Source organism: Methylophilus sp. UBA6697, from assembly GCF_002454655.1.
Classification (GTDB): Bacteria; Pseudomonadota; Gammaproteobacteria; order Burkholderiales; family Methylophilaceae; genus Methylophilus.
On sequence record NZ_DKJH01000001.1, the window covers coordinates 115343 to 173013 of the forward strand.

General features: G+C 52.8%; 51 protein-coding genes and 3 tRNA genes (2 of these 54 running past the window's edge). 31 read left to right on the forward strand and 23 right to left on the reverse strand.

What is annotated here, in order from left to right; all coding sequences use genetic code 11:
- On the forward strand, nucleotides 1-1370 hold the 3' portion of the coding sequence (locus B3355_RS00500; RefSeq protein ID WP_292779115.1) for a TolC family protein. 352 nt of this gene lie to the left of the window's left edge; the window shows 1370 of its 1722 coding nt (coding positions 353-1722); its start codon lies beyond the left edge, outside the window; its stop codon occupies nucleotides 1368-1370.
- A gap of 2 nt (nucleotides 1371-1372) precedes the next feature.
- Here the strand turns inward: B3355_RS00500 and B3355_RS00505 are convergent, their stop codons facing one another.
- Together B3355_RS00505 and B3355_RS00510 are read right to left on the reverse strand one after the other, a co-directional pair.
- Nucleotides 1373-2014 (reverse strand): hypothetical protein, encoded by a 642-nt coding sequence (locus tag B3355_RS00505; RefSeq protein ID WP_024930317.1) that lies wholly within the window; start codon nucleotides 2012-2014, stop codon nucleotides 1373-1375.
- A 28-nt stretch (nucleotides 2015-2042) separates the two neighbouring features.
- The gene (locus tag B3355_RS00510) at nucleotides 2043-4469 is read right to left on the reverse strand and encodes a penicillin-binding protein 1A (protein WP_019880965.1); all 2427 of its coding nucleotides are present in this window, start codon (nucleotides 4467-4469) and stop codon (nucleotides 2043-2045) included.
- Nucleotides 4470-4678: 209 nt separating this feature from the next.
- Between B3355_RS00510 and B3355_RS00515 the strand changes: the two genes are divergently transcribed.
- The 8 genes from B3355_RS00515 (at nucleotide 4679) to B3355_RS00550 (ending at nucleotide 12598) form a co-directional block, all read left to right on the forward strand.
- On the forward strand, nucleotides 4679-5752 hold the full coding sequence (locus B3355_RS00515) for a pilus assembly protein PilM (protein WP_292779118.1): 1074 nt from the start codon (nucleotides 4679-4681) through the stop codon (nucleotides 5750-5752).
- Nucleotides 5749-6342 (forward strand): PilN domain-containing protein, encoded by a 594-nt coding sequence (locus B3355_RS00520; protein WP_024930320.1) that lies wholly within the window; start codon nucleotides 5749-5751, stop codon nucleotides 6340-6342. The genes B3355_RS00515 and B3355_RS00520 overlap by 4 nt, the downstream gene beginning before the upstream one ends.
- Nucleotides 6343-6349: 7 nt before the next feature.
- Nucleotides 6350-6994, forward strand: a complete 645-nt coding sequence (locus B3355_RS00525; RefSeq protein ID WP_024930321.1) for a type 4a pilus biogenesis protein PilO — start codon at nucleotides 6350-6352, stop codon at nucleotides 6992-6994.
- Nucleotides 6991-7521 (forward strand): pilus assembly protein PilP, encoded by a 531-nt coding sequence (locus B3355_RS00530; RefSeq protein WP_292779121.1) that lies wholly within the window; start codon nucleotides 6991-6993, stop codon nucleotides 7519-7521. The genes B3355_RS00525 and B3355_RS00530 overlap by 4 nt, the downstream gene beginning before the upstream one ends.
- Nucleotides 7518-9767 (forward strand): type IV pilus secretin family protein, encoded by a 2250-nt coding sequence (pilQ, locus tag B3355_RS00535; RefSeq protein WP_292779123.1) that lies wholly within the window; start codon nucleotides 7518-7520, stop codon nucleotides 9765-9767. Before B3355_RS00530 ends, pilQ begins: the two co-directional genes overlap by 4 nt.
- Before the next feature lie 82 nt (nucleotides 9768-9849).
- Nucleotides 9850-10392, forward strand: coding sequence for a shikimate kinase (locus B3355_RS00540; protein WP_019880972.1), 543 nt, complete (start codon nucleotides 9850-9852; stop codon nucleotides 10390-10392).
- Entirely contained in the window at nucleotides 10380-11459 is a 1080-nt protein-coding gene (aroB, locus tag B3355_RS00545; protein WP_292779127.1) for a 3-dehydroquinate synthase, read from the forward strand. The genes B3355_RS00540 and aroB overlap by 13 nt, the downstream gene beginning before the upstream one ends.
- Before the next feature lie 14 nt (nucleotides 11460-11473).
- Nucleotides 11474-12598, forward strand: coding sequence for a deoxyguanosinetriphosphate triphosphohydrolase (locus B3355_RS00550; RefSeq protein ID WP_292779129.1), 1125 nt, complete (start codon nucleotides 11474-11476; stop codon nucleotides 12596-12598).
- An 89-nt stretch (nucleotides 12599-12687) separates the two neighbouring features.
- Here the strand turns inward: B3355_RS00550 and dksA are convergent, their stop codons facing one another.
- The gene (gene dksA, locus B3355_RS00555; RefSeq protein ID WP_019880976.1) at nucleotides 12688-13110 is read right to left on the reverse strand and encodes an RNA polymerase-binding protein DksA; all 423 of its coding nucleotides are present in this window, start codon (nucleotides 13108-13110) and stop codon (nucleotides 12688-12690) included.
- A gap of 129 nt (nucleotides 13111-13239) precedes the next feature.
- Complete coding sequence (gene folD, locus B3355_RS00560; RefSeq protein ID WP_292779135.1) at nucleotides 13240-14112, reverse strand: bifunctional methylenetetrahydrofolate dehydrogenase/methenyltetrahydrofolate cyclohydrolase FolD; 873 nt, start codon at nucleotides 14110-14112, stop codon at nucleotides 13240-13242.
- Nucleotides 14113-14195: 83 nt separating this feature from the next.
- On the opposite strand from folD, the gene B3355_RS00565 reads away from it, so the two are divergent.
- The 13 genes from B3355_RS00565 (at nucleotide 14196) to B3355_RS00625 (ending at nucleotide 25945) form a co-directional block, all read left to right on the forward strand.
- Nucleotides 14196-14272, forward strand: a tRNA-Pro gene (locus tag B3355_RS00565).
- 36 nt (nucleotides 14273-14308) lie between these two features.
- A tRNA-Arg gene (locus tag B3355_RS00570) sits at nucleotides 14309-14385 on the forward strand.
- A 14-nt stretch (nucleotides 14386-14399) separates the two neighbouring features.
- A tRNA-His gene (locus B3355_RS00575) sits at nucleotides 14400-14475 on the forward strand.
- Nucleotides 14476-14588: 113 nt separating this feature from the next.
- Nucleotides 14589-15596 carry a GGDEF domain-containing protein gene (locus B3355_RS00580; RefSeq protein WP_242402229.1) on the forward strand — a complete coding sequence of 336 codons (1008 nt, stop codon included), beginning with the start codon at nucleotides 14589-14591 and terminating at the stop codon, nucleotides 15594-15596.
- A 169-nt stretch (nucleotides 15597-15765) separates the two neighbouring features.
- A complete protein-coding gene (locus B3355_RS00585) occupies nucleotides 15766-17682 on the forward strand; it encodes a type II secretion system protein GspD (protein ID WP_292779140.1) in 1917 nt (638 codons plus the stop codon).
- A complete protein-coding gene (locus B3355_RS00590; RefSeq protein WP_292779143.1) occupies nucleotides 17679-18386 on the forward strand; it encodes a hypothetical protein in 708 nt (235 codons plus the stop codon). The genes B3355_RS00585 and B3355_RS00590 overlap by 4 nt, the downstream gene beginning before the upstream one ends.
- Before the next feature lie 2 nt (nucleotides 18387-18388).
- Nucleotides 18389-20104, forward strand: a complete 1716-nt coding sequence (locus B3355_RS00595) for a GspE/PulE family protein (protein WP_292779146.1) — start codon at nucleotides 18389-18391, stop codon at nucleotides 20102-20104.
- A gap of 194 nt (nucleotides 20105-20298) precedes the next feature.
- Nucleotides 20299-21294, forward strand: a complete 996-nt coding sequence (locus B3355_RS00600) for a type II secretion system F family protein (RefSeq protein ID WP_422655869.1) — start codon at nucleotides 20299-20301, stop codon at nucleotides 21292-21294.
- Nucleotides 21236-22633: a hypothetical protein gene (locus B3355_RS00605; protein WP_292779152.1), complete on the forward strand. Its 1398-nt coding sequence runs from the start codon at nucleotides 21236-21238 to the stop codon at nucleotides 22631-22633. The genes B3355_RS00600 and B3355_RS00605 overlap by 59 nt, the downstream gene beginning before the upstream one ends.
- Nucleotides 22630-23265, forward strand: coding sequence for a hypothetical protein (locus tag B3355_RS00610; RefSeq protein ID WP_024930331.1), 636 nt, complete (start codon nucleotides 22630-22632; stop codon nucleotides 23263-23265). Before B3355_RS00605 ends, B3355_RS00610 begins: the two co-directional genes overlap by 4 nt.
- Nucleotides 23262-24458 carry a hypothetical protein gene (locus tag B3355_RS00615; protein WP_292779157.1) on the forward strand — a complete coding sequence of 399 codons (1197 nt, stop codon included), beginning with the start codon at nucleotides 23262-23264 and terminating at the stop codon, nucleotides 24456-24458. The genes B3355_RS00610 and B3355_RS00615 overlap by 4 nt, the downstream gene beginning before the upstream one ends.
- Nucleotides 24455-25183 (forward strand): type II secretion system protein, encoded by a 729-nt coding sequence (locus B3355_RS00620; protein ID WP_292779160.1) that lies wholly within the window; start codon nucleotides 24455-24457, stop codon nucleotides 25181-25183. Before B3355_RS00615 ends, B3355_RS00620 begins: the two co-directional genes overlap by 4 nt.
- Before the next feature lie 15 nt (nucleotides 25184-25198).
- Complete coding sequence (locus B3355_RS00625; protein ID WP_292779163.1) at nucleotides 25199-25945, forward strand: molybdopterin-synthase adenylyltransferase MoeB; 747 nt, start codon at nucleotides 25199-25201, stop codon at nucleotides 25943-25945.
- Here B3355_RS00625 and B3355_RS00630 read toward each other — a convergent pair.
- Complete coding sequence (locus tag B3355_RS00630; protein WP_292779165.1) at nucleotides 25942-26160, reverse strand: (2Fe-2S)-binding protein; 219 nt, start codon at nucleotides 26158-26160, stop codon at nucleotides 25942-25944. The genes B3355_RS00625 and B3355_RS00630 overlap by 4 nt on opposite strands.
- Nucleotides 26161-26276: 116 nt before the next feature.
- Here B3355_RS00630 and B3355_RS00635 point away from each other — a divergent pair, with 116 nt between their 5' ends.
- Complete coding sequence (locus B3355_RS00635; RefSeq protein ID WP_292779168.1) at nucleotides 26277-27308, forward strand: serine endopeptidase; 1032 nt, start codon at nucleotides 26277-26279, stop codon at nucleotides 27306-27308.
- Between the two features lie 44 nt (nucleotides 27309-27352).
- Here the strand turns inward: B3355_RS00635 and B3355_RS00640 are convergent, their stop codons facing one another.
- From B3355_RS00640 to B3355_RS00655, 4 genes are all read right to left on the reverse strand, one after another.
- Nucleotides 27353-30250, reverse strand: a complete 2898-nt coding sequence (locus B3355_RS00640; RefSeq protein ID WP_292779171.1) for a valine--tRNA ligase — start codon at nucleotides 30248-30250, stop codon at nucleotides 27353-27355.
- 64 nt (nucleotides 30251-30314) lie between these two features.
- Complete coding sequence (locus tag B3355_RS00645; protein ID WP_292779174.1) at nucleotides 30315-31532, reverse strand: FAD-binding domain-containing protein; 1218 nt, start codon at nucleotides 31530-31532, stop codon at nucleotides 30315-30317.
- 187 nt (nucleotides 31533-31719) lie between these two features.
- Nucleotides 31720-32631 (reverse strand): hypothetical protein, encoded by a 912-nt coding sequence (locus B3355_RS00650; protein WP_292779177.1) that lies wholly within the window; start codon nucleotides 32629-32631, stop codon nucleotides 31720-31722.
- A gap of 8 nt (nucleotides 32632-32639) precedes the next feature.
- A complete protein-coding gene (locus B3355_RS00655; RefSeq protein ID WP_292779180.1) occupies nucleotides 32640-33206 on the reverse strand; it encodes a LemA family protein in 567 nt (188 codons plus the stop codon).
- Nucleotides 33207-33340: 134 nt separating this feature from the next.
- Between B3355_RS00655 and B3355_RS00660 the strand changes: the two genes are divergently transcribed.
- The 5 genes from B3355_RS00660 (at nucleotide 33341) to B3355_RS00680 (ending at nucleotide 41631) form a co-directional block, all read left to right on the forward strand.
- Entirely contained in the window at nucleotides 33341-33796 is a 456-nt protein-coding gene (locus tag B3355_RS00660; protein WP_019880998.1) for an NfeD family protein, read from the forward strand.
- Between the two features lie 70 nt (nucleotides 33797-33866).
- Nucleotides 33867-34709 carry an SPFH domain-containing protein gene (locus B3355_RS00665; protein WP_019881000.1) on the forward strand — a complete coding sequence of 281 codons (843 nt, stop codon included), beginning with the start codon at nucleotides 33867-33869 and terminating at the stop codon, nucleotides 34707-34709.
- A gap of 116 nt (nucleotides 34710-34825) precedes the next feature.
- On the forward strand, nucleotides 34826-38116 hold the full coding sequence (locus B3355_RS00670; protein ID WP_292779183.1) for a DUF2126 domain-containing protein: 3291 nt from the start codon (nucleotides 34826-34828) through the stop codon (nucleotides 38114-38116).
- 77 nt (nucleotides 38117-38193) lie between these two features.
- Complete coding sequence (locus tag B3355_RS00675) at nucleotides 38194-40734, forward strand: circularly permuted type 2 ATP-grasp protein (RefSeq protein WP_047515400.1); 2541 nt, start codon at nucleotides 38194-38196, stop codon at nucleotides 40732-40734.
- A gap of 9 nt (nucleotides 40735-40743) precedes the next feature.
- Complete coding sequence (locus B3355_RS00680; protein ID WP_292779188.1) at nucleotides 40744-41631, forward strand: transglutaminase family protein; 888 nt, start codon at nucleotides 40744-40746, stop codon at nucleotides 41629-41631.
- 163 nt (nucleotides 41632-41794) lie between these two features.
- Here the strand turns inward: B3355_RS00680 and B3355_RS00685 are convergent, their stop codons facing one another.
- Nucleotides 41795-42688: an N-acetylmuramoyl-L-alanine amidase gene (locus tag B3355_RS00685; RefSeq protein ID WP_292779191.1), complete on the reverse strand. Its 894-nt coding sequence runs from the start codon at nucleotides 42686-42688 to the stop codon at nucleotides 41795-41797.
- A gap of 259 nt (nucleotides 42689-42947) precedes the next feature.
- On the opposite strand from B3355_RS00685, the gene B3355_RS00690 reads away from it, so the two are divergent.
- The gene (locus B3355_RS00690) at nucleotides 42948-43619 is read left to right on the forward strand and encodes an HAD family hydrolase (protein WP_292779256.1); all 672 of its coding nucleotides are present in this window, start codon (nucleotides 42948-42950) and stop codon (nucleotides 43617-43619) included.
- Here B3355_RS00690 and tmpT read toward each other — a convergent pair.
- From tmpT to B3355_RS00750, 12 genes are all read right to left on the reverse strand, one after another.
- Nucleotides 43602-44240, reverse strand: a complete 639-nt coding sequence (gene tmpT, locus B3355_RS00695) for a thiopurine S-methyltransferase (RefSeq protein ID WP_292779194.1) — start codon at nucleotides 44238-44240, stop codon at nucleotides 43602-43604. The two genes, B3355_RS00690 and tmpT, sit on opposite strands and share 18 nt — an antisense overlap.
- A gap of 53 nt (nucleotides 44241-44293) precedes the next feature.
- Nucleotides 44294-45541, reverse strand: coding sequence for a hypothetical protein (locus B3355_RS00700; RefSeq protein ID WP_019881007.1), 1248 nt, complete (start codon nucleotides 45539-45541; stop codon nucleotides 44294-44296).
- Between the two features lie 180 nt (nucleotides 45542-45721).
- On the reverse strand, nucleotides 45722-46033 hold the full coding sequence (locus tag B3355_RS00705) for a hypothetical protein (protein ID WP_019881010.1): 312 nt from the start codon (nucleotides 46031-46033) through the stop codon (nucleotides 45722-45724).
- Nucleotides 46034-46097: 64 nt separating this feature from the next.
- Nucleotides 46098-48128: a M3 family metallopeptidase gene (locus B3355_RS00710; protein WP_292779199.1), complete on the reverse strand. Its 2031-nt coding sequence runs from the start codon at nucleotides 48126-48128 to the stop codon at nucleotides 46098-46100.
- A 127-nt stretch (nucleotides 48129-48255) separates the two neighbouring features.
- Nucleotides 48256-50007, reverse strand: coding sequence for a phosphoenolpyruvate--protein phosphotransferase (gene ptsP, locus B3355_RS00715; protein ID WP_292779202.1), 1752 nt, complete (start codon nucleotides 50005-50007; stop codon nucleotides 48256-48258).
- Nucleotides 50008-50277, reverse strand: a complete 270-nt coding sequence (locus B3355_RS00720) for an HPr family phosphocarrier protein (protein ID WP_019881014.1) — start codon at nucleotides 50275-50277, stop codon at nucleotides 50008-50010.
- Between the two features lie 12 nt (nucleotides 50278-50289).
- Nucleotides 50290-50697 carry a PTS sugar transporter subunit IIA gene (locus B3355_RS00725; protein ID WP_019881015.1) on the reverse strand — a complete coding sequence of 136 codons (408 nt, stop codon included), beginning with the start codon at nucleotides 50695-50697 and terminating at the stop codon, nucleotides 50290-50292.
- A 24-nt stretch (nucleotides 50698-50721) separates the two neighbouring features.
- Complete coding sequence (gene rapZ / locus B3355_RS00730) at nucleotides 50722-51603, reverse strand: RNase adapter RapZ (protein ID WP_292779207.1); 882 nt, start codon at nucleotides 51601-51603, stop codon at nucleotides 50722-50724.
- A gap of 19 nt (nucleotides 51604-51622) precedes the next feature.
- Complete coding sequence (hprK, locus tag B3355_RS00735) at nucleotides 51623-52573, reverse strand: HPr(Ser) kinase/phosphatase (RefSeq protein ID WP_019881017.1); 951 nt, start codon at nucleotides 52571-52573, stop codon at nucleotides 51623-51625.
- A 141-nt stretch (nucleotides 52574-52714) separates the two neighbouring features.
- Nucleotides 52715-53041 carry a ribosome hibernation-promoting factor, HPF/YfiA family gene (gene hpf / locus B3355_RS00740; protein WP_019881018.1) on the reverse strand — a complete coding sequence of 109 codons (327 nt, stop codon included), beginning with the start codon at nucleotides 53039-53041 and terminating at the stop codon, nucleotides 52715-52717.
- Nucleotides 53042-53236: 195 nt separating this feature from the next.
- Entirely contained in the window at nucleotides 53237-53872 is a 636-nt protein-coding gene (gene alkB, locus B3355_RS00745; RefSeq protein ID WP_292779212.1) for a DNA oxidative demethylase AlkB, read from the reverse strand.
- Between the two features lie 15 nt (nucleotides 53873-53887).
- Nucleotides 53888-54808, reverse strand: coding sequence for a hypothetical protein (locus B3355_RS00750; RefSeq protein WP_292779215.1), 921 nt, complete (start codon nucleotides 54806-54808; stop codon nucleotides 53888-53890).
- Nucleotides 54809-55006: 198 nt separating this feature from the next.
- Between B3355_RS00750 and B3355_RS00755 the strand changes: the two genes are divergently transcribed.
- Nucleotides 55007-56239 carry an MFS transporter gene (locus B3355_RS00755; protein ID WP_292779217.1) on the forward strand — a complete coding sequence of 411 codons (1233 nt, stop codon included), beginning with the start codon at nucleotides 55007-55009 and terminating at the stop codon, nucleotides 56237-56239.
- Between the two features lie 5 nt (nucleotides 56240-56244).
- Nucleotides 56245-56607: a DUF4186 domain-containing protein gene (locus B3355_RS00760; RefSeq protein WP_292779220.1), complete on the forward strand. Its 363-nt coding sequence runs from the start codon at nucleotides 56245-56247 to the stop codon at nucleotides 56605-56607.
- A gap of 46 nt (nucleotides 56608-56653) precedes the next feature.
- Here B3355_RS00760 and B3355_RS00765 read toward each other — a convergent pair whose 3' ends face one another.
- Nucleotides 56654-57671, reverse strand: the 3' portion of a protein-coding gene (locus B3355_RS00765) for a TolC family protein (RefSeq protein WP_019881023.1). Its footprint extends 443 nt past the window's final position; the window shows 1018 of its 1461 coding nt (coding positions 444-1461); its start codon lies beyond the right edge, outside the window; its stop codon occupies nucleotides 56654-56656.

Genomic DNA, 57671 nt, shown 5'->3' on the forward strand with positions numbered 1-57671 from the left:
TGGCGAGACAATCACTACGAGAAGAGCAGGCCAAGTTTGACCAAGTGATTTTTGCTTATGCCAAATATGCCGAAAAAGACACGCCTGCCATGGCAGGCGATAAAGTCATCCTCAAGTCAGACAATGCATTGTTGAATGGCGAGCTGGCAAAGCTCAACCTGGATGCGCAAAAAAAGGAATTCTGGGATGTCGAAGCGGGTGTCAAAGTGCCTTTGCGTACGGGCGGTACCGTGACCTTGAGTGCGCCGCTGGAAAACCGGCAGAGCCTGGGCAAGTTTGCCAGCGACCAGTACCGCAGTGCCTTGCGCTTCTCGTTTAGCCAGCCTTTGCTACGTAATGCGGGTCAGCAGGTGAACGAAGCCAGCATCCGTGTTGCCGAGCTGGACCGCGACAGCGTGCAGTTGAAAACCCGCTTGCAGACCATACGCATTGTCGCTACTGTGGACAAAGCCTATTGGGAGCTTTACGAGGCGTGGGCGGCGCTCGATGTGCGCAAGAACCAGTTCGAATATGCCAGCCAGAACCTAGCCATGGTCAAGCGCCGCGTGCAGGAAGGCTTAACGGCCGCTGTAGAAATCAATCGTGCCGATATCGGCGTGGCTGACCGCATGGAAGCGCTGATTGTGGCAGAAACTAACCTTAAACTGGCACAACGGCAATTACAGTTTTTACTCAATGATTTGCCGGATGATCAAACAGGCCAGTCGCCATGGGTGCCAATGACGGCGCCTAGCCTGGTCAAGTTTGAGTTTGACCGTGCGCATTTGATCCGCGATGCGCTGGATAGCCGTATTGAGTTGCTGGATCAGGAGTTGAAGCTAAGTGCTGACCTGGTGCAGATTGATTATCTGCAAAACCAGACCTTGCCGTTATTCACGCTGGATTACCAGTATGGGGCATTGTCCGGCTCCGGCGAGCGTTTCGGTGATATCGGCCAGGACTTGTTTGGTGGCCGTTATCGCGACTGGTCGGTCGGCCTGAAGTTTGAAATGCCGGTGAGTAACGAAGCGCGCAAGGCCAAGCTGGATCGGGCCGTGGCACAGCGCATGCAGCGCCTGACCACCAAAACGTTACAAACGCTGACCGTAAAACGCGAGATACATGACTCGCTGGATAAAGTGGACCAGAATTGGCAGCGCATTATTGCAGCGCGTCAGCAAGTGCTGGTGGCTGGTATTAACTATGAAGCCGAGCTCAAGCAGTTTAATGAAGGTTTGCGCACCATGACCGAGGTGCTGGAAACGCTAACGCGTCTGGGCGAGGCGCAGTTAAAAGAAATTCGCGCCATTAGTGATTACCAGGTGGCGCTGGTGGATATGGCTTATGCCACTGGTACCGTACTTGGGCATGGCCAGATCAGTTTGCAATAAGCTTATTCGCTGATGGTTCTGCCCGGGTAAAGGGCTTCAGTCAGTTGCAGCAGGTTCATGCGGTGTATGCCCGACTTTTCACCATTTTTACGTGGTGCGGTGCGGATATCATCGGTTTCAAATACGCTGATGCGTTGTGTGCCAAAACGCGTTTCTACCAGCAACACCGGCACCCGTTTGCGTACCAGGTCGTGCTTTTGCTTACCCGGCCGGTCTGACATGCGAAATTGCTGCTCATCCAGCCGGTAAGGCACATTCTGGTTGAGTAAATAAATCTCCAGCTCTTTGCCGCTTTCCGCAAACACATGGATGTCGGTGTCAGCATAAGGGCCTGCCGTGCCCTCCATCACCGAGCCGATCAGATGCGGATTAAACTTTTTGAGTAGCTGCATGGTGTGCAAGGCCGCTTGCCGCAATTCCAGCAAGTGCGCCGCATCATTTTCATCGGCATACAGGGCATGGTACTCACGCAAGGCTGTATCAATTTCAGCGTTGGTTGGCAGAGGGGCATCCTGTTGTATGCCCATGAGCTTGACTGCCTTGCGTTTGGCGCGGCCATAGTCACTGATGCCTTCCTCAAACATCAGGCGCGCGGCGGACTGTGCTATTTCTTGCCGCAGATCACTTGAAAAGTCGTCAAACATCGCATCAAGCTTTAAGTTGAATTCGTCTCTAATTGGGGCTGAGTAATTTTGCCGCCGGGTTTGTCGGCAGTTTTTTGTCTTCACTGCCACCACCACTATGCTCGCCGATCAGGCGCTCGAGGAAGGATGGTTCATTGTCTTCTGGCGCATGTTCTGCTTCCGGGTCAAACAGGCCGGGCAGGTTTTCAGGTTGTGACTGTGGCAAGTGTTCTTCGTAGAAATATTCATAAATGCCAGGGTCATCTTCTCCCACTTGCGCACCAGTGTAAGCATCCACTTTCAGTTGCAATACGCCATCCGGCACTTTGTACTGGTAGATCGGCAAGCCAGTCAGGGTTTGTTGCATGTAATTGATCCAGATCGGCAATGCTGCGCGACCACCGGTTTCGCCGCGGCCCAGATTGTGTGGATTGTCATAACCCATCCAGGCCACCGCGACTTCTTTCGGATGATAGCCGGCAAACCAGGCATCAAACTGGTCGTTGGTGGTGCCAGTTTTACCGGCAATGTCCGGGCGACGTAGTGACAGAGCTGCCCTGGCCGTACCGTCGCGCACCACGTCTTGCAGCATGGTGGTGATGATAAAGGCATTGCGCTGGTCGATGACCCGTTCTGGCGACACATGCTTGCCTGCTTGTACCGCTTGAATGACTTTACCGCGGCTGTCGATAATCTTCTCGATCAGGTAAGGATGCACCTGGTAGCCACTATTGGCAAACGTGGCGTAGGCGGCCGCCATTTGCCACACCGAAGAAGAGCCAGCGCCCAGCGCGGTAGACAGGTAAGCTGGGTGATCCTTGGGGTCAAAGCCGAATCTGCGCAGGTAGTTTTGCGCATAGCGGGCGCCAATCGCATTCATCAGGCGGATAGAGATTGTATTTTTTGACTGTGCCAGCGCTTCACGCAAACGCATGGGGCCTGCATATTTTTCATCGTAGTTACGCGGCTCCCAGCTGCTATTGCTACCGGTTTCGGTAGAGGTGAAGCTGATGGGGGCATCTTCAAATACGCTGGCCGGGCTGTAGCCTTTTTCGAGGGCGGCCGAGTAGATAAATGGTTTGAAGCTGGAGCCTGGCTGACGTCTGCCTTGTGTTACATGGTTGTATTTGTTGCGCTGGAAGCTAAAACCGCCGATCAGGGCCTGTACCTGCCCGGTTTCCGGGTTGAGCGCCATAAATCCGCTTTCAACTTCTGGCAATTGCACCACAGACCAGCCGTCGTTTTGCTGGTAGACACGGATCACCGCGCCAGGCACCAGCGACAATGGCGTGCGTTTGGCCGGGGGCATATGGTTTTTCACCAGCAAAATGGCTTTGTCCTGCAACTTGAGCACGGCGCCACGGTTGGTGACCAAAGTGAGCAGGTTAGGCTCGACCTTGGTGACCAAGGCGGGCACAAACTGGTTGTAAGTGACAAAATCCCGCAATAGTTCGCTGGCACCGCTGGCGGTCAGTTTGCCCGCTGGCAGCGAAATAATCTGCTCGGCCCCGCGGAATCCATGGCGCAATTCAAAATTGATAATGCCCTGAATCACAGCCGTGTTCGCGGCGGCCTGATGCTTGTTGTTGATGGTGGTGTAGACGCGCAGGCCACTGGTATACGCTTTCTCGCCATAACGTTTATACAGGGTCGCCCGTACAATCTCAGCAACGTATTCCCCTCCCAGGGCTTGTACTTGTCGTTTCGACGACTGGAATTTGAGTGGCGTGTTCATGGCCTGCTCAAACTCACGATCACTAATCATGCCATAGCGGTGCATGTCGCGTAGCACTTCATGCTGGCGCCTGATCGCGTAATCTGGGTGAATGTAGGGGTCGTATTTGCTAGGGGCCTTGGGCAAGCCTGCCAGCAGGGCAGCCTCAGCCAGGTTAATTTGTTTCAGGTCTTTGTCGTAATAGGTTTTGGACGCAGTGGCAAAGCCATACGCGCGCTCGCCCAGGTAAATCTGGTTCAGGTACAGCTCAAGAATCTTGTCTTTACTGATGGCGTTTTCGATCTTGATCGCCAGCATGGCCTCTTTGATCTTGGTCCAGATATTCCGCGGCGTATCCGGGCTGCTAAAGAAGTTCTTGGCGACCTGCATGGTGATGGTGCTGGCGCCTTCATGGCCACGGCCGGTCAGGTTGTTGCGGATGGCGCGCAAAATGCCGGTGGTATCAATGCCGTTGTGCTGGTAAAAGCGACGGTCTTCAATGGCCAGAATGGCGTCTTTCATGACTTTTGGCGTTTGCTCAATCGGTACAAAGGCACGCCGTTCCTGGCCAAATTCGGCAATCAGGCCACCTTCGGCATCGTAAATGCGCAACGGCAATTTCGGATGGTAATCCGTCAGTGCGTCTAGCGAAGGCAGTGAAGGATAGAGAATGCTGATCATCAACACCAGCAGGGCGGCGACGATCAAGCTGCCGATAATGGAAAGAAAAAGAAGGGACTGCAACCAGTTTCTTGAGTTCATGCGTCTTGCTGCCATCGTGAGAATTACCCATGAATTGTAATCTTTTTTTGCCAATTCAATGGCAGTTAATTATGGAATCATGCAAATAATCAGCATTCTTCTGGCGACCATGAAGGCCAGTCATTTGCTTGTCGCCATGAAATAGTGTGAGTTGGCATGGTTGATGCATAACCCAACGAACATTCAAATACTTAAAAAGGGCAATACAGTTGAGTCTGGGCTTTTTACAACGCAAAAAAACCAGTTTTATTGGTGTTGATATCAGTGCAACCGCTATCAAAATGGTGGAGCTGAGTGCCATAGGCAAACAACAATTCCGACTGGATGGCTACGCCAATGTGACCCTGCCTAAAGGGGTCATTAGCGATGGCAATATTAATGACCTGGTGCAGGTGGCCGATACCATGCGATCGGCCTGGCGTTTGCTCGGGTCGCGTGCGCGCCAGGTAGTGTTGGCACTGCCGACGGCGGCGGTGATTTCAAAGCGGGTCATCATGCCTGCCGGTTTGCGCGAAGAAGACCTGGAGTTGCAGGTAGAGTCTGAGGCCAACCAGTATATTCCTTTCCCGCTTGAGGAAATGAACCTCGATTTTCAGGTGCTGGGGCCGATGGGCAAAAGCACGGATGAAGTCGAAGTGCTGATCGTAGCGGCCAGAAAAGAAAAAATTGATGACCGTGTCGCCGTGGCTGAAGAGGCTGGCTTGAAGGTGAGCATCGTTGATGTAGAAGCTTACGCCACCGAAACGGCCTATCGCCAAATTATTAAGCAGTTGCCACAACATAACAAAAAAACCGTCACCATGATGCTAGATATAGGCGCCCATGTGACGCATATCAATGTCATGGTCGGCGCACATTCCGTCTATGCCAGGGAGCAAGCGTTTGGCGGCGCCATGTTATCGCAGGAAATTCAGCGCCGGTTTGGCCTGTCGCCTGAAGAGAGCGAAATTGCCAAACGTCAGGGCGGGTTGCCAGACTCTTATGAACAGGAAGTATTGCAGCCGTTTTTGCAAAACCTGGCAGGCGAAGCCGCGCGTGCCGTGTCCTTTTTTACCAACTCTACCCAGTACAACTCGGTGGATCATGTGTTGCTGGCCGGTGGCGTGGCTGCCACTGAAGGCTTGGCGGCACTGATAGAACAAAAAACCGGTGTGCATACTTTGGTCGCGAATGCCTTTCAGGGCATGACGCTGGCCAATAAGATTAAACCTTCCCAGCTTGAAGCAGATGCGCCTGCGCTGATGATCGCCTGTGGCCTGGCACTGCGTGGGGTGGACGCATGATTAAAGTTAACCTGTTACCGCATCGTCAGATCAAGCGTGCGGAGCGCCAGCGTGAGTTTGGCTTGATGGCATCATTAGTGGCGATTGCCGCTGCGGCTATTTTGTTTGTGAGCTGGAGTTATATCCACAGCAAAATCCAGACACAACAGTCGCGTAACCAGCGCTTGCTAGATGAGACGGCGCGGCTGGACAAAGAAATTGCCGTGATCGGCAGTTTGAAAGAGCAAATCAAGCATGTGCTGGAGCGCAAGCAGATCGTCGAAGGCTTGCAAAGCGACCGTAATCAGGCCGTGTTGATTCTGGATGAGTTAGCCAGGCAGCTGCCAGAAGGTGTACTCCTCAAAAGCGTCAAGCAATTGCAGGATGAGATTGAGCTCAAAGGGGTCGCGGATACCAATGCCAGAGTTGCCACGCTGGTACACAACCTGAGTGAGTCGCCCATTATGCACAGTCCTAACCTGGTTGAAATTAAGGCCAATACCAATGCGCTAGGTATTAAAGAGTATGAGTTTGTGTTGCGGGTATCGTTGAAGCGCGACACGCCTAAAGACGACCCTGCCAAGCAGAAGCCTGCGCCTGCCAAAGGATGACCCAGAGATGCAACTTTCTGACTTTAATAATATAGATATCAAAACGGCCGGCAATTTGCCGATGCCGATGAAAGCGGTCTTATTGACGATACTGGCGGCAGCGCTGCTGGTAGTGGGCTATGTGTTTCTCCTCAGCCCTAACCTTAAAGAATTAAAAGCTGAAAAAGAAAAAGAACAAGGCTTACGTGACGAATATCTGGGCAAAAAAATACAGGCTATGAAGATCAAGGCTTATGAGCAGCAAGTGATTGAGATTCAGCGTACTTTCGGTACTTTGCTTAAGCAGTTGCCGGATAAGTCCGAGATGGACGGGTTACTGACGGATATTAACCAGGCAGGCGTAAGTCAGGGCCTGTCTTTTGAAGGCTTTGTGCCGATGCCAGAGATTTTTGCCGAGTTTTATGCTGAAAAACCGATCAATATCAAAGTGTTAGGGCGTTACCATAATTTGGGCGCATTTGTCACTGAGGTGGCCAAGTTGTCACGTATCGTGACCTTGCATAACCTGCAAATCCAGCCAGCCGGCAAGGACGACAAGCAGCCGCATAAAGATATGCTGGTGATGGAAGCTGTCGCCAAAACCTACCGCTATCTGGACGCGGAAGAAGTTGCTGCGCGTAAAGCCCAAGAAAGCAAGGCAGGGAAGAAATGATGCGCAACAATTACTTGTTTTGCCTGATTCCGGCCGTGTTACTCACGGCCTGTGGTACGTCACAGGATGACGATTTGACCCAGTTTATGAATGAGGCCAACCAGACTATGGTGGCACCGGTGGAGCCATTGCCAGAGGTGCAGGGGTTTTCTCCCAAGCAATATAACGCAGATGGCGTGCTGCATGATCCGTTTGTGCCGCGCAAGGCCTCGGTGCAAAACACCAATCAGCCTGATTTGAAACGCCCCAAGGAACCGCTGGAAGCGTATCCATTGGAAAGCCTCAAATTTGTCGGCGTACTAAGCAAAAAGAACAGCATGTTTGCCACCATACAAACGTCTGACAATATGGTGTATCAGGTAAAGCCTGGATCACACCTGGGAGAAAAGTTTGGTGTGATTACGGCCTTGGCAGAAAACCGCCAGACACTGAAATACGAGTTAAAAATAAAAGAGACGATTCAAGACCCGGTGAGCGGGGAATGGGCCGAGCAAATGACAACATTGGAACTGCAGGAACATCAATGATGAAAAAATTAAGCTTTCTTGTTGCCCGGGTGGCATTCTTGTCTGTGGCACTCGCCACGTCGGGATGGAGCGTTGCGGCTGATTTGCCGACGGCGACTAACCAACTGCAAGCCGTGGATGTCACTGCACTGCCGGGAGGGCGTTTGAACGTGCAATTGCAGATGGCGCAACCACTCGCCACTGCGCCACTCAGTTTCACTTTAAGTAATCCGCCCAGGATTGTTTTTGATATCCCCAATGCCAGCAATGCCACCGGCAAGAATGTGCTGCCAGTGAATCAGGGTGTATTGAAATCTGTACAAGTGGCGCAAGCCAGTGACCGCAGCCGCGTGGTGCTCAATTTATCCAAACCAGTGCAGCACCAGTTACAGGTGCAGGATCAGACCTTGCTGGTCGGGCTCACACAAGAGGGCGTAGAAGCCCCGGCTGCCGCCGTGGCCGCCAAGCGTTTTTCTGAGCAGGAAGTGGCAGCTGGCCACAAAATCCAGAAGATTGATTTTGTGCGTGGCAAAAATGGTGAAGGTCGTATTTTGGTGGATCTTTCGGATAACCGTGTGGGTGTCAACGTGCGTAATGCAGGTAAAACGGTGGTGGTTGATTTTGCCGATACCGAGTTGCCGGAAGCATTGCAACGCCGCCTGAATGTGATCAACTTTAATACGCCTGTATTGTATGTTGATGCTTTACGACATCACAACCAGGCACAAATCGTGATTGAGCCGCAGGGGGATTGGGAGCAGTCTGCTTACCAGACCGATCGCCGCCTGGTGGTAGATATCCGTCCATTAGCAAAAGATCCTAACAAGCTCATTCAAGGCTCCAAGCAAGGCTATGCCGGTGAGAAACTTTCCTTGAACTTCCAGCGTGTAGATGTCAGGGATGTATTGAAAGTGATTGCTGACTTCACAGGCAAAAACATTGTAGTTAGTGACTCCGTCTCCGGCAGCGTAACTATCGGCCTGAAGGATGTGCCATGGGATCAGGCGCTGGATGTGATCATGAAAAGCAAAGGCCTGGATATGCGCGTCAACGGCAGTGTGATTTCGATTGCACCGGCAGAGGAGTTTGCCGCCAAGGAAAAGGCGCAACTCACTGCTGAAGCTGAGCGCGAGACCCTGGAAACCCTGCGTACAGAAGTATTCTCGTTGAAATACCAGAAAGCCATAGATTTTAGAAACATGTTACTCGGTGGCAGCACCAGTGGTTCAGGTGGCAGTTCAGGCGGTACTTCTGCCGGGGCTTCTGGAGGCTCGTCGGCGGGCCGTATGAACCGTATTCTGTCGCAGCGCGGTAGCGTGACTTTTGATGCGCGCACCAATACGATTTTTGTGCAGGATACGCCAAGAAAACTGGAGGAAATCCAGACCATCATTAACAAGGTGGATGTACCTGTGAAGCAGGTCATGATCGAATCACGCATGGTGATTGCTTCCAATACCTTCTCTAAGGCATTGGGCGCGCGGTTTGGTATTTCGCAAACCGGTACACCGGGCAGTAATACCAGCTTGTCGATAGGTGGGACGTTAGGAAATAAGGCCACGGCTTATACCGCGCCTACTACAGCGGGCGGCACGGGCACATATACGCTGGGTACGCAGGGCGGCACAGTACAGAGTGCGACGCTGGGCAACTACACTATCAGCTCCAATGGTCAGCCTGATTTGATGTCCAACCTGCCCGTGACCAACGCTTATGGTGGCATTGCGCTGAGCTTGCTCAAGTTGTCGGCCAATTTGTTGCTTAACCTCGAGTTGTCAGCGCTGGAAGCAGACTCACGCGGTAAAGTAATCTCCAGTCCGCGTGTGACCACGGCAAATCAGCAAAAAGCCAGAATTGCTCAGGGTGTCGAGATTCCCTATCAAAGCGCAACGAGTAGCGGCGCGACGGCTGTGAGTTTTAAAAAGGCTGAATTGAGCCTGGAGGTCACTCCGCAAATCACGCCAGACCAGAAAATTATTATGGATCTTGATGTACGCAAAGACAGCCGTGGTGAAACCTTGCCCGGTGGCGTGGCGATTAATACGCAAAACGTACAAACGCAGGTCCTGGTGGGCAACGGCGAGACAGTGGTCTTGGGCGGGATTTACGAGCAGGTCTCCCGTAAATCTACTGACAAAGTGCCTTTCTTTGGTGACTTGCCGGTGGTTGGTTATGCGTTCAAACGCAACACCAAGCAAGAGGATAAAACTGAGTTGTTGATTTTTATCACGCCGAAAGTGATGGATGAAACGCTGGCTTTGAACTAATTAGCGCAAGCAAACGCGCACGATTACTGACAGCCGACAGGCTTTGCCTTAAAATGCCCAACTGAAACAGTTGGGTTTTTTTATGGGTGCGCAAATACCAAACAACATATTTTTGATCGGTTTGATGGGGGCAGGTAAGACCACCGTTGGCAAATTGATTGCCAAAAGTCTGGGCAAAACCTTCTACGACACAGATCATGTGATTGAGCAACGTACCGGCGTCAAGATTCCGACTATTTTTGAACTGGAAGGCGAAGCGGGTTTCCGCAAGCGCGAAACCTCTACGCTGGAGGAGTTTGCGCAGCAGGATAATATTGTGCTCGCCACGGGTGGTGGTGCCATTATTGCGCCGGAAAACCGCGATATCCTCAAGCAGTATGGCTATGTGATTTATCTGCGTGCCAATGTCAATGAACTGTATTTACGTACCCGTAACGATAAAAATCGCCCTTTACTACAAAATGTGGACGTGAAAGCCAAGTTGGAACAGTTGTTTCACGCCCGCAATCCACTCTATACCGAAACTGCAAACCTGATCGTCGATACCGGCCATCAGCCGGTGGCGGTGATTATCCAAAAAATTGAAAACGCCCTCAATGCGTTGGAGCCATCATGCAAACCTTAACCGTCAGCCTGGCTGACCGTAGTTATCCTATTCATATCGGCAATGGCCTGCTAGGCCAGGTTGATCTGATTTTGCCGCATTTGAAACGCAAACAGGTGGCGATTGTCAGCAATACGACGGTGGCACCTTTATATATGCAGGCCATTGCCCAGCCCTTGCGCGATGCAGGTGTGAGCGTGATTGAAATTATTTTGCCGGATGGTGAAGCGTATAAAAACAACCAGACGCTGCAAATCATCTATGACCATTTGCTTCAAAACCGCTGCGAGCGTAACACCACCCTGATTGCCCTCGGTGGCGGAGTGATTGGTGACTTGACAGGCTATGCGGCGGCAACTTATTTGCGTGGTGTACCCTTTATCCAGGTGCCGACCACCTTGTTGTCGCAAGTGGATTCCAGTGTCGGCGGTAAAACCGGCATTAACCATTCTCTGGGTAAGAACATGATAGGGGCGTTCTACCAGCCTAAATTGGTACTGGCCGATATCGACACGCTGAAGACCTTGCCGCAGCGCGAGTTATCGGCAGGGGTCGCTGAAGTCATTAAATACGGCCTGATTCGCGATGCCGACTTTTTTGATTGGCTGGAAACCAATATGTCCGCCCTGATGGCCTTGGACACCGCCGTTGCCAGCTATGCTATTTACCGTTCGTGCCAGAATAAAGCTGAGGTGGTGGTGGCCGATGAGCATGAGCAGGGCGAGCGTGCCTTGCTCAATCTGGGCCATACCTTTGGTCACGCCATTGAAAATGCCATGGGTTATGGCGTCTGGCTGCACGGCGAAGCCGTGGCGACCGGCACCGTGATGGCGGCGGATCTGTCGCAACGTATGGGCTGGCTCGATGCGGCGCAAATGGCACGTATTAAAACCATTATGCAGGCCGCAAAACTACCGATTACAGCGCCAGATTTAGGGGCGGATGAGTATCTGCGTTTAATGCAGCTGGATAAGAAAGTGTCAGATGGCCGTATCCGCCTGATTTTGCAGCAGGATATTGGCAAGGCGGTGATCACCGCCGATTACGATGCCGAAAAGTTGAAGCAAACGCTGTCATCGGCGGCGTAACACAGAAAGTCGTCATGACCTTAGCTCACTTTGCCGCACAGCCTGAAAAAACACGTGGTCGCAAGGTCAGCGAGCAAGAGTCGCCATTGCGCAATGTGTTCCAGCGCGATCGCGATCGTATTATTCATTCTACGGCTTTCAGGCGTCTCGAATACAAAACACAGGTATTTGTTAATCACGAGGGCGACCTGTTCCGCACACGCCTCACACATAGCATTGAAGTGGCGCAACTCACACGCGGTATCGCGCGCACGCTGGGTTTACATGAAGACCTGGCAGAGGCCATTGCACTGGCGCATGACCTCGGCCATACGCCTTTTGGCCATGCGGGTCAGGATGCGCTCAATCATTGCATGCGTGATTACGGTGGCTTTGAACATAATCTGCAGTCATTGCGCGTGGTCGATGTGTTGGAAAACCGTTATGCCAGTTTTGATGGCTTGAACCTCACTTTTGAAGTGCGTGAAGGTATCCTCAAGCACTGTTCGCGCAAAAATGCACAGTTGCTGGGAGATGTTGGTGAGCGTTTCTTGCGCGGTGAATCGCCCAGCCTGGAGGCGCAAGTCACCAATTTTGCCGATGAGATTGCTTATAACAATCACGACGTGGATGATGGTCTGCGCTCCGGCTTGATCACTATCCAGCAATTGGCCGGCATCCAGCTTTTCGCTGAAAATATGGCCGAAGTTAAAAAGCTGTATGGCGAGATAGAAGAAAAACGACTGGTACATGAAACCATACGTCGCATGATTAATGTGCTGGTGGTCGATTTATGCGAGCAAAGCCAGCAGGCCATCGCTGCATTAAACCCGGCCAGCATTGACGATGTGCGCAAGGCGCCTGCCTACCTGGTCGGGTTTAGCCAGGTGCTGGAAGAGAAGAACTTGGAACTCAAGCAGTTTTTGCGCAAGCATCTTTACCAGCACTACCGCGTCAATCGCATGAGCGCCAAAGCGCGCCGCATTATTGCAGAGTTGTTCACGGCGTTTATGGATAATCCTGCCCTGATGCCGGACGAATATCAATTGGTCGCCAAGCAAAATCAGGCGCGTGCGGTGGCGGATTATATTGCCGGGATGACGGACCGCTACGCCATACGCGAACACCGGCGTTTATTCGCGGTGGAGGAGAGCTGGTAACCGCCCATCATGCGTAATAAAAAAGGCTGCCATGATAAGCAGCCTTTTTTATTGCATATGGCTGAACGGATTCAGCCTGATGGCGAGGATTATTTAGCGACTTGTTTTTCGCGCATTTCGTCCAGTGTTTTGCAGTCAATGCACAATGTGGCAGTCGGACGCGCTTCGAGGCGCTTCAGGCCGATTTCAATGCCACAACCTTCGCAGTAGCCATAATCGCCACTGTCAATATTGCGCAATGTCTCGTCGATTTTTTTAATCAGCTTGCGCTCGCGGTCGCGGTTGCGTAACTCCAGCGCCATGTCGGACTCCTGGCTGGCGCGGTCATTCGGGTCAGCAAAGCTGGTGACTTCGTCCTGCATCGTATGCACGGTACGGTCAATGTCGTGACTCAGTTCTGACTTCCAGTCATTCAGGATTTTGCGGAAGTGATCCTGCTGCTTTTTGTTCATGTATTCCTCACCGGCGGCTGGCTGGTAAGGGGTGAAGGATTTGTTAACGGTATCTGCCATGATGGTTCCAAAGAACGAAACTACTGAATAGTTATTGCCAAAAAAGGCGCTTGTACTGCATTAGGTCTATCAACAATCGCGCGAGTTTACACCAGTTTCTAAGGGCATGCAAAGGCTCTTTGCTGTGTTTTAAACGCGCGCGGATGAAGCTTGCTCGCGTAACTCCAGTGCTTTTAATGTATTTTCCATCAGTGTTGCCACTGTCATCGGCCCCACACCGCCTGGTACGGGGGTGATGTGGCTCGCACGCTGGCTGGCCACTGCGAAATCCACATCGCCGGTGATTTTTCCATCCGGCAGGCGATTGATGCCGATATCTACAACAATCGCGCCCGGTTTGATCCACTCACCTTTAATCAGCCCCGCTTTGCCAGCCGCAGCAACAATTAAATCAGCACGGCCAATATGGGTCGCCAGGTCTTTAGTATGGCGATGGCAGCTCGTGACGGTGCAACCTGCCAGCAGCAGCTCCAGGCCCATCGGGCGCCCCACGTGGTTGGATACACCCACCACCACGGCATCCAGCCCCTTGAGTGCGATACCACTGGCTTGCAGCATTTTAATCACACCGTAAGGTGTGCAAGAGCGCAGCAGTGGCTGGCGTACGGCCAGGCGGCCAATGTTATAAGGGTGAAAGCCATCCACATCCTTAGCCGGATCAATCAGGGCCAAAATTTCTGTTTCATCAATATGATGTGGCAACGGCGACTGTACCAAAATGCCGTCAGTTGTATCATCGGCATTCAATTGCCTGATCAGCGCAAATAATTCTTCTTGTGAGGTGCTGGCAGGTAAATTATGGGCGATTGAAACGATGCCTGTTTTTTCACAAGCCAGGCGTTTGTTACGCACATAAATGGCAGAGGCCGGGTCATCCCCTAATAAAATCACCGCGAGGCACGGGGCACGTTTTCCGGCCTGTACACGTTGGTCGATGTTGGCTTTAATATCCTCTAGCAGTTGACTGGCAATTTGCTTGCCATCAATAATATGAGCGCTCATGAACAAAATATTTGTCGTAAAAAATAGAATTTTATCACATCGACATTGACACAAATTCAGAAAATCGGTTATATTTCCGTCTTCGGCGTGTAGCGTAGTCTGGTAGCGCGCCTGCTTTGGGAGCAGGATGTCGGGAGTTCGAATCTCTCCACGCCGACCAGTTTCTCTGGATTGCCCGTCGGCATGTAACTCCTATCTGCTCGTAGCTCAACTGGATAGAGCACCAGCCTTCTAAGCTGGGGGTTACAGGTTCGATTCCTGTCGGGCAGGCCAAAATTTCCCCAGTGGTGGCTATAGCTCAGTTGGTAGAGCCCCGGATTGTGATTCCGGTTGTCGTGGGTTCGAGTCCCATTAGCCACCCCATTCTTGTTTTCTCCAGTCTTAAATTCAAAAATAGTCACTAAAATTGGCTCTGTTTACCAATAGACCAACAGCATGCTTTTGATAAAGTGTTCGAAACAACCATTGTCGCGAACATGACTACACCTCTGAATTTGAAAAAATTTATGCAAAGCCTGATCGACCTCACCAAGGTCAGGGAAAGCCTTGCACTTGATCCGGCGCTGCTATCATTAATGCAGCACTGGATGTCTGTGTTTGCAACCCAGGCGCAGCCGATCAGAATGCAAGTATTGTCCAAACGGCAGCTTGTTTCGGTGATGGATACTCAGGAATCCAGTACTGATCCGACCTTTGAGGCCTGGCCGCCAGAGGTCTATACGATGCTGTTGGGTTATTTGAATCAAGAATATCGTCAGCATGCGTGTTTTGATACCGCTAGCGGCAAATTGCATGTGTTCCCGCTCAAGCAAAGTATTTCCCACAAAAGTGCCATCCTGCTGATCCAGCACGAAACACTTTCGGCGGAAGAGATTGAGCTGGTAGAGCAATGCTTGCAGATGTTCCAGCATTACGCCGGGTTGATTATAGAAAACGAGCGCGATGCCTTGACTGGCCTGCTCAATCGCAAAACATTCGATCAATGCGTCGGCAAAATCCTGCTCAATGACTATAAGCCGGAATACAGATTCCCCTTACATCACTATCTGGTGATCTTCGACATTGATTTCTTCAAGAGAATTAACGATACCTATGGCCATTTGATTGGTGACGAAGTGCTGCTGCTGTTATCACGGTTGATGCAGGAGGCTTTCCGGGATGGCGACTTGTTGTTCCGCTTTGGCGGGGAAGAGTTTGTCGGCGTGTTTTCCTGTGCCGAAGAAAATGACATCATCATGCTGCTCGACCGATTTAAGGAAGCGCTGGCCGCGTATTCATTCCCGCAAGTGGGGCAGGTCACGATCAGTATTGGCTGCTCAAAAATGGCGTTGAATGTATTGCCGAATACGGTGCTTGAGCATGCAGATGAGGCTTTATATTACGCCAAAGAGCACGGTCGAAATCAAATTTGCTACTATGAGACGTTGATCGCACAAGGTTTGCTCACAGATACCGTGATTAGCGGCGAAATCGAATTATTCTAGTCTTTACTCCCATATTGCTAAGTGCGGGCACTGAAAGTGTGCCCGCCGACTGACCACTCGCCACCAATCTCGTCGGTGACCTGCATTTTCTCTCAAGATGATTTGACATTGCACATTGATTATATTTAATATGTGTTAAAAAATGTCAATATCGTAACGGGGGAAGTCGATGCGCTCCGCTCTCATCCTGCTGTGTTGTATTTGGCTCACCGCATGCCTACGGCAGCCGCTTGATGCGTCTACACACTCTGCATTGCATTTGCCAGACACGCCTCCGACAGAAACCTCTCCTATCGCGGTTTATCCTGAAGTCGATATTTCCGAGATTGAATCTACCCGTAGTATCAAGCCGCCATTGAAGTCAGCCACCCCCACCTTGCTGATTAACCTGGTGGTGCACGATGCGCCCGTTCAGGAGGTATTGCTGGCGATTGCGCGTGAAAGCAGTTTGAATATTGATGTGCACCCAGGCTTGCGAGGCAAGGTGAGTCTGAATGCGATCCAGCAGTCAGTGCCGTCCATTCTGGCACGTATATCTAAGCAGTTGGATATGTATTATGAGTGGTCGAATGGCGTGTGGTTAATTACGCCAGACATGCCTGTCATCCGTAGTTATAAATTGAATTACGTCAACATGAGTCGGGACACCACTGGCTATATCGGGGTCGCCAGTGAAATCAATAGCGCTGGCAGAGCCGCCGCAGGGGCTGCGGGCAATGGTGGCACCGGGCAAGCAGTGGTGGCGCAAGGCGGTAACAGTAACAGCTCAAGAACGGCGGTCACTTCGCAATCGCGTTATCACTTGTGGGAAAGCGTCGTCGAGAATATACAGGCGCTGTTAGACGAAACTGATAAGGCCAGCATCGCACGTGATGAGGTGCTGGAGAGTACGCCATCAAGCCTGGATTTGCCTGTGCAGACGACTGAGCCGGTCGACAGTATGCAGGCCACTCGCCATCCGCGTGAGGTGCCAGATCAACCAGCAGCCAGCGCCTCTGTTGCTTCGGAAAGAGTCAAACAGGCGCATGTCCGCTGGCATGCTTCACGGCTGATTGCCAATCCTGAAACGGGTATTTTGACGATCCGGGCGTCGCAAAGCCAGCAGGCACAAGTCAGGTCGTATCTGGAGTCGGTGATGCAAGTGGCCGCCAGACAGGTGCTCATTGAAGCCACGATTGTGGAAGTCGAGTTAAGTAAAAGCTTTCAGATGGGCATCGATTGGAGCCGTTTGTCCGCTTCGGCACAGCAGCGCGGATGGCAGTTAGCGCAATCGCTTGGCAATGATGCGGCACAGTTCAATCGTGCGGCTGGCACTTGGGAAAGTAATAACAGTAAAAATGCACTTGGCCAGAATAATGGCAGTGTGGCATTCATGCTAGGGTACTTTAATCCGTTTAGTCGCTTGGGCAACCTCAGTGCCAGCGTGACTTTGCTAGAACAGTTTGGCAAAACGCGCGTGTTATCCAGCCCTAAATTAATGGTGCTCAATAACCAGACTGCGATTCTCAAGGTGGTCGACAATCTGGTGTATTTCACTATTCAGTCGCAAATTTCCCAAAGCAGCAGCAATAGCGGCAGTAATTTACAGGCCGTCACCACTACCGCCAATACCGTCCCAGTCGGGTTAGTCATGGCCGTCACGGCACAAATTAACAGCCATCAGCGGGTGAATTTGAATGTGCGCCCCACCGTGTCCAAGGTGTTGCGCTATATCGAAGACCCTAATCCGCAATTGGGCAGCGGTAGTACGCGGATAGTCAGCAGCATCCCTGAAATACAAGTGCGTGAAATGGAGTCGGTGCTGAATATTGCTAGCGGCAATATCGCTGTGCTGGGTGGGTTGATGCAGGAGGATCAGCGCGAATTCACCGACCGTGTGCCCGGCGTATCCAGGTTGCCAGTGCTTGGGCAAGTGTTTACCGGTAAAAATCAGGCGGCAAAAAAGACCGAGTTGATTGTTTTTCTCAGGCCGACCGTCATCGGGCGCGCCGATGTGCGGTCGGGTGACTTGCAATCGTTTCAGCCTTTATTGCCTGATGAATTACCTGCTGATGCATTTGAGATCAATGTGGGGGAGCCGTCATGAATCGACGTCTAAGATTGTTGGCATCGTGGCCAGGGTATGGCCGCTCTGCGCAACGCGCCTATCGCCGCGCATTGATCATCACAGATCTTAAGCGCGTTGAAATCGGCTTAAGTTATTTGTTGTGGGGCTGCGTTGTTTTGATCAGTGGCCTGGTCTGGCAGGAGGGCTATCATATATTGTCTGGTGGTGAAAATGGCATTATCAGACAGTTGCCTGCTGGCTTGAGTCAGCCGGTGGATGCGTTTTATCCTATCCATGCACCTGCACTGGGCAATCTGGCGACATCAAACAAATTGCCGAGCCTGTTTACTTTCAAGCCTGCGAAGTCATCTCCGGTAACGGCCTTAAGCTATCCAGCAGCTGAGGCGCCGGTGGAGGGGTATGCCACAGCAAAACCAGCCCCCAAACCGTTACGTCTGACGTTGCAAATTCAAGCCATGCCGAAATTGCAAGCGAGCCTGAAATCACAATTAAACACCGCTGTACAACAACTACTTTCTGGTCAGCTGGTGCTAGCAGGAGCATCTTTTGAAGAGGTGTTACAGCAAGACCCCCATCAGGTGATTGCCTTGGCGGGCATGCTGGTCGTCACCAGCCAACGCGGCGAGATTCAGCAGCGTGAAGATTACTTAAGCAGAATCCGTCAGGAGGTTCCAGACTATACGCCTGAGGATGACCTGTTTTTGATGCAACTGGAGCATTGAGCATGCTGGCCGCCACAGACAACACTCGTATTGGGGAATGGATGTTGGCAAAAGGCATGATTACCGCTGACCAGTTAGAAATTGCGTTAATTGAACAACAAAAACATCGGCTGCTGCTTGGGCAGCAATTAGTCAGGCTGCATTTTGTAACTGATGCCATGATACGCGATGTGCTGGCGCATTATCATGCACAGGAAAGCATTGATTTACAGCAGGTGATTGTTGACCCGGAAGCGCTGGCGATGGTGCCGGAGGCCTTTGCCCGGCAACATAAATTGTTGCCGCTGGATTTGTCGCCAGACAAACAAATCATGCGTGTGGCCGTGTCCGGCCACAATAATATGCTGGTGCTAGATGCACTGCGGCATATGCTGGGCGGCACCATACAGCTTAAATCAGTATTGGCGACTGAGGCACATTTAGAGCAGGCACTGGACAAGTGTTACGGGCATAGCCTGTCACTCGATAGTCTGTTGCGTGAAATTGAGCAGGAGGGCAGCGCGCCAGCCTCACTCCCTGTGCAGCAAGCCTCGCGGCCGGTTATCAGGCTGGTGAATGCCGTGTTGATAGATGCAGTCAAGCAAGGCGCTTCGGATATCCATTTCGAGCCTGAGCATGCCTTTCTCAGGATACGTTACCGGATTGATGGGGTGTTGTGGCAGATCCGCTGTTTGCATGATCGCTACTGGCCAGCCATGTGTGTACGGCTAAAAATACTGGCGGGAATGGACATTGCCGAGCAGCGTACGCCGCAGGATGGCCGGGTCAATATGTTTTTATGCGGTCGGCAAATTGATTTCAGGGTGTCCAGTCATCCGACTTTGCATGGTGAAAATCTTGTATTGCGCGTATTGGACCGCGATAAGGCAATTATCCCCCTGGAGGCCATGGGATTGCGTGCACCACAGTTGCAACGCGTCAAAGCCATGCTGGAAAAGCCAGAAGGTTTGCTGATTTTAACGGGCCCCACAGGCAGTGGCAAAACCACCACTTTGTATTCAATGCTCGGCCACCTCAATCACGAGCACGTCAATATCATGACACTGGAAGACCCGGTGGAGTATCCGCATGCGCTCATGCGCCAGACCTCGGTCAATGCAGCAAATAAGGTGGATTTTATCAATGGTATCCGGGCGATTTTACGGCAGGATCCTGACATCATCCTGATTGGCGAAATACGCGATGAATCTACCGCTGCCATGGCAGTGAGAGCGGCCATGACTGGCCATCTGGTGATGACTACCTTGCATACCAATAGTGCAACAGCCGCTTTTTCACGGCTGCAAGATCTGGGCGTCAGTCCGCATATGATGGCTGGATGCCTGGTGGGTGTGATTGCACAAAGGCTGCTACGACGTTTGTGTAAACACTGCAAGCGGCAAACCGAGGCTGATCGCGCGCTGGAGCAACTGTTGCGCCAGGTATGTGCACCAGCACAAACCTGGGCGAGGCCTGTATTTGAGGCAGAAGGTTGCGTGCACTGCCGCATGAGTGGATACCATGGCAGATTGGTCATTATGGAAGTGCTGACCATGCATGCCGATATGAATGCGATGCTGACGCAACCTCTGGCCATGCAGCAACTGGCACGGGTGCATGGCTATACCACGCTGGCGGAAGAGGGCTTGCAGTGGGTAAATGCAGGGGAGACCAGCGTGCAGGAGTTGCGTCGGGTGGTCGACTTAAGTGCGCTCGAGGCGGTGGTAGCAACACCATGACCAGCTATCGCTATATCGCCATCGACCAATATGGCCAACGGCAACGTGGCGTATTGGAGGTGCCCGATGAGCAGGCACTCATGGCGAGTTTACAGCAGCAGAGCCTGGAGTTACTGACGTTCAAATTGGGTCAGCCATGGGTGTGGCGACAGCCCAGAGTGGGTACGCAGGCATTGATTTTATTTTGCGTGCAAATGGAGCAATTGCTGCAAGCGGGTGTGCCCTTGCTACAGGCAGTGGCCGAGCTGGCTGACCAAAATGAACATGCTGGCATGATGGCGGCATTGCGCACCGTGCAACGTGATCTGGAGGCTGGCAGGCTATTGTCACAAGCCTTGCAGGCGCAGCCTAAAGTCTTTCCACCCTTGCTGGCTCAGCTTGTTGATGCGGGTGAGCGTACCGGTCAGTTGCCGGAGATTTTTGGGCATTTGACGCGTACATTGTCGTGGCAGGCCGAACTGCTGTCACAAATTCGCCGGGGCCTGACTTACCCGGCGGTGTTGTGTGTCATGGTGGCGCTTGCTGCTTATGTCATGCTGACTTTTCTGGTGCCGCAAATGGCCAGCTTCTTACAAAGCCTGGGCCAGGAGTTGCCGTGGTCTACCCGCCTGTTGCTGGCGCTGTCGGACGGGATGATGGCTTATGGCGGATGGCTATTACTTGGCGTGATTGCCCTGGTGGGTGCCTTTATGCTGGCGATGCGTCGATCACCGGTCTTCGCTTTTTTTCTTGACCAACGGCTCTTGAAGTTGCCGGTGATTGGGCGTTTATTGCATCAACTGGTATTGGCCAGGCTTTGTCGTTTTCTCGGGTTGATGTATCAGACAGGGATTCCCTTGTTGCAGGCATTGGCATGGTGCCAGCCCTTGTTGCAACAACGCGTGATGGAACAGGCGCTGTCAGAAGTGCACCAGCGCGTTCAGGCCGGGGAAAGCCTCACGGCTGGTTTTGCGGCCACGCAACAATTCCCGCCGCTGATGTTACGCATGTTAAGTGTGGGTGAAACCACTGGTGCGCTCGACCGTATGTTATTCCAGCTGGCTGTCTTTTACGACCGGGAGGTACAGTCACAACTGCAGATGTTATTGCGATTACTTGAGCCCGCGCTCACCATCGCGCTGGGCATGNNGCATGGCGCTATTAGACTGGTGGCAGCAGTTTCCGCAGGCAATAATCTCGTTCCTGACTAATCATGCGGATGAGCAGTATCACGTTGAAACTTTGCCGCAAGTGCGAGGGTCTGCCGGGCATCAGTTGTTAATGCGCAAGCTGGCGACATGGCCTTTTGCACAAGGCATGCATACCGTTTGCCGCCTGGATAATGTGCAGGGCTTGCGCCGGGAAAGTCGCTTTTTGTTTGTGGCGCTGACTTCTCCTCTTTTGGCTGACTGGCTGAACGTGTTGCACAAGCACTCGATTCGAATTCAGGGGCTATACACGCAAGCGCTTTGCCTTGCTTGTTGCCTGCCCGCCACCCTGCAAGGTTTAATGCATGCACTCTGTGTTCAATACACGCCACAACAAGTCCGTATTAGCTATCTTCAGCGGCAGCGGCTGTTTTTTAGCCGACTGTTTCTATTGCCGCCAGATACTGCTACACCTGAAGATAGTGTGGGCCGTATTGCGCATGAGGTGACTCAAATGCGCATGACTTTGATTCACCAGCATTGGCTTCAAGAAGCAGATGTATTATCACTCACCTGGCTGGGCCAGGTGCCGATGGATATCCCATTGTTAAAAGCACAGTTATCTGTTGGTTGCCAATGGGTGGATATCTCTGAAGCAGACAGGGCGCGTCATTTAAAGGGGCACGCATTGCCAGAGGGGCTGCATGCCATGGAGTGGGCGGCGATTCAGCACATATTAAAAGGTCGGCCATTACCTAATCTGGCCCCTGAGCCTGTGCTGATGCTCGATAGCAGCATGCGCATGAAGCATCGCCTGCATTGGGCAGGGGCGGTGATGGCTGGTTTGATTGTCCTGGCAGGTTGGGTGGGCATACAAGCCACACAGCAGGCGCAGGGGCAAATGCTGCAGATTAAGCGCCAGCTAAATGTTGGGCAGCTGAAACCATCTGAACCTATCAATCAGGCACAGTTGCCGGGGGTGCGCGCCTTGACGCAGGCGGTGCAAGGCTTGCAGTCGTCCGTGCGATCGCCAGATCGTGCATTGGTCATCATGCAGCATGTTTTGCTGGGCGTCTCTCACTGGCAGGTGGTGGCACTGGAATGGGGCTTGGCAGGGAGTGCCGCGCAGGATGATGTACCCACGCAGCAGGCTTCTGTTTGGAAGGAAACGCTGACCGTGACATGGTCGCAGCGTGATCAAAATGACCAGGCGGTTATCGAATGGCAGCAACTGCTCAGTCGATTACGTGGTTTGCCCGAGGTGGAAAAAATAGAGGTGCTCATGCCGTCTGCGTCCGCAAGCAACGCTCAGCGGCAGGGTAATACTGGTCAAGCACCGGGCCTTGATCAGCCACCTGTGCTTAAGCTGTACCTGCGAGATGCTCAGGCGGCCGCTCTATGAAAGCAACAGGTTATTGGTCTGCTTTACGTCCAATTTTGCTCGGTTGGTTGATCGCGTTATGCCTGATCACTGTCGCGCTGGCAATCGTGTTGCATGCGCAATGGAAGGCTGAAGATGCGTTGAGCCAGGCCAGAAATCAATTGCAGCAACAACAGCAACAGAGTGCGCTTCTGGCTAGTTACCAGCCTGATGTGCATTATTTCCTTGCGCATCGTGCAGGCTGGCAGAAATTTGGTTTAATGCGGTCGCCTGATTTCGATCATTGGGATCGCACTTTGATCGCCATGCAGCAGCAATTTACGTTGCCGCATGTTGCGTATGAGATACAGCCTACCGTGTCTTGCACGGCGGTGACCTGTCGTTCGCAATGGCCGACCAGCCAGCCACCAGCGTCGAACTTCACGGCGACGTCCATACAGCTCAATTGGTCCGTATCTCATGAGTCTACCGTCATCGACTGGTTGCAACAGCTTGAGCATGCTTATGCCGGTTTGTTGCTGGTGCGTCGCTGCGGCTGGGCATTGGCTGAAGGCGCCGAGGTGATTACTGCGCAGTGCGATCTGGTGTTATTTAACTTCCCCAATGTGTTACCCGATGAGCTGATTGGCGTGCAAGGGGAGGCGCAATCATGATGCCTGATCATGTTGAGCGAGGTGTGCAAACAGGCGTTGCGATCTGGGTCGTGTTGCTCTTGTTATCTGGCATGGGCGGATGGATGCTATATATGGCTCCAGGCACATATCCTGCCCGCCAGCGCGTAATGCAAAAAACCATGGCGTCACTCGCACTGGCGCAGCAAGCCTTACTGGCTTATGCGCAGCAGCCATTAGGGCTGACACTGTGTGAGCTGAACTGCCCGCGGCCCGGTGATTTGCCCTGTCCAGACCGCAATAATGATGGCATTGCTGAAACATCCTGCAGTAATACGTCACGTTTGGGCCGACTGCCCTGGAAAACCTTAGGCGTGGGTGATGTGCGCGATGGTAGTGGCGAGCGCTTGTGGTATGCCGTTTCCGAGCGCTATAAAAATAATCCGCGTCTGCGGCCATTGAATCTGGATACGACTGGCACTTGGAGTGTGGCTTCGTCAGAAGGGTTGATGTGGGATGCAACGCAAGGCAATGGTGTCGTGGCGGTGTTGATCGCGCCTATGCAACCCCTGGTGCGTGAGGATGGTTGGGTGCAGCAGCGTCAGGAAGCAACCACGGAGATTACCAGGCACTACCTGGATATTAATAGCGCTGCTGATAACGCCAGTCCACAGGAGGGCACTTCGCGTGGTTTTGCCAGGGCACCAGCCTCCATGCATTTTAACGATGTGGTTTGGCCAGTCACCTCGGGTCAAATGCATCAAGTGATGCAAAAGCAGGTGTTGGCAGAGGTGAAGCGAAGCCTGCGCTGTGTTGGCGTGCCATGTTTGAGCTACCCGATGGCTGCTGCAGTCAGCGATAGCGGTTGCCTTGGCAGTCAGTCATTGAGCGCCGGGCAATGCCTCTCTACGGCGACCAGCATCGGTCGCTTGCCTTTGGATGTCAATGCTCACTGGCCATGGACAGTACAGCATGTGCTGGATGGCAATCAGCAACATCATTGGTTTCAGCAGAATGCATGGCGGGAGCAAGTGTTTTACCTACCAGGTCAGACACAAGCCAGCATCATTCTGGGCGGAGAGCGCTTACCAGGGCAGGTTCGTGACAGCATCACGGATAAAGGACATCTGAACGTGTATCTGGAAGCTTCTACCTTGCTCGCGTTGCATGTACAAGATGCCTCTACGCTCAACTTGTTGAGTAATGACCTGCAAGATAAGGTGAGTCGGCCATGAGTCGGGCGCCGCATAACCGCCAAATCGACATCAGGGCCGCGATGTCAGGGTTTAGCTTACTGGAGATGGCGCTGGCATTGGTGATTTTAAGTTTAATGATGGGCTGGCTGATGACGCCATTACGGGTACAACATGGTTTGCAGAAATACCAGCAAACGGAGCAACGGCTGTATGTCGCGCAGCAGGCATTGATCGGTCACGCCATTATTTATCATTATTTGCCATGCCCGGATACTGACCAGCCGCCAGATGGCTGGGAAAATGTATCGGCGAATCAAAGTTGTGCGGGCGATGAGGGCTTACTACCCTGGTTGCAATTGGGGCTCGTTGCAACTGATGCCTGGGGGCGGTTTTTCCGTTACCGGGCGGATAGTACCTTTACCCACCATGCGCAGTGGTTTTCGGTGTCTGCGGCAGAGAATGCCAGTAATATTCAAGTATCTGGCGACAATGGGTTCGTGACCAGTGCGCCCAGTCGTCCGGCAGCGATTGTCCTTTCGCATGGCGAAAACGGGCTGGGTGGCATACAATCGGTGTCTGGCGGGCAAGCGCATGCCATGGCAGCACCCACGCATTCTGATGAGCTGGAAAACGCTGATGGCGACCTCGCTTTTGTCGATAAAGCGCAGCAGCAAGCGGCTGGTGCGGTGTTTGATGACCGTTTGGTCATGTTGTCGCCCAAAGTATTGATACAGCAGATGGTGCAGGCGCAGCGCCTGCCTTGAATAAACGGATTTTTCATGCAAGACGATTTACTGTTACGTTACAGTCGGCACATTATGTTGCCTCAGGTTGAGTACGCTGGGCAGGAAACGCTCACGCAAAGCCATGCGCTGATTATCGGCGCCGGAGGTTTGGGTGCGCCAGTTGCCATGTACCTGGCTGCTGCTGGCGTGGGGACCTTAACCATTTGCGATTTTGACCACGTGGATTTAACCAACCTGCAACGCCAAATTATTCACACGACGGCTGCGGTCGGGCAGAACAAAGCCTTGTCCGCGCAGGCAACGATTGCCAGCCTGAATCCCGAGGTCAAGGTGAATATCGAGACTACACGGCTTAATGATGACGCGCTTGCCGCGCGCGTGGTAGAAGCCGATGTAGTGATTGACTGCTCGGATAATTTTGCCACACGCTACTTGCTAAACCAGCTTTGCTTTACCCACAAAACACCACTCGTTTCGGGCGCGGCCATCCGTTTTGAGGGGCAGTTAAGCGTGTTTGATTTCCGGCATGATGAGAGCCCGTGTTATCACTGCCTGTATCCTGATGTGGGTGATGATCAGGCCTTGCGTTGTGCCGATAACGGGGTGTTTGCGCCGTTGGTCGGCATGATAGGCACCGCACAGGCGGCGGAGGCGATCAAGATTTTGCTTAATATTGGCCAAACCATGCAGGGCCGATTACTGCTGCTAGATGCGCTGAGCGCTGAATGGCGCACGATACGCCTGAAAAAAGATCCGTCTTGCACGGTGTGCGCGCATTAGGGTTTTGGCAGTTGTGTGAGGTGTTTGGCGTTGAGGGCATTCACCAGTTCGTTAATCTCCCACTCGCAGCCGCCACAACCGCTGAGGGCGCCCGAGTAGCGTGAAATGCCTTCGAGGTCTTTGCCTTGTGCGACCAGGTCAATAATCAGCCCGCGCGTCGTCCCGCTGCAACTGCACAGCACTTCTTTCGGGTTTTCTTCGTCGGCTCCAGGCATCTTGCTATCCTCTAAAACATCATTTTAACGGCAGATGCCGGGCCTGTGTCAGACTTTGGCTTGCTGCTGGGCTCAAAGCCCGTTAGCATCGATAAACATCCAATCAGGAGCTGCTGATGAATAAAGGCGTTCGATTATCTGAAAAATGGTTTAACCGCGCATTGTGGGCCGTTGCTTTTATCTTCGCTTGGTTTTTAACCGGTTTGGGTAAAAATATTATCGGCGACCTACCGCGGGTGGAGACCGAGTACACCACCGAGCATTTTGTTAACCACCGCGCCATGGAGCCTTTGCGCACAGAGCTGAACGGCATTGTTCAGCAACGGCAACGATTGGCTGATCAACTGGAGCAAGCCAGTTTGCAGCTTACGATTAGACAAAAAGACTATCAGGCCGCGCGCAGTACTTTCGATAATTGGGTAGCCACGCGAGACGTGACGCAGTTGTCAACGCAGGATGATGAGTTGGTCAGGCGCACACAGCAATTGGATGCGCTGAAAGTGCAGGAGCGCAATGCTGAGAAGTCGGTAGAGCATATTCAGCAGAAGCAAACAAACCTGTTTCAGCATGAGGCGCAACTGCAAACGCAGATCAATGCCATGGAAGAGGTGGCACGTAAAAAATTCGACGAGGCTTACCAACACAAGGCGACGCGGGTATTTTTGTATCGGCTGTTGCTGACGTTGCCTTTGCTGGGGCTAGCTGCCTGGTTGTTTGTGAAACAGCGCAAATCCCAGTACTGGCCTTTCGTATGGGGCTTTATTATCTTTGCACTGATGGCATTCTTCGTTGAACTGGTGCCGTATTTGCCAGATTATGGTGGTTATGTGCGCTATCTGGTCGGTATTTTGCTAACTGTGGTGGGTGGCAGGTATGCCATTGCTGCCCTGCAGCGTTATCTGGCACAGCAGCAGTTAGCAGAGTCGCAACCTGAGTTTCAGCGCCGTGAAGAGTTGGGCTATGACACCGCACTAGAACGCTTGGGCAAGAATATTTGCCCGGGTTGTGAGCGCCAGGTTGACCTGAAAAATGAGCACAACGACTTTTGTATGCACTGCGGTATTTGTTTGCACAATTACTGTGTGGGTTGTAATGCCAGAAAAAACGCCTTTGCCAAGTTTTGCCACAAGTGTGGCACCGTCGCCTGATGATAGGCGAGATGCCACATTGCAAAATGTTCAGGTTTAAGTGCTTAGCTGAGTTTATTTAATTGCGTTTGCAGTTTTTCTAAACTGGCACTGAACTCTGCCAGGCGGGCTTTTTCCTGCTCGACCACGGCTGCTGGCGCACGTGCAACAAAGCTTTCGTTGCCCAGTTTGCTGTTGGCTTTGGTAATCTCGCCTTGTAAACGAGCAATTTCTTTACCTAAGCGCTCTTTTTCTGCGGCGACGTCAATTTCTACCTTGAGCATCAACTTGAAGTCACTTGCGAGCATGACCGGCGCGTCGGCTTCTGGTAAGTCTGCAACGATATCAACGTTTTCCAGCTTGGCCAGCGATTTGAGGTAGGGTGCAAACGTGGCCAGTTGCTCTGCATCACCGGCGGCAATCAATGGCACCTTGGCAGCGGGTGAGATACTCATTTCGCCGCGCAAGCTGCGGCAAGCCTCAACCGCCGTTTTCAGTGTGGCCACCCAGGCTTCGGCCTGCTCATCAATTTTTTCCAGGTCCGCTTTCGGGTAGGCTTGCAGCATGATGCTGTCAGTGCCGCGTGACTTGTCTTTCAGCTCAGTCATCGGCGCGATGGTCTGCCAGATTTCTTCGGTAATAAACGGAATAATCGGGTGCGCTAGGCGCAATATGGTTTCCAGCACGCGTAACAGCGTACGACGCGTTGCGCGTTGCTCGGCCTCGCTGCCGCCCTGGATCTGTACCTTGGCGATTTCCAGGTACCAGTCGCAATATTGGTCCCAGACAAACTCGTAAATGGCTTTGGCCGCGAGGTCGAAGCGGTAGTCATTAAAGGCGCGTTCAACTTCAGCTTCAGTGCGTTGCAGCAGTGAGACGATCCAGCGATCTGCCTGGCTGAACTTGCGGCCACCGTCTTCGCAACTTTCCACGCCAAAACCATTGTCCTGTCCTTCTGTGTTCATCAGCACAAAACGGGTGGCGTTCCACAGTTTGTTGCAGAAGTTGCGATAGCCTTCGCAGCGTTGCAGGTCAAATTTGATGTCGCGGCCAGGTGAGGCCAAGCTGGCAAAGGTAAAGCGAAGCGCATCCGTGCCGTAGGCGGCGATCCCTTCCGGGAATTCCTTACGTGTGCGCTTCTCGATTTTCTCGGCATCTTTTGGATTCATCAGGCCGGTGGTGCGCTTTTTCAGTAGCGATTCCAGATCAATACCATCAATCAAGTCAATCGGATCCAGCACATTGCCTTTGGACTTGGACATCTTCTGGCCTTCGGCATCGCGGATCAGGCCATGCACATAGACATGCTTGAACGGAATCTTGCCGGTGATGTGCTTGGTCATCATCACCATACGCGCCACCCAGAAGAAGATAATGTCGAAACCGGTCACCAGTACTGAGGATGGCAGGTATTGCTGCAAGGCCTGGTTCTGCGCATCAATGGCTTCGTCGCCGGTCCAGTCCAGAGTAGAGAACGGCCAGAGGGCAGAGGAGTACCAGGTGTCCAGCACATCTGCGTCGCGTTTCAGGGCGCCTGTATAGCCATCTTTGGCCGCCAGCGATTGCGCTTCGGCTTCATCGTGCGCCACATAGGTTTTGCCGTCATCGCTATACCAGGCCGGGATTTGATGGCCCCACCACAGCTGACGGGAGATACACCAGTCCTGGATATTATTCAGCCACTGGTTGTAAGTGTTGACCCAGTTTTCCGGATAGAACTTGATCTCACCGTTAGCCACTACTTCGAGCGCTTTTTCGGTGATGCTTTGACCATCGTCGCCTTTTTTGCTCATGGCCACAAACCACTGGTCAGTCAGCATGGGTTCAATGACCACGTTGGTGCGGTCACCACGTGGCACTTTCAATTTGTGTTTTTCAACTTTGATCAAAAAGCCACCGGCTTCGAGATCAGCAACGACTTGCTTGCGTGCAGCAAAACGCTCCAGCCCGATCAGGTTGGCGGGCAAGGCGATCGCGGTTTTGGCGCTACCGTCGGCAGCATACACTTCGGCTGCTGCGGGTACAAAGCCTTGCAGGTTGAGGATAATGATTTTGTCCAAGCCCTGGCGCTGGCCGACCATATTGTCGTTAAAGTCATGTGCAGGCGTCACTTTCACCACGCCGGTGCCAAATTCTTTGTCTACATAGTCATCGGCAATCACCGGGATTTCACGATTGCACAATGGCAGGATGACATTTTTGCCTATCAGGTGGCTGTAGCGATCATCTTCCGGGTTAACCATTACGGCCACGTCACCCAGCATCGTTTCAGGGCGCGTTGTAGCGACAGTCAGTGCGCCTGAACCATCTGCCAGTGGATAGCTGATATGCCACATGGCGCCATCTTCTTCCTCTTGCACGACTTCGAGGTCAGACACGGCCGTGCCCAGTTTCACATCCCAGTTCACCAGGCGCTTGCCACGGTAAATCAGGCCTTCGTTATACAGGCGTACAAAGGTTTCGGTGACCACTTTATTCAGGCCTGCATCCATGGTGAAGCGCTCACGGCTCCAGTCGGGCGAGGTGCCTAAGCGACGCATTTGCTGAGTGATGGTGCCGCCAGAATACTCTTTCCATTCCCAGACTTTTTCCAGAAACTTCTCGCGGCCCAGATCATGGCGGCTGACACCTTGGGCATCAAGCTGGCGCTCAACCACAATTTGCGTGGCAATGCCCGCGTGGTCTGTACCAGGTTGCCACAAGGTATTGTCACCACGCATGCGGTGGTAGCGGGTCAAGGCATCCATAATGGTCTGGTTAAAGCCGTGGCCCATATGCAGGGTGCCAGTGACGTTAGGCGGCGGCAGCAAAATACAGAAATTATCTTGCACTTGCGGATTCATGCCTGCGGCATAAAAGCCTTTGCCTTCCCAAAAGGCATACCATTGGCTTTCAATGGTTTTTGGGTCAAAGGATTTTGCGAGTTCGCGAGGAGTATTGGCGTTTGGGTTGGAAGTATTCATGCGCGGGATTTTACCACAGGCGGGCAGGCCCGCAGCGCAGGTGCAGGCGCTAGTTTGCGTAAACTTAAGCTGTCAGTGACGGCTCCACGGCTTTCCAGTAACGGCTAAAACGCATCAGTTGATGGTCGCTCAATGAGGCATCTGTCAAACCAGGCTCTGTGCGCCACTCAATATTCAGTTCGCCAGCAGCCTGCTTGAGCGCTTGTTGCGGGGTATCCTGGGTAAGGATGCGCCCCTGCGCACGCTGCGCCAATACTTGTCTGGTTTCTCCCAGCCACACCTCTGCCCCTGGCATTTCAGCCAGGCAATCCGCCATGAACTGTAGCCGCTTGAGTGGCCAGTGCTGGTATAGCGATGCATCAAATACAAACACGGCAGGCAAGTTGAATGCATGCAGTGCGTGCGATGGTGACAGCATTTCATCATGGATCCACACCAGGCTGGCGACGCCTTTCGGTTCGGGTTCAGGCGGGTTCAGGTGGTGTGTGACCGGTTTGTCAGCGGCCATGGCATCCGTAAACAGTTGTTGATGCAGTTGCTCATAGCTGCCTTCAAACGGACAGGTGACACGGCATTGCTTGCACCAGGGCTCCCCACCAAATTTGATCAGGTTTTCTTTGTTAAACAGATAGGGCTTGTTGCTGAAGCTGGAGGCAATCCATTGCCAGGACAGGTGGTTGGACGCGGTGTCACCATCCAGCAGTTGAGTTTCAAACCAGTCTGCGGCTTGTCGCCAGTCTATTTTTAGCCAATGGACGACATAGGCTGCAAACCACATGCGTGCATGGTTGTGTACATAGCCCTGTTGCTGCAATTGACGCACAATTTCATCCATGCACACGAGCCCGGTAAAGCCCTGTGGAATAAAATCTGGCATGGGTTTTTCACCTAAAGCCACTTTTGGTGACTCCATGGGCTGCATGATCGCTGCACCAAACCGGTACCATACCTGGCGGAAATAATCGCGATAGCTGAGTTCGGCGGTGAGTTTGTGCGCACGTTTGCCAAAGCGGGTATGAATATCTGTCACCGTTTCCGGTAGCGACAGGCAGCCATGGCGCAAGTAGGGCGAGAGCCCTGTCACCGCGCCGGCGAGCTGGTTGCGGCTACGCGCATAGCCTTCCGCATCCACGGCAGATAATTTCTGCAATGCAGCCGCGCGACCGCCTTGCCAGGCCTGGGACAAATCTGGCCCGGTGGCTTGCGGAAAGTATTCCCTGATTTGTGCCAGCCGTTCGTAACGGTCAGAGGCAAGCGTGAGACGCGTAGGCGGTTGAGTCATTGCACCATTTTGACACAAGTAGTGATGCCATGCCTTCAAATATTCATAGTTGCTCAGGGGCGGTTTATGCAGGCAGGATGCTAGTGGTGAGGCTTGGACAGGTGGCTGCCTGACCGTGGACTGAATGCTACCGAGTACAATCCACTGGTAGACAACACGACTTCTTACATTGTGCGCTTTCAGACACTTAAGTAAACAGTTCGATCAGTGTATGGCCTTGCCAGAACCATAGTGCGCCTGCCACTGCCAGAAAGAGAATGGTTAAATGCACGGCACCCCAACATCGATAGGTAGTGCGTAACTTTTGCGGTGATAGGTTGGATAATAGAAATGGTCGGCCATTTTTTGGTGCCCGCATCACATGGACGCCATCTGATGCGCGGATCTCTCTATGTTCTTTCTCGACTTCACGCATAGCCGCCCTGCGTGCTAATTCCCATTCTTTAAAATCAATCTCGCCATTACCATCCAGGTCAAAGCGCTGCAACAACGATTGTTTGTTTTCCTTCCAGGATGCCAGCAAGGCAGTCACATCTGATTTCAAGTCGAGTATGGAGTTGGCGCCGCCTATGGTCGCGAACTCGCCTAAGGCATAAACTGAGTCGCTTCTCAGCAGCTCCTCCACATATTTATAGCTGCCTTGGTTTACCACCCGGCGATCGGGCGCAATGACTTCTGCATGATCTGGATCGATCACACAGCTGCCCGTGCCATCGCTAATCTCTATCGTACTGTCACTGGTATGATTGCTGACCTGGCGCCAGCCTTTGTCTTCTTTTTCATAGACGCGATAACGGTACCAAATACAGCGCGTGTGGCTGTAGGGGCTGATGAGTAAATTGTTGTAGGCCATCGCAGTGCGCCCATACAGTTCAACATAGCCTTGTGCAGCGGAGGCGATGCGTGAGGTCGGTGTATCTGAAATGACGCGACATCTTTGGTAGTTAGCTGCCCAGGCCCAGAGGCTGATGAGGCCGATCAAACTGCAACAGCCTATCCATACTCTTTGATTATGAGCATACACGGCCATCAGCAACAAGGTCAGGTGGCCAACGGACGTGATCGCGTCGTTATCGTGACCGCGTAAAAACTGCAACATAGTACAGCTTAACTATTAAAGCGTTTGCCGATATCGATGTCTCGCAGTTCTTCGCTGGCAAAACGCATGAGCTCAAAGCGTGGAAAGTTAAATAGTTTCGCCACTAACAGATCGGGAAACTGTTCGATACGTACGTTGTTGATATTAACACTTTCATTGTAAAACTCACGACGGTCAGCAATGGCGTTCTCTAGCCCGCTGATACGGGATTGCAAATGCAGAAAATTCTCGTTGGCTTTTAATTCAGGATACGCTTCTGCCAGGGCAAACAGATTGCCTAATCCTGTGCGCAATGCACCTTCGGCTGTCCCCAAGGCGTTAACGTCGTGTGACTGCTGCGCTTTAGACACCTGTGACCTGGCTAACATGACCTTTTCCAGGGTTTCTTGTTCATGCTTCATGTATTGCTTGCAGGTATCAATGAGTTTAGGCAACTCGTCATGACGCTGCTTCAGCAGTATTTCAATATTCGACCAGGCTTTGGCAATGTTGTTTTTAACGCTGACTAAACTGTTATACAGCATGATGATATAAAGCGTTAAAACTGCGAATATGACTAAGGTGACGATCTCCATAATTCTCCTTGTTTGGTAACGATGTTAAACGGATAGTCTAGGGCATGCTAATACAAGCAGCGTGATTGCCATGTATGCAATAGGCAGCAAGAATACGTTCTTTTCTGATAGGATATATTAAAAACAATAGAGAGGTGAGCACCGTGCAACTGGTCTGGAGTTGGGGCGTTATCGGCCTGATTTTATTGTGTCTGGAAATGATGTCCGGTACTTTGTATTTGCTTTGGCCAGGCGTCGCCGCCTTGGTCATGGCATTGTTTTCCTGGTTATTCCCAGCCTTTAGTCTTGCTTGGCAAATCGTCATCTATGCCATTTTTTCCGTATTGGCCGTCGCCATCTGGCGCAAGCGGGAACAAGCCCATCCGGCACCGCGTGTCGGGCAGGCACAGGGTGAGGAGATTGGTCGCCAGGGCGTGATCACCGTTGCCGTCAGCCCGGCACAGCCCGGCAAAATTCGTTTTAGCCAAGGCGTGATGGGCAGCAAAGAATGGACCGCCTATGCGGACGTAGACATCGCTATCGATCAGCCTGCCAAAATCATGGCAGTGGAAGGCAATGGCTTGCGTGTTGCGCCACTGAGACAACACTAAGCGACACTAGCCCAAGACTTTTGGGGTTGCTGAATGCAGCAGCTCAATATTTTTCACTAGAGGAATACACATGGAAATCAGCATCATCATATTGATATTGGCGATTATTGCCATCGTTAAAGGCGTACGTATTGTGCCGCAGGGCGAGGAGTGGGTAGTTGAGCGCCTGGGCAAGTTTGCTGGCATTTTAGTGCCAGGCTTGCATGTGATTAACCCGATTTTGAGTACAGTCAGTTACAAAGTCACCACCAAGGACATTATTCTGGATGTGCCAGAGCAAGAGGTGATTACGCGCGATAATGCGGTGATTCTGGCCAATGCGGTGGCGTTTATCAAAGTCACTAATATCGAACGTGCCGTGTATGGTATTGAAAACTTCCGCGAAGCCATGCGCAATATGGTGCAAACCAGTTTGCGCTCGATTATTGGTGGTATGGATTTAAACCACGCGCTGACTTCGCGTGACCGCATCAAGGCCGAACTCAAGGAAGCCATTGCCGATGAGGCGCTGGATTGGGGCTTGACTGTGAAAAGCGTCGAGATTCAGGATATCAAACCTTCTGCCAATATGCAGGACGCCATGGAAAGACAAGCCGCTGCCGAGCGTGAGCGTGTGGCGGTGGTGACCGAGGCGGAAGGTGCCAAACAGTCGTTGATTCTGAACGCGGAAGCGCGCCTGGAAGCGGCGCGTAAAGATGCCGAGGCGCAAATGGTGGGGGCGAATGCCTCCGCTGAGGCGATTAAGATGATTGCTGAGGCGGTGAAAGAAAATAATGCTTCAGCGACCTTTCTATTGGGGGATCGCTACATTCAGTCCTTGCAAAAAATGGCTGACTCCAATAACAGTAAAATTGTGGTCATGCCAGGCGATGTCGTCAGCGCCGTGAAAAGCCTGGTAGGCGGCGGTAAATAGCGCTGCAACTAGTGATTTAAAAAATCTCCTTCGGTTGCGCTAGCGCTTATGCTGGCGCAACTGGCATATTTCCTGCATCTCACTGCTCAGAACCATAATTCTAATAAGGAGTAGCAGTGGCTATCCGCGTTGCTTTGCATCACCGCACCAGTTACAAGTTCGACCGCCTGGTCAGTCTGTCTCCTCACGAAGTCCGCCTGAAGCCTGCCGCGCACGCACGCACGCCTGTGTTGTCGTATTCACTGAGCGTGAAGCCTGAAAAACACTTTATCAATTGGCAGCAAGACCCTTACGGTAATTACATCGCCCGGTTTGTATTCCCCGAAATGGTGCGCGAGCTCGACTTTACGGTCGATTTAGTGGCGGACATGACGGTGATCAATCCGTTTGATTTCTTTGTAGAGAAATATGCCGAACACTTTCCGTTCAATTACACCGAGCAACAGGCGTTTGAGTTAACCGCTTATTTGCAGGCTGAGCCGATGACGCCTTTGTTGCAAGGCTGGATGGGGCACATTCGCCAGCAGGTGGTGCAACCCGGGATTGGCATCGTGGATTTTCTGGTCGCGGTGAATCAGCGGTTGCAAGGCGATATTGGCTATACCGTGCGTATGGAGCCAGGCATTCAAACGCCCGAAGAAACCTTGCAAAAGCGCACGGGTTCTTGCCGCGATTCGGCCTGGTTACTGGTGCAGATTATGCGCAACCTTGGCCTGGCTGCACGTTTTGTGTCCGGTTACCTGATACAACTTAAAGCCGATGTTGAGGCGCTGGACGGGCCAAGTGGTACGGCAGTGGATTTTACCGACTTGCATGCCTGGACCGAGGTGTTTATTCCTGGCGCCGGTTGGGTCGGCTTGGACCCGACCTCAGGCCTGATGGCCGGTGAAGGGCATGTTCCGCTGGCCTGCACCGCGCTGCCTTCGTCTGCGGCGCCGGTGGTCGGGTTTACCGATGTCGCTGAAGTCACTTTTCACCACGAGATGTCGGTGACCCGCATTCATGAAGATCCGCGTGTGACCAAGCCGTATAGTGAAGCGGACTGGCAGGCCATTGTGAAGCTCGGCGAGCAGGTCGACAAACAGCTGACCAAAATGGATGTACGCTTGACGCATGGGGGTGAGCCGACCTTTGTGTCGATTGATGATATGGATGGCGCGCAGTGGAATACGCTGGCATTGGGCGAACACAAGCGGCAGTTGGCGGGTGAGCTGGCATCGCAGCTCAAGGCACATTTTGCCCCCAATGGCTTCCTGCATTACGGTCAGGGTAAATGGTATCCCGGTGAGCCTTTGCCGCGCTGGGCGATTAATATCTACTGGCGGCCAGATGGCAAGCCAGTGTGGCGCGATGTCAGCCTGTTTTCTGTTGAGTCAGAGAATAATGGTTACACCGCCAAGCAGGCGCAGGCCTTTGTCTCGCATTTGGCCGATATCTTGGGTTTCCCGCGCGCCTGTGTGGTGCCTGCTTATGAGGATGTCTGGTCGTTGGCGCAGCAGGAGCAGCAGTTATCGCACAATGTGGATCCGCTCAAAGCTGATTTGACCGATGGCGCTGAACGCAAACGATTGGCCAATGTGCTGAATCAAGGGTTGGGCAAGGTGGTCGGCTATGTGATGCCGTTAAAGCCAGTAGAATCAAAGGCGGCTGGTGAGTGGCTCACCAGTAAGTGGCCGCTGCGGCGTGAACATCTTTATTTATTGGCTGGCGACTCACCGATGGGCTTGCGATTGCCATTGTCTTCATTGCCATGGCAGTTACCTGCTGACGTTGAGCCAGCATTTACCCTGGATTCGTTTGCCGAACAAGCCGCGCTGGGCGATACCAATACGCCCAAAGTCAGGCTTAAACACAAAACCATCCAGCCCAAGGCGCGCGAGGTGATTCACACTGCCTTGTGCGTGCAAGTGCGGCAAGGGCGCCTATATGTCTTTATGCCGCCGGTGACGCGCCTGGAAGACTACCTCGATTTACTCAGTGCAATCGAGCAAACAGCTGCCGACCTCAAGCTTAAATTGTGGCTGGAAGGGTATACGCCACCGCGCGATAGCCGCTTGAAATTACTCAGCGTGACGCCGGATCCTGGCGTCATTGAAGTGAATATCCACCCGGCTAAAAGCTGGACGGAACTGGTGGCGAATACCGGTACACTGTATGAAGCGGCGCGTGTGTGCAGGTTGGGCACGGAGAAATTTATGCTGGACGGGCGCCATACAGGCACGGGCGGCGGTAACCATGTCACCTTGGGTGGTGATACGGCGGCAGACAGCCCCATGCTGCGCCGCCCGGATGTGCTGCGCAGTTTGATTACCTACTGGCAGAATCACCCGGCCTTATCTTACCTGTTTTCAGGTACGTTTATTGGACCTACCAGCCAGGCACCGCGTGTGGATGAGGCGCGCGACGATAATTTGTATGAATTGGGCATTGCTTTCCAGCAGATGGAGAAAATGCTGACGCCGGGTGAGGAGAGTCAGCAGCCTTGGCTGGTTGACAGGTTGCTGCGGCATTTGCTGGTTGATTTAACCGGCAATACGCACCGGGCCGAGTTTTCTATCGACAAACTGTATTCGCCAGATGGACCGACCGGGCGTTTGGGTCTGGTCGAGTTCAGGGCATTTGAAATGCCACCGCACGCGCGCATGAGTTTGCTGCAAAGCTTGTTGTTACGCGCGCTGGTCGCCCGTTTCTGGAAAACACCTTACACCGGTAAATTGGTGCATTGGGGGACTGAGTTGCATGACCGCTGGATGCTGCCCAGTTTTGTGGCGCAGGACATTGCTGATGTGGTGGCTGATTTGCGCGCGGCAGGCTGCGCCTTTGAGCAGCGCTGGTTTGAGCCATTTATTGAGTTTCGTTTTCCACGCTATGGTACGGTTGCCTATCACGGTATTGAGCTGGAGTTACGGCAGGCCATAGAGCCTTGGAACGTGCTGGGTGAAGAAGTATCTGGCGGCGGCACGGCGCGTTATGTCGATTCGTCTGTCGAACGCATGCAGTTGCGGGTGCGCGGCTTGACGGATGGTCGCCATGTGGTGACCTGTAACGGTCGCCCGTTGCCGCTGCAAGCGACAGGCAATACCGGGGAATATGTCGCCGGCATCCGCTTCCGTGCCTGGAATCCTTGGTCCGCATTGCACCCGACCATTCCGGTGCAGGCGCCGCTGGTATTCGACCTGGTGGACACTTGGAGTCAAAAGTCGCTGGGGGGATGTACTTACCATGTCTCACATCCGGGCGGGCGCAATTACAGCACTTTTCCGGTCAATGCCAATGAAGCAGAGGCGCGCCGGTTTGCCCGTTTCTGGGCGCATGGACATACGCCAGGCAAGGTGGATGTGGTAAAAGAGCCACCCAATCCGCGTTTTCCATTCACCCTGGATCTGCGCTGGCAGGCCAATGGTTGAACATCCTGTTACACTGGGTGTCATCTAAATGTATATGTCTTGTTAACTAATGGCTTTTGATCGCCCCCTTACCCAGCATGCAATCAGTGCTTAATCAGCTTTATTTTTCTGACCGCTACAACGAACTGTTGGATAGCAACGGCCAGGCGCGCCCACACTGGCAAGCGCTGTTGGCACAGCTTGAGTCCGAAGAGCCAACAGCGATGCGCAAACGCATTGAGGCGGTGCAAAGGCAGGTGCGGGATAACGGCGTGACGTATAACGTCTACGCCGATACGCATGGCGTGCAGCGTCCGTGGGACCTGGATGTACTACCGCTGATTATTCCGCAGGACGAATGGCAACACATTGCTGCTTCGGTGGCGCAGCGGGCTACTTTGCTTAATCAGGTATTGCTTGATGTTTATGGCGAGCAGCGTTTATTGGCCAGCGGTCAATTGCCACCAGCCCTGATTTACGGCCATAACGGCTTTTTGCCGTCATGTGTCGGCATCCCGCATTACGATAATGTCGCCTTGCATCACTATGCGGTCGATCTTGCGCGTGCGCCCAACGGCCAATGGTGGGTGGTGTCTGACCGTACGCAAGGACCGACGGGTGCGGGTTATGCATTGGAAAACCGCACCATTATTTCGAGTGCTTTTCCAGAGTTGTTCCGTGACTTGAATATTGAGCGGCTGAGTGGATTTTTTGCCAGCATGCGCGACAGTCTGGCGCATTGGGGACACCGGGTGGCTGATAATCAGGCGCAGACTGTCCCTGGCATTGCCGCACTGGGGCAAGGGGAGCCTCCGTTGGTGGTTATTCTGACTCCCGGACCTTATAACGAGACTTATCATGAGCAGTCCTTCCTGGCTGGCTATCTGGGCTACCCACTGGTACAAGGCAGCGACCTCACCGTGCGCAATGGCATTGTCTGGCTAAAAACCATTGCCGGGCTGCGGCCGGTGCATGCCATCTTGCGCCGTATTGATGATGATTATTGTGATCCGCTGGAGTTGAATGCCGACTCATTGCTGGGCGTGGCTGGCCTGACGCAGGCCGCCCGTCTGGGTAATGTGCTGATCGCCAATGCGCTTGGCGCCAACCTGTTGCAATCTGGCGCTTTACTCGGATTTTTACCCAATTTATGCCAGTCATTGTTAGGCGAGGCGCTACGTATGCCGTCGGTGGGCACCTGGTGGTGTGGTGAACCCGCTGCGCTGGAATATGTGATCCAGCATCTGGATGACCTGGTGATCAAACCGGCTTACCCGCAGGTGCGGTCTTCGCCCATTTTTGGTGAGGACTTAAATCCCAGCCAAAAAGAGTCGTTGATTGAGCGGCTACGGGCGCAGCCTGATCATTATATTGCCCAGGAGCAAGTGGATATTTCGCATGCGCCGGTACTCACCAGCCATCAGCATCAGCCGCAAATCGGTTCGCTCGCCGTGAGCCTGCGTGTGTATGCGTTTGCTACACCAAATGGTTATGCGATTTTACCCGGCGGCTTGTCCCGGGTTGCCAGTGGCAAGGATGCGCGCGTGGTGACCATGCAGCGTGGCGGCACCAGCAAAGATACCTGGGTGTTGTCACATGATAGCCAGCCGCCATTCAGCCTGTTGCGCAAAACCAATTCCAGCCAGGATCTGGTGCGCGAGAATGCCTATCTCTCGAGCCGCATGGCGGAAAACCTGTTCTGGTATGGCCGCTACTCGGTACGCAATCTGCAAAAAGCCATGATGTTGCGTGCCACGATCCGGGCTCTGCTTGAGTACACGCCAGAAATGCGCGATGGCGAGTGGATCACCATGCAGGGTTTGTGTCAGTGGTTTGATTTACTGCCTTGTCCCGAGGACGAGGAGGCCTTAGCCAGTTGGCAGCCATGGGCAGACGATGATATTGAACCGCTATTGATCCAGTCCGTGTTTTCACAACAATCCAATAGCTTGGCCACCAGTGTGCAGCAATTATTCCAGCAGGCATTTAACCTGCGTGAGCGCATTTCGAATGACCACTGGCGTACCGTCAATGTGTTGTCGCGTTTGTTTATTACCCGTCACCAGCATGCCACGTTGCAAGACGCTCTGTCTTACATTGAGCAGGCCATCAATCATTTTGTAACGCTCACCGGCTTTGCCATGGACTGGATGACGCGTGACCTCGGTTGGCGCTTTATGTCACTTGGGCGGCGTATTGAGCGCTTGCAGTTTATGTGTGTGTTGCTCAGCCGCGCACTTGCTATGCCGCAGCACAGCAACCTGGAGTGGCTGCTGCAAGTGACCAATAACCTGGTGACTTATCGTGCCCGTTACGCGGCACAGCCGGAATGGTTGCCGGTGCTGGACCTGCTGTTGATGGACGACAATAACCCTAATTCTGTGGTGTTCCAGATTAAAGGCCTGGTGAAATACCTGGAAGAAATGGATGCACAAGATAACGCTGGCGGCATTGCTACTGAGCTCAATGATTGCTGGCAAGCCTTGCTGCAACTGGACCCGGATCAATGCTTTACGGTTGGGAATGCCGCACTGGCCGAGTGGCTTAACCGCACTTATGCCGTCACACTCACCTTGTCAGACCGGCTGAGTCTGCGTTTTTTCAGTTATGCCAGTCCGCTGGTGATCCCGCGTTATTAAGGACTGGCGATGCGTTATCAGGTCGAGCACCAAACCCTATACAGCTACGATATTCCTGTGATCCAGTCACAGCAGTTATTGCATATGATGCCGCGCCAGACGGATTTTCAGCAGTGCGTGTCTTATACGCTGGTCTGTGAGCCGGTGCCGGCTGAGCAATCACGGCGCCTGGATTTTTTTGGCAATCATAATGATTACGTCACCTTATTGGTGCCACATGAGTCACTGGAGGTGACGTCGCGGTTTCAGGTGGATGTGCAGCCGCGGCCTATCCTGGCTGAACTATTACAAAGCCCGGCCTGGGAAAGCGTGCACGACACCTTGCAATTGCAGGCTACGCAACATTTAAGCGCCACGCCTTTTGTTTATGCCACGGCGAAGGTGCAAGTCAGCGAGGCGCTGGCCAGCTTTGCGCGCCAGTGTTTCACCCCGCAACGGTCGTTGCTGGACGCCGCCATGGCACTCACCCAGCATATCTATTCCGAGTTTGAGTTTGACCCGCAAGCGACAGATATTTCCACACCGCTGGATGAAGTGCTCAAAGGTCGTCGCGGTGTTTGCCAGGATTTTGCCCACCTGATGATCGGTGCCTTGCGTTCACTGGGGCTGGCATGCCGCTACGTCAGCGGCTATATCCTCACACACCCGCCCGCAGGGCAGCCGCGTATGGTTGGTGCGGACGCGTCACATGCCTGGGTGTCGGTGTATTGCCCGGTGTATGGCTGGGTAGACTTCGACCCGACCAATAACTGCCTGGTGCAGCAAGAGCATATTACCGTGGCCTGGGGTCGCGACTTCAGTGATGTGTCCCCCATGCGTGGCGTCGTGCTGGGTGGTGGTCAGCAACATTTGACCGTGAATGTCACGGTGACGCCGCTAGAATACGCTACGGTTTAGCTTTACCCTCAGCACGATTTGCAGCGTTTTCAGCAGGCGGTTTGATGTGAGTCAACTCTGGAGGCATGCGCATCGTTTAATCTACCCCCTGTGAGGACGTAGATTCAGTAGTAAAGTCTACGATTGGCCCCGACTTGTCGGGGCATTTTTTTGCCTGCGCATACTAACCATAGCGCTGTTTATATTCATCCTTGAGTAATTGCCTGAATTCAGTCATGGTCATTGACAGCGCACCGCCCGGGTCATTTTTGCGCCAGCGGCCTATGCCTTTGGGGCCAGCCACTTCGTCATGGCCGAGTACATAGTCAAAGTCAAACACGCTGGGGTTGTTTGCTTTGGCCCATAGCAGAAACTCAATCAGCGTGGTTTCCTGCGCTTTGCTATAAGGCAAATAGGCGCCAGCCAGCATGTTGTCGGTGTTTTGATCAATCACGCGTACTTTTTTGGCGTCTATGGGCTGTTTGTGACTGGTATCCCAATAGGTGTAATACTTGCCGTTATGTACTTCGAGCCGCCCGGGATTGGTGATTTCAATACCCACCAGAAAGTTGGAGACGCCACTGCGTTTTTCACCAGCGATGGTCCAGGCGCTTTCGCCAGCATGATAGCCCCATTGGTTGAGCGGATTAGCTTGCACCAGTTTGCCGTCGGTGCTGATGCAGCAAAAGAAATACGGGCTGCCCGCAATGGCACTCACTGCATTTTCAAGGCCTTTGGTGTATTGTCCGGCGGTGAAATGCACGATGGCGCCATAGGGATAGGATTTGGGGTATTCACCCTGTGCCGCGCGTTTAATGTCCGTGCGTACGACGGCTTCTGGATACCACAGTTTTCTTTCGCCGAGCGGATAGCGCTTTTTTTCAGAGACCACTGCTTCCGGATGCAAACTGGGGCGAGGTGGTTCCGGCGGCCTGAACTCTTCGGGGACCGGTTCTTCCAGCAATTGTGACAGGATTTCAATCTGGCTGAGTGCCAGTGCATCCACTTTCGGGTCGGCAGACAGTCTGGCGATTTGCATGGCTGACCAGCGCAAGGTATACAGTTTTGCTTTGTCCATCGTGGGGCTCCTTTACGATTTGATACTTTGTCGATTGAAGTGCCGCCACCTGTTCATCCACGCTACTGTGGCGATCTCTGTATGGCATGAACCGCCGGTGTGCTGGTGTCATGTGCTTTTATATTAGCCACCCTTTGTTAAGTTGTGTTGATTTGACTGGATGTTGGCGACAAATAAACGCATATATGCTGAAAAGTGTGTGTTTAGCCGCAACTCAGTCGCGGTAAAATAGGGTTTTATTTGCACATGAGCATTGTCAGTGATTAAAGCGGCTATTTTTGACATGGACGGTCTGCTGATCGATTCCGAGCGCATTATTATGCAAGGCTGCATCCAGGCAGCAGCTACTATCGGCATCACTTATACACAGGCCGAATATGTCGAGCTGGTGGGGCGGGTATGGTCAGATTCCACGCGGCTGATGACGCAACAGTTGGGCGGCGAAGCCAACTTCCAGCACGTGATGCAGGGCTTGAATGCGTTTCTAGCACTGCGCGATCATGCATTTCCCCTCAAACATGGCGCGCAGGCCTTGTTGCAGTATTACCAGTCACAAGGCATTGTCTGCAGTGTGGCCTCTTCTTCGCCGATTCCGCATATCACCCATCGCTTGACGCATACCGGTGTACTGGATTATTTCAGCCATGTCACCAGCGGGCAGGAAGTCAAACGCGGTAAACCTCACCCGGATATTTACTTATTGGCGCTGGAAAAACTGGGGTTGTCCGCAGAGGAGTGTATTGCGTTTGAAGACAGCGAACTGGGTGCACAGGCAGCGATTGCCGCAGGTTTGCGCGTGGTAGTGGTGCCAGATCTGCGGCAGCCAAGCGAACTGGTAAGAGCGCATGCACATCAAGTGGTAGAAAGCTTGCAACACTGGCTGGAGCAACATGACAGTCTGGCCGGTTGTGTCTTAGCGCGGGCTGAGTAGCCAAGCCGTTTCTTCAGCCGGATACTGTCCTTTCAAGCCTTTTTCCATCGTGATGCTGGCTAGCTCTGTCAGCACATAATGTGCATGATAGTGGGTAGCTACTTCTTCTTTGTGGACGCTAAAGGGCGGGCCAGGCACTAAAGACTGGTCATACTGGAAACTGACCAGCAATTGCGGTGCGGTTTGCGTGATGGCCATCAGGGATTGGCAGTATTGTTTGCGCATCTCGTCTGGCAAGGCAATCAGGGCCGCGCGGTCATAGGTGGCATCCACGGTGCCTAGCTGGTCTTGGGTGAGTGCGAAAAAGTCACCTTGAAATATCTCTATTTGTTTGGCACGGTAATGCCTGAGGCCACCAGCTTGTGTGACTTTTGGTGTGAGTTTAAGCTCAGTAAATAATGCATCCACCGCTAATGCACTGAGCTCAGCCCCCACGACTTGCATGCCTTGCGTCAATAACCAGTGAATATCCAGCGTTTTGCCGCATAAGGGGACAAACACACGTTGGCCGGGTTGCAAGTTTAGTGCGTGAAAGTGCGCCAATAAAAACGGATTTACCGCGTTTAAATGAAAGCCAATGTGCTGATGTTGCCAGCGCTGATGCCAGAAGTCGTGATGCATAGGGTGTTCAGGTGATGGAATCGCACCCAGTATAAGGCATGACGCTGGCCAGCTTATTTACCGGCCAGCTGGCTCAGTTTGGCTTGCGCTTCCAGTACCCCTTCTTCCACGCCGGCCGCTTCCGTGAGTTTGGCTACGTTGTCGCGCGTAAAAAAGCCATCAAAGCCATCGTAGCGTTGCACGTATTCAATAATCAGTGAGGAATGCTCCGAGGCATTGGAGAATATCTGTTTCAGCCCTTCTTCTTTCGAGCCGATCACATCCAGCAAAAAGCCTTTGCCCTGGCTGGCAATGGCATTGACGACAAAGTCGATATTTTCCTTGCCATCACGCGTGCCGTCTTTCACCGATAAAGCAATGTGGTGCAAGCGCGGGCCATAGTTGCGCACAAAGGTTTCGGTCGGCGAGGGCAGTTTCTCCAGGTGATTCACAAAGTAGGGCGTGTTGTTGGCGGTGAACACTTTGGCCGGGCTCTTGGTTTCGGCAAAACCATGCACACTCTTGGTGACATTGGTTGAGGAGTTCTGGTCCCAGATATTGTAAGCGCCCCAGAAAAAATAGCTGGACCAGGACAGGTATTCCAGAATCGCCACTTCACGGTTCTGGCTATAGACGCGCGTGGCCAGGTGGTCGACCGGCAGAATCAGGTCGTCTATACGCAGCTTGGCCTGCTGGTCTTTGGCTTGCTCATACGCGGCCTGCACATCGGTGCGTATGGTGCTAATGCCCAGTGAATACACACGCAGTTCGCCAGGATCACGTTTCATATAGCCAACGATATTATGTGTATACGGCGACGGCTTGCTGATCGCCACATTGCCAGGCAGCTCCAGTTTGCGTACCTCGTCTTGCGTGAAGAAGCGGAATTCGCGTTCTTCCTGCAATTTGACCACCTCATGCATATTGCTGACGCGGATAATCTCGCCCATATAGCGGCTATTGGGTTTGCGCGCACCCACCGGGTAAATTTCATTCAGTGAACGGAAAATACCACGCAGATTGGGGTCTTTGACCTCGCGTACCAGCAAGTCTGGCGAGTTGAGGTCTATACGCAACACATGCGTCCAGTGCTTTTCACTCTCCAGCGTGACCAGGTAATGGTAGGAGGTCATCAGCGACAATTCAGCGATATATTGAATTGAATGATCCGGGTCCACCGTGATCATCAGCGCATCAATTTCCTGAATCATCTCCGTCAGACCCATCTGATCGCGTTCTTCAAGCAGCTTCTGTAAATACTCCTCAAAAAAAGCTGAGTTTTGTTTGTCGCCGTGGCGGGCAAAGTCGAGTGAGTTAATCATGGTGCTTCAACATTAAATGTAAAACCATGTTTAAGCAAGGCGCGTTCCACTTGGCTTTGCCGGAGAAAACCAATTGCTATCAGTGAGTTGGCATAAAAGTGATGGGTGCTTCGCAGCACACAAAATGCAACAGGGCAGCCATGGCTGCCCTGTTTTAGTGCTTTCTTGCTGTCTGAATGGTCAACGGCTTTTACCACTTAATGAGCCGCGCTTGAGGATAGGGTCATCATATGAAATACAGCGACCCATGCCGAGAAAACTCGGGCGCATACCAAGCGGACAGCCATTGCTACGCTCAAACTCTTCCACTTTGACTTTGGCCACCGCAGCTTTTTTTGCGTCTTTAAACTCCCAATAGCCGTTGGAGTGCAGGACTACCTCGTCGCCTTCTGGCGTTTTGGCTTGAATATCGTCGTCGGCAGATTGGCTGGCAAAACTGTAAGAGGAAGCAAAGCATATGGCAATTAAAAGCCAGCGCGCAGTGTGTGACATAAAGGCGTCCTTGGATAAAGTAAATTAAAAAGCCAAGTCTGGCGAGACCTGGCTTGAGGTTGCGTTAGTGGCTCATGCCGTTATGTCTGAGCAAGGCATCCATGCTGGGTTCGCGGCCTCTAAAGGCAACAAACGATTCCATGGCCGGGCGGGCACCGCCTTGCGCTAGCACTTCATTCTTAAAGCGGCTACCCGCTGTTTCAGACAACACGCCCAATTCTTCAAACAGGCTATAGGCATCGGCGGATAATACTTCTGCCCATTTGTAGCTGTAATAGCCCGCGGCATAACCACCGGCAAAAATATGGCTAAAGCTGTTCGGAAAACGGTTCCATGCTGGTGGGCGTAATACGGCCACTTCATCACGTACTTGTGCCAGGATATCCAGAGCGGTTTGCTTGCCAGCGGGGTCAAACGTACTGTGCAGGCGCATATCAAACAATGAGAATTCAATTTGACGCACGGTTTGCATGCCGGCCTGGAAGTTTTTGGCCGCGACCATTTTGTCGAACAGGGCGCGTGGCAATTGCTCGCCAGTTTCCACGTGGGCGGTCATGTGGCGCAACACGTCCCACTCCCAGCAGAAATTTTCCATAAACTGGCTGGGCAGTTCGACGGCATCCCATTCCACGCCCTTGATGCCAGACACGCTGTACTCATCGACTTGTGTCAGCATGTGGTGCAGGCCGTGGCCAAACTCATGGAACAGAGTGATGACTTCGTCGTGCGTAAACAAGGCAGGTTTGTCGCCGACCGGGGCGGAGAAGTTACAGGTCAGGTAAGCGACTGGCAACTCAATGCCACTGGCGGTTTTGCGGCGGGTAATACATGCGTCCATCCAGGCCCCCCCGCGCTTGCCCTGGCGCGCGTACAAGTCGATATAAAAGTAGGCAATCGGCTGGCGCTGCTGGTCGCTGATTTCATAAAAGCCCGCATCTTTATGCCACAGCGGCGCATCGGTTTTACGCACTTGTACGCCAAAAATGGTTTCCACCACTTTAAACAGTCCCGCCAGCACCTTGTCTTCGGGGAAGTATTGTTTGACCTCCTGGTCGGAAAAGGCGTATTTCTCTTCGCGCAGTTTTTCGCTGATAAACGCCACATCCCAGGCTTGCATATCGCTAAAGCCGAGTTTTTCGGCATAGGCTTTCAGTTCGGCCATGTCTTTCTCGGCATATGGTTTGGCGCGTTTGGCCAGCGTATCCAAAAAGTCGATCACCTGTGCTGGTGTATCCGCCATTTTGGTCGCCAGTGACAGCTCGGCATAGTTATTAAAGCCCAGCAATTGTGCTTCTTCACGTTTGAGTTTGAGCAGATCGGCAATCAGGTGGGTGTTATCCCACTCGGGCTTGCTGAATTCTGAGGCACGGGTGGCATAGCCGCGATATAGTATTTCGCGCAGTGCGCGGTTTTCGCAATATTGCATCACCGGCATATAGGACGGGAAATGCAGGCTAAACAGATAGCCTGTTTTGCCCTCGGCCTTGGCGGCTTCAGCCGCCGCTTGCAGGGCGTCTTCCGGCAAGCCGCCGAGTTCGTCCGCAGTTGCGACCACATGTTTAAAGTCGTTGGTGTTATCGAGAATGTTCTCTTCAAACTTGCTACCCAATTTAGACAATTGCTCGGCAATGGCTTTAAAGCGGACTTTTTCTGCCGCGGCCAATTCCGCGCCGCCCAGTTTGAAACCGCGTACTTCATTGTCTATGATCTTTTGCTGTGCGCGGCTGAGTTGTGCGTAGCCTGCACTGACCTGAATGGTTTTGTATTTGTTATACAGACGTTCATCTTGTGACAGGTCGCTATAAAAATCAGTCAGTTTGGCCAGATTGTCATTGTAGGCTTCACGCAGTTCTGGCGTATTGACCACGGCGTTCATATGGCCGACCGGTCCCCAGCTACGCGATAGTTTTTCCGAATAGTTTTCGATCGGTTGCACAAAGTTTTGCCAGTCAGGGGTGTCCGCTGCTGTGGCTAATTGCTCAACCAGGGTACGGCCTTCAGCCAGCAGGCTGTCAATCGCCGGCGACACATGCTCAGGGCGGATGTCATCGAATTTTGGCAGGCCGTTAAAAACGAGTAATGGATTGGTGCTCACAACGTATCCTTTGAGGGTTGCAATATCTGATAGAGGCCTATTATTGGCCAAATGTTCGCGTTTGGGTGATTGTATATATTGATGATGGTGATGAGCTTACTAAATGCAAGAGGCTGCGCGCCTCTTGCTAAAGCAACTCACCGTTATATTTTTTAATCAGCGGTACGATTTTTTCCAGATCATTGAATGACAGGATTTTTTTTGCCTGCTTGGACAGGATATTTTCTTCACTCTGCAGGATTTGCGATTTCACGCTCAGAATATGTGCCGGGTGCATGGATAGCTGGCGCATGCCCATGCCGACCAGTAAGCGCGTCAGTTTGATATCGCCCGCCATCTCCCCGCAGACCGAGACCGATTTGCCATATTTTGCCGCAGCCTGAATCGTGATCTGCATCAGGCGCAGCACTGCCGGATGCAAGGGGTTGTACAAATGTGCGACGGCATCATCGGCGCGGTCAATCGCCAGCGTATATTGAATCAGGTCGTTGGTGCCGATGGACAGGAAGTCCAGCTCTTGCGCGAAGGCGTCAGCATTAATGGCGGCGGCAGGAATTTCTATCATGCCACCCAGCTGGATCTGTTCGTCAAAAGGAATTTTTTGCTGGCGCAGTGACTCTTTGGCTCGTTCCAGCAAGAGTTTGGTTTGCCGCAGTTCGGCCAGCGTCGACAGCATGGGAATCAGGATTTTGACCTGGCCATAATGCGAGGCGCGTAGCAAGGCGCGGAACTGGCTGTGGAAAATATGCGGCTCGGCCAGGCAATAACGCACAGCGCGCAAACCCAGTGCCGGGTTGGTCGCAGTCACTACTTCATCCGGGTTCAGTTGCTTGTCGGCACCAATGTCCAGCGTGCGGATGGTCACCGGATGGCCTTTCATAGCCTCGGCTACATGTTTGTAGGCCTCAAACTGCTCCTGCTCGCCGGGCATTTCTGCACGGTTCATAAACAGAAACTCGGTCCGGTACAAGCCGACGCCCACGGCACCTGAGGCCTTGGCGCTAATCACGTCTTCCGGCACTTCAATATTGGCCAGCAAATCAATCGCTATGCCATCCACCGTCACCGCTTTGGTGGTTTTGATCAGTTGCAGTTTTTGTTGCGCCAGTTGCCACTGGTTTTGTTTGAGTTGATATTCGGACAGGACTTCCGGATCCGGATTGACGATGACTACGCCTGCGGCGCCATCGACAATCATCAGCTCGCCGTCGTTGATTAAATCGCGCGCACGTTGCAGCGCCACAATCGACGGAATATTCAAGCTGCGTGCCAGGATGGCGGTATGCGAGGTGACGCCGCCGACATCGGTGATAAAGGCAGCAAACTGGTGATGTTTAAACTGGATCGCATCCGCTGGTGAAACATCATGTGCCACCAGGATCATGGCGCGCTCTTGCCGGGCTTGCAGTTTCTTTTCGCTGGCCGCCAGTTGGTCGCGGCCCAGTAATACCTTGATCACGCGCTCAACAACTTGTACTACATCCTGTTTGCGTTCACGCAGGTAGGCGTCTTCAATGGCATCAAACTGGGCAACAATATCGTCCATTTGCTGCTTGAGCGCCCACTCGGCATTGCATAACTCATTGCGGATAATTGTCTTTGGTGCCTCGGAGAGTGACTTGTCCGATAGCATGGCCAAATGGGTGTTGATGAATGCACTCAGTTCGGCAGGCGCACTTTTGGGAAGCTGGGATTTGAGTTGCTCAAGATCCTGCTTGACCAGGTCAATGGCACGTTCAAAACGGGCGATTTCTTCGGCAACACCATCGGCCTCAATTTTAAAGTGCACCACTTCCAGCAGGGCATGGGAAATCAGGTGGGCATGGCCAATGGCAATGCCACTGGAAACGCCCACGCCGTGCATGCTGAAACTGGTCAATTATTCGCCCTCACCAAAGTAGTCGTTCACCAGGGTCTGCAGGGCAGCAATCGCTTGCGCTTCATCTGCACCCGTGGCTTCGATATCGATGATGCTGCCTTTGGCGGCAGCCAGCATCATGACCCCCATAATGCTTTTGGCATTGACGCGACGGCCATTTTTTTCTACCCAGACTTCGCTTTTGAACTGGCTGGCAGTTTGGGTGAATTTGGTAGAGGCGCGTGCGTGCAGGCCGAGTTTGTTAATGATTTCGAGAGAAAGTTTGACCATAGGGAGTGAATATTATTGTGCGTGGTGACAAGTGGTTTTGGTAAAGTGGACAACGCCATCGCGGCCGCCGCTCAGCGCTTTCTGGATACAGGAGTGCAGGCCTTCATGGCGGTAATTCAATACACGTACCAGCATGGGCAAGTTAACACCGGCTACGCCTTCGATTTCATCGGGTGTTAGCAAGCGGGTGACGATATTGCATGGTGTCGCACCATAAATATCTGACAACACCAGCACGCCCTGGCCGCTATCAAGTTGCTTGACCAGTACCTGTGCTTTAGGCAGTACGCTGGCGGGATCGTCATGCTTGGAGATTTCCAGGAAATCCAGCTGTGCCGGGCGATTACCCATCACATGGGTTGCGCAGTCGATCAGGCTTGGGCCCAGGCTGCCATGCGCAATAATCAATACACCAATCATAATTTTGCTCTCAGACTCCGTAGTTTAAGGGGTAGCCGTGGCATGGGCATCTTGTAATTCACGATGACGTATCATGACTTGATGCTGTTGCTTGAAATATGCCCCCAGTTGTTCCACCAGATAGACGGAACGGTGTTGCCCCCCGGTGCAGCCGATGCCAATGGTGACATAGCTGCGATGGTCGTGATAAAAGCTTGGTAGCCATTTTTCTATATAGTGCTGAATGTCACGCTGCATTTCAAGCACCATGGCTTCGTTTTGCAAAAATTGCTGAATTGGCGCCTGCTTGCCATTGTAAGGACGCAAAATCGGGTCGTAATGCGGGTTAGGCAGGCTGCGTACATCAAATACAAAGTCGGCATCCAGCGGGATGCCATGTTTAAAGCCGAATGAAATAAACGATAACACCAGTGCGTCTGGCCGCGCTTCCTGGTAGCTTTGCTCAATTTGCAGCATCCAGTCACGCGTATGGTGGCGCAAGGCATTGGCCGATAAATTACTGGTATCCACATGATGGCCGAGGTTATTCAGGCCGGAGAGCAAGTCACGTTCGTGGTTAATACTTTCAGAAAGTGCCTGGTCTGGGGTGCTCAGCGGGTGTTTGCGCCGGGTTTCGGAAAAGCGTTTAACCAGGGTTTCCAGGCTCGCATCCAGAAACAGCAGGTGCACGGCAATGCCTTGCGCTTTCAGGGTCTGCAAAATATCCGGCAACGACTCAATGGCAATGCTGCGACTATCAATACTGACAGCGACTTTGGCCGCATCGCGGTCAGCGACGTGGTTTTGAATATGCGGCAGTAAGGTGGCAGGCAGGTTATCAATACAGTAATAACCGCTGTCTTCAAACACGCGCAAAGCGATGGTTTTACCCGAGCCGGATAACCCTGTGACAATCACTAATTGCATACGTGCGACCCACTTCTTATCATCGTAATTTGCTTTCTCTGAGCATGATTTGCTTTTGCCGCTGGGTCAGTTGTTTGGTGGCATTAACGCCGCGCAACAATAGCATGTGGTTGCGCACGGCTGCTTCGACCAGCACAGCGATGTTGCGGCCTGCCGCAATCGGGATAATCACCTTGCTGATTTCGACATCCAGCACACGTTGTGTCTGCCGGTTGGCGCTCAGGCGATCCAGGTCTTGCGGTTTCATTTCGTCGGCCAGTTCCAGCTGTATCATCATATCCAGTGGCTTGGTAGGTTTGACCGCATTATCGCCATAGAGTGCGCGAATGTTCAAAATGCCCAGGCCACGCACTTCTAAAAAGTCCTGTAGCAGCTCCGGGCAGCGGCCTTCGATGCGCTCGGGCGAGGTGCGGTAAAAGTCGACAATGTCATCAGCCACCAGGCGATGGCCGCGTGAAATCAGCTCCAGCGCCAACTCACTTTTACCAATCGCCGCACTGCCGGTAATCAGCACACCAAAGCCCTGCACCTCCATAAACACACCATGCATGCTGGTGGTTTCTGCCGTGGCCACGGCCAGATAGTGGCTGAGCAGCTCCATGAGCTGCGGGCTGATCATGGGGGTGGTAAATAAAGGGGTTTGCGTTTGCTGGGCGGCCTCCAGCATGATGGGGGGCACTTTTTCACCATTGGCCACCACTACCATGGCCAGGTCGGTGGAGAACAGATTGCTCACCGCTTGTTGTAGCGCCAGTATGCTCAGGCTGGCCATGTAGTCCATCTCGGCACAACCCAGTACCTGCACGCGGTTCGGGTGCACAAAATTCAAATGCCCGACCAATGCCAATGAAGGTTTGGTCACGGTGCCGGAGTTGAGTATTTTTTGACTGCCAGACTCGCCTGCCACCCATTTTAATTTGAGTTTGCTGCGAATCTGCTTGTACAAATCAGCGACTGAGATTTGCGCCATACGTGTTGTCAACATGTAAACAGGGAATTGACAGCCATTCTACAACTGAATGCTGAGCGGTGGGGGTGAAACGACGTAAAAGTGATGTGTGTGGCGGGTTTGAGTTCTCTACCCGTGCGGGTAGAGAATGTGAGGCAAGACTTAGGAACTTAACTGGTGTTTTACTGCACCGCCGGATTTATGGTGGTCGCCGTGTTTTTCCTTGTGTTTCAATACCTGACGGTCAAGTTTGTCAGTAAGCATGTCGATGGCACTATACATATTTTCATCGCTGCAGGTCGCGTGCAAATCGTTGCCTGGCACATGTAATGTCGCTTCAACCTTTTGGGCAAGCTTTTCAACAGACATGGTGACTTTGACATCAATCACATGATCAAAGTGATTGCTGATGCGGGAGAACTTGGATAAGACGTACTCGCGCAATGCCGGTGTGATTTCTAAATGATGTCCTGTAAGTTGTAAATTCATGACAAACTCCTTTTTCTGAAATTGTCCTGTCGGAATTTTTCACCTATAAAAAAGAAGTGAAAGTGCGATAAGACAGTTTCAGTTTACTCTTTTGAAAAACGGATGCAACCCGGAAGTGAGGTGGATTGTTGATGCTAATCAGCATTTGTGCAGACTTCTTTGGGCGGGCATAAGCGCCTGCTTAACGTTCGTGGCTTATTTTGCTTTTCTCAGTGTGAGGTTAATTCGCTTGTTGCCAGTGAGTGGATGCTGATGAGCCCCGATGGCGGCAACACCGTGATAAAAGCGCCGACTTTCACCTCCCCATACCACGACGTCCCCATGTTGCAGCGGAATTTTGGCTGAGGCGTCATTGCGTTTGGCTCCGCCAAACAAAAATGTGGCCGGGATGCCGAGGGATACCGAAACAATCGGTTGTGAAAAATCCTGTTCATCTTTGTCCTGGTGTAAGCCCATTTTGCTGCCTGCCTGGTAAATGTTGATCAGGCAGCTGTCGGGCACAAAGTCGCTGTAGCCTGCCTGTGCGGCGGCGTTTGCCGCCAACTGCAAAATCACTGGTGGAATTGCTGGCCACGGTTGTCCGGTGACCGGGTCGTATGCGAGATAACCATAGCCTTGCGAACTGCCTACCCAGCCCCAATGGCCCATGCTGCTGGTGGCGACTGACATTAAGCCCATGGGTGTCATCATCTGTTGTGCGGGATGCGCGGCCAGATGCTGCTGTAGCATCTGCCAAAGCGTTGGCATCACTGGCAGGGCAAAGCCGGGCAGCCAATAGGCGCCAGCGGCGATCGCGACAGGTTCGGTGCGGTGTTCAGGAAATAAATCCATAGGGCCTGGTCTCGTCTATGGCATCCATTCGATGGTCATATTCCTTTGTTTGGCCAGCTGCTCCATGCGTGGGATGGTACGTTCCAGGCGCAGCAGGTAGTCGGCGGCAGATTCCTGGTGAAAGCCCATCACCATCACTGGCCGGTGGGCATTAAGGAGCTGTTCGAACAGGATCAGCAATTGTTTGGTGCTGGTGTAATCGGCCATGGCCGCATTGTCGGGGTATTCCATCAGTTTGTAGCCCAGCGCATAGGGTTGGTCCATGGGTGTGCTTTGCGGGTGCAGTTGCTGTAGCAGTTTGACTAACGGGCTATCGGCATGCCAGCGCGTGGTGAGTAAATTGGCATCAATGCGCGAACTGTCCCACAAGAAGTGGTTGGCCTCCAGCGCTGCTTGCAATTTGGGGCCAAACTGCCAGGCGCCTGCGCGAAAATGTCGCGGACGGTTGAAGCCGTTGCTGACCATCAACTCACTGGCGCAACTGACCAGGTGTGTGAGCTCGGTCTGGCTATAGGCATATTCCAGGCTGACCGTGTGGCCGCAACTGGTTTGAGAGCAGTGCTCGTCCGCGCCGGAAATCGAGGGTTCAGCCTGGTAGCCGATCCCGCAATATTTCACCAGCGTGCGCATGGGGTGTATATGCAGACCGATGGTGTCTTGCGGTAACAAGGTGCTGCGTATCTGGCTACCAATTTGTGCGCGGTTAACGCCGGGCTGGATAAAGTAAGCCGGGTTGATCAGGTGTAGTAGTGGAATGTGCGGAAACTGTTGCCTGAATTTCTGCATGGCTTGCAGATTGTCTTCTTGTAGTGACAAACCCTCCCAATCGACCGTCACCCACACTTGCATCACCTCTTGCGCCTGCACTGGCATCCACCAGTTAAAACATATTGGTGCCAGGAGTATGGCGAGCAAACAGTGATAAAAGCGACGCATGGTAAGGGTATTCCTTGCAAGCGGAGGTTAGGGCGGGTGCGCTCCATCTATATCGGCAGGGTCGCACGGAGTCAACGACGGCTCATCAGCGTGACCGCCTACTGCCTGATTCACTGCACCCGCCCGGCTATTTTAGGGGATTCTGCCGCAAGACGCCAATGCACAGGCGGCTGATGGGGATAGCGTATAATAGTGGCCATGTCTTTATCCGTTCGTCAGATTCTTGCCCATCAGGGCTATGCGTTCCCAAAGTTGCTGACCTATCGTATTTTTATGGTGCTGTCGTACCAAATGATGATGGTTGCCATCGGCTGGCATATTTATGAAATCACCCACGATCCCTGGTCGCTTGGCCTGATCGGGCTCGCTGAAGTCATCCCTTATATGGGTAGCGCCCTGTTTGCCGGGCATGCGGTGGATCATTATTTTTCGCGCCGTGGCTTTGCCGTGGTTTCGGCTTTATTCTTATCGGTGAACGCAGGTTTGCTGGTGCTGATCGCCCAGCATCATCCACAGCACACCGAGTGGTGGATTTACGCGACGGTGGCGCTCACCGGTTTTGCCCGGGCCTTGATTTCACCCAGCTACAACACCTTATTCGCCCTGATTATTCCGCGTGCTTCCATTGCCAAAGCCTCCGGCATTGGCAGCTCCATGTTCCAGATTGGCTTGATTGTTGGGCCAGCCATCGGTGGTCTGCTCATTGGCTTTGCCGATAAATCGATTGCGTATGGCTTGTCAGCCATACTGGCGCTGGCGGCGGCTGTTGCGGCAACCACATTACGCGTGCAAGAGCATCACAATCATGAGTCCATGAACGTGTTTGCCAGCATAGGCGAAGGCTTGCGTTTTGTACGGCGCACACAGGTGGTATTAGGCGCGCAATTGCTGGATATGTTTGCGGTGTTGTTTGGCGGCACAGTCGCTATGCTACCAGCGTTTGTGCATGATGTTTACCAGATGGGCCCGGAAGGACTGGGCGTGTTACGTGCGGCGCCTGCCCTTGGCGCGATTGTGACGGGCGTCTGGCTGGCAAAACATCCGATTCATGAGCATAGCGGCCGCTGGTTATTGCTGGCGGTGGCCGGGTTTGGTGTATGTATGATTGCCTTTGGGCTGTGCAATACCTACTGGCTGGCGATTGTGATTTTAGCGATTTCCGGCATGATGGATGCGGTATCCGTGATCTTGCGGCAAACGATTCTGCAACTGGCGACGCCGGATAATATGCGCGGCCGTGTTTCAGCCATTAACGGTATTTTTATTGGTTCGTCTAATGAGCTAGGAGCGTTTGAATCCGGCCTCACTGCCAGGCTCATGGGCCTGGTGCCGTCCGTCATATTTGGCGGCTGCATGACCATTGCCGTGGTCGGCGTCACCGCCATCAAAGCGCCTAAACTGCGCGACCTGCATCTTTCTCATCTGCATTAAACCCCATGCGCGATCTGGAGTCGTTGTTTCAAGCCCTGCAACGCTCCACCTTTCGTACCAGTTTCACGCTGAACGCAAAAGACTGGGTTTATCTGCAACAAAAAGGCCTGCCGGTAATACTTGATCATGCCGAACGCTTTATTGCCGATCGCCTCGCGCCCGCAGTGGTGGCCAATGACGGCCAGCAAACGCCGATGCGTGGCCATCCGGTGTTTGTGGCACAGCATGCCACGGCGACCTGTTGCCGCGGCTGTTTGAGTAAATGGCACCGTATTCCTGAGGGCCGGGCGCTGACGCTAGAAGAACAGGCGTATGTGGTTGTGGTGATTGAGCACTGGTTGATCCGCTTGGCTGAGGGCAAAAAATAAGGGAGAAGGCCGACGGCGCTTCTCCCTTTGGCAGCGTGAATAAAGCTTATTGCTTGGTTGCCGTTGTTTCCGCAGTTTGCCAGCCACCGCCCAGCGAGCGGTATAAATCCACCACGGCAGCCACTTGTTGCTGTTTGGTTTCAATCAGCTCCATTTTGGCATCCAGCGCATCACGTTGTGTCAGCAACACTTCCATGTAATCGGCACGTGCGGCTTTAAACAGCTGGTTGGCCACGTCAATCGATTGCGTCAATGCTTCTACCTGCTTGTTTTTTAGCTGGTAGTTTTTGTCCAGGTTGTCGATATTGGCAATCTGGTTAGCCACTTCCATATAAGCATTGATAATCTTTTGCTCATAGTCATAGGCCGCCTGGATCTGCACGGCATTGGCGCTCTTGTATTGCGCTTCAATCGCGTTCCGGTTGATCAGCGGCGCGACCAGCTCGCCACCGAATGAGGCCATGACCGAGGCCGGAATATTAAGCAGGTATTTAGGATCAAACGCCTGGAAGCCCAAGCCTGCCCGGATCGAGAACGATGGGTAGAAATTGGCTTTGGCCACATCAATATTCAACTTGGCTGCTGACAGCTCCAGCTCGGCCTGGCGGATATCCGGGCGGTTGGCCAGTAGTTCAGACGGCACGCCGGTTTGCATCACCTTGTTCTGCATGGCCATAAAGTTTGCTGATGCACGTTTGATCGGCTGCGGCGTTCTCCCCAGCAGATAATTGATGCGGTTTTCGGTTTCGACAATGCTCTGTTTCAGCACATACTGGCGGCTCTGGTTTTTTTCTACCTCGGCCTCAAACCGCTTCACTGCCAATGAATTGGCGCGCGCATATTGTTGCAACTGCTTCACCACTTCGAGCGCGTTTTGCTGAATTTTGATGTTTGTATCCAGCGTGTCCAGTTCATTATCCAGCGCGATCAGCTCATAGTAAGCATGGGCCACTTCGGCCACCAGGTTGGTGACCAGAAAGTTTTTGCCTTCAATGGTGGCCATATACTCCATGACCGCCACTTTGGTGGCATTGCGCAGTTTTTTCCACACGTCCAGCTCCCAC

What these genes read in the sequence shown, in the direction of transcription:
- B3355_RS00505 (WP_024930317.1), bottom strand. Translation starts at nt 2,014, where the DNA reads ATGTTTGACGACTTTTCAAGTGATCTGCGGCAAGAAATAGCACAGTCC.
- B3355_RS00510 (WP_019880965.1), bottom strand. Translation starts at nt 4,469, where the DNA reads ATGAACTCAAGAAACTGGTTGCAGTCCCTTCTTTTTCTTTCCATTATC.
- B3355_RS00520 (WP_024930320.1), top strand. Translation starts at nt 5,749, where the DNA reads ATGATTAAAGTTAACCTGTTACCGCATCGTCAGATCAAGCGTGCGGAG.
- B3355_RS00525 (WP_024930321.1), top strand. Translation starts at nt 6,350, where the DNA reads ATGCAACTTTCTGACTTTAATAATATAGATATCAAAACGGCCGGCAAT.
- B3355_RS00530 (WP_292779121.1), top strand. Translation starts at nt 6,991, where the DNA reads ATGATGCGCAACAATTACTTGTTTTGCCTGATTCCGGCCGTGTTACTC.
- pilQ (WP_292779123.1), top strand. Translation starts at nt 7,518, where the DNA reads ATGATGAAAAAATTAAGCTTTCTTGTTGCCCGGGTGGCATTCTTGTCT.
- B3355_RS00540 (WP_019880972.1), top strand. Translation starts at nt 9,850, where the DNA reads ATGGGTGCGCAAATACCAAACAACATATTTTTGATCGGTTTGATGGGG.
- aroB (WP_292779127.1), top strand. Translation starts at nt 10,380, where the DNA reads ATGCAAACCTTAACCGTCAGCCTGGCTGACCGTAGTTATCCTATTCAT.
- B3355_RS00550 (WP_292779129.1), top strand. Translation starts at nt 11,474, where the DNA reads ATGACCTTAGCTCACTTTGCCGCACAGCCTGAAAAAACACGTGGTCGC.
- dksA (WP_019880976.1), bottom strand. Translation starts at nt 13,110, where the DNA reads ATGGCAGATACCGTTAACAAATCCTTCACCCCTTACCAGCCAGCCGCC.
- folD (WP_292779135.1), bottom strand. Translation starts at nt 14,112, where the DNA reads ATGAGCGCTCATATTATTGATGGCAAGCAAATTGCCAGTCAACTGCTA.
- B3355_RS00580 (WP_242402229.1), top strand. Translation starts at nt 14,589, where the DNA reads ATGACTACACCTCTGAATTTGAAAAAATTTATGCAAAGCCTGATCGAC.
- B3355_RS00585 (WP_292779140.1), top strand. Translation starts at nt 15,766, where the DNA reads ATGCGCTCCGCTCTCATCCTGCTGTGTTGTATTTGGCTCACCGCATGC.
- B3355_RS00590 (WP_292779143.1), top strand. Translation starts at nt 17,679, where the DNA reads ATGAATCGACGTCTAAGATTGTTGGCATCGTGGCCAGGGTATGGCCGC.
- B3355_RS00595 (WP_292779146.1), top strand. Translation starts at nt 18,389, where the DNA reads ATGCTGGCCGCCACAGACAACACTCGTATTGGGGAATGGATGTTGGCA.
- B3355_RS00605 (WP_292779152.1), top strand. Translation starts at nt 21,236, where the DNA reads ATGGCGCTATTAGACTGGTGGCAGCAGTTTCCGCAGGCAATAATCTCG.
- B3355_RS00610 (WP_024930331.1), top strand. Translation starts at nt 22,630, where the DNA reads ATGAAAGCAACAGGTTATTGGTCTGCTTTACGTCCAATTTTGCTCGGT.
- B3355_RS00615 (WP_292779157.1), top strand. Translation starts at nt 23,262, where the DNA reads ATGATGCCTGATCATGTTGAGCGAGGTGTGCAAACAGGCGTTGCGATC.
- B3355_RS00620 (WP_292779160.1), top strand. Translation starts at nt 24,455, where the DNA reads ATGAGTCGGGCGCCGCATAACCGCCAAATCGACATCAGGGCCGCGATG.
- B3355_RS00625 (WP_292779163.1), top strand. Translation starts at nt 25,199, where the DNA reads ATGCAAGACGATTTACTGTTACGTTACAGTCGGCACATTATGTTGCCT.
- B3355_RS00630 (WP_292779165.1), bottom strand. Translation starts at nt 26,160, where the DNA reads ATGCCTGGAGCCGACGAAGAAAACCCGAAAGAAGTGCTGTGCAGTTGC.
- B3355_RS00635 (WP_292779168.1), top strand. Translation starts at nt 26,277, where the DNA reads ATGAATAAAGGCGTTCGATTATCTGAAAAATGGTTTAACCGCGCATTG.
- B3355_RS00640 (WP_292779171.1), bottom strand. Translation starts at nt 30,250, where the DNA reads ATGAATACTTCCAACCCAAACGCCAATACTCCTCGCGAACTCGCAAAA.
- B3355_RS00645 (WP_292779174.1), bottom strand. Translation starts at nt 31,532, where the DNA reads ATGACTCAACCGCCTACGCGTCTCACGCTTGCCTCTGACCGTTACGAA.
- B3355_RS00650 (WP_292779177.1), bottom strand. Translation starts at nt 32,631, where the DNA reads ATGTTGCAGTTTTTACGCGGTCACGATAACGACGCGATCACGTCCGTT.
- B3355_RS00655 (WP_292779180.1), bottom strand. Translation starts at nt 33,206, where the DNA reads ATGGAGATCGTCACCTTAGTCATATTCGCAGTTTTAACGCTTTATATC.
- B3355_RS00665 (WP_019881000.1), top strand. Translation starts at nt 33,867, where the DNA reads ATGGAAATCAGCATCATCATATTGATATTGGCGATTATTGCCATCGTT.
- B3355_RS00675 (WP_047515400.1), top strand. Translation starts at nt 38,194, where the DNA reads ATGCAATCAGTGCTTAATCAGCTTTATTTTTCTGACCGCTACAACGAA.
- B3355_RS00680 (WP_292779188.1), top strand. Translation starts at nt 40,744, where the DNA reads ATGCGTTATCAGGTCGAGCACCAAACCCTATACAGCTACGATATTCCT.
- B3355_RS00685 (WP_292779191.1), bottom strand. Translation starts at nt 42,688, where the DNA reads ATGGACAAAGCAAAACTGTATACCTTGCGCTGGTCAGCCATGCAAATC.
- tmpT (WP_292779194.1), bottom strand. Translation starts at nt 44,240, where the DNA reads ATGCATCACGACTTCTGGCATCAGCGCTGGCAACATCAGCACATTGGC.
- B3355_RS00700 (WP_019881007.1), bottom strand. Translation starts at nt 45,541, where the DNA reads ATGATTAACTCACTCGACTTTGCCCGCCACGGCGACAAACAAAACTCA.
- B3355_RS00705 (WP_019881010.1), bottom strand. Translation starts at nt 46,033, where the DNA reads ATGTCACACACTGCGCGCTGGCTTTTAATTGCCATATGCTTTGCTTCC.
- B3355_RS00720 (WP_019881014.1), bottom strand. Translation starts at nt 50,277, where the DNA reads ATGGTCAAACTTTCTCTCGAAATCATTAACAAACTCGGCCTGCACGCA.
- B3355_RS00725 (WP_019881015.1), bottom strand. Translation starts at nt 50,697, where the DNA reads ATGATTGGTGTATTGATTATTGCGCATGGCAGCCTGGGCCCAAGCCTG.
- rapZ (WP_292779207.1), bottom strand. Translation starts at nt 51,603, where the DNA reads ATGCAATTAGTGATTGTCACAGGGTTATCCGGCTCGGGTAAAACCATC.
- hprK (WP_019881017.1), bottom strand. Translation starts at nt 52,573, where the DNA reads ATGGCGCAAATCTCAGTCGCTGATTTGTACAAGCAGATTCGCAGCAAA.
- hpf (WP_019881018.1), bottom strand. Translation starts at nt 53,041, where the DNA reads ATGAATTTACAACTTACAGGACATCATTTAGAAATCACACCGGCATTG.
- alkB (WP_292779212.1), bottom strand. Translation starts at nt 53,872, where the DNA reads ATGGATTTATTTCCTGAACACCGCACCGAACCTGTCGCGATCGCCGCT.
- B3355_RS00750 (WP_292779215.1), bottom strand. Translation starts at nt 54,808, where the DNA reads ATGCGTCGCTTTTATCACTGTTTGCTCGCCATACTCCTGGCACCAATA.
- B3355_RS00755 (WP_292779217.1), top strand. Translation starts at nt 55,007, where the DNA reads ATGTCTTTATCCGTTCGTCAGATTCTTGCCCATCAGGGCTATGCGTTC.
- B3355_RS00760 (WP_292779220.1), top strand. Translation starts at nt 56,245, where the DNA reads ATGCGCGATCTGGAGTCGTTGTTTCAAGCCCTGCAACGCTCCACCTTT.